This is a genomic window from Fodinicola acaciae (genome assembly GCF_010993745.1).
Lineage (GTDB): Bacteria > Actinomycetota > Actinomycetes > Mycobacteriales > HKI-0501 > Fodinicola > Fodinicola acaciae.
The window spans coordinates 2,808,293-2,864,708 of the sequence record NZ_WOTN01000001.1 but is presented as its reverse complement, the minus strand read 5'-3'; the positions used below and the strand labels follow the sequence as shown (position 1 = coordinate 2,864,708).

Annotated in this window: 57 protein-coding genes and 1 pseudogene (2 of these 58 cut by a window edge); 26 read left to right on the top strand and 32 right to left on the bottom strand. The window is 67.0% G+C overall.

Features of this window, described 5'->3' with window-relative positions; genetic code table 11:
- Positions 1-1,176, bottom strand: partial view of an amidase gene (locus tag GNX95_RS13450; RefSeq protein WP_163507416.1) — the 5' portion only. Its footprint begins 243 nt before the window's first position; the window shows 1,176 of its 1,419 coding nt (coding positions 1-1,176); its start codon is at positions 1,174-1,176; its stop codon lies beyond the left edge, outside the window.
- A 29-nt stretch (positions 1,177-1,205) separates the two neighbouring features.
- Here GNX95_RS13450 and GNX95_RS13445 point away from each other — a divergent pair, with 29 nt between their 5' ends.
- Positions 1,206-1,781, top strand: coding sequence for a GNAT family N-acetyltransferase (locus GNX95_RS13445; RefSeq protein ID WP_163507415.1), 576 nt, complete (start codon positions 1,206-1,208; stop codon positions 1,779-1,781).
- On the opposite strand, the gene GNX95_RS13440 is transcribed toward GNX95_RS13445, so the two are convergent.
- Positions 1,774-4,368, bottom strand: a complete 2,595-nt coding sequence (locus GNX95_RS13440) for a bifunctional FO biosynthesis protein CofGH (RefSeq protein WP_163507414.1) — start codon at positions 4,366-4,368, stop codon at positions 1,774-1,776. The two genes, GNX95_RS13445 and GNX95_RS13440, sit on opposite strands and share 8 nt — an antisense overlap.
- Before the next feature lie 146 nt (positions 4,369-4,514).
- On the opposite strand from GNX95_RS13440, the gene GNX95_RS13435 reads away from it, so the two are divergent.
- From GNX95_RS13435 to GNX95_RS13420, 4 genes are all read left to right on the top strand, one after another.
- Entirely contained in the window at positions 4,515-6,137 is a 1,623-nt protein-coding gene (locus tag GNX95_RS13435) for an IS1634 family transposase (RefSeq protein WP_187369628.1), read from the top strand.
- A gap of 102 nt (positions 6,138-6,239) precedes the next feature.
- Positions 6,240-9,470 carry a discoidin domain-containing protein gene (locus GNX95_RS13430; protein ID WP_163507413.1) on the top strand — a complete coding sequence of 1,077 codons (3,231 nt, stop codon included), beginning with the start codon at positions 6,240-6,242 and terminating at the stop codon, positions 9,468-9,470.
- 538 nt (positions 9,471-10,008) lie between these two features.
- Positions 10,009-10,470 (top strand): MarR family winged helix-turn-helix transcriptional regulator, encoded by a 462-nt coding sequence (locus GNX95_RS13425; protein WP_246281590.1) that lies wholly within the window; start codon positions 10,009-10,011, stop codon positions 10,468-10,470.
- The gene (locus tag GNX95_RS13420) at positions 10,457-10,894 is read left to right on the top strand and encodes an OsmC family peroxiredoxin (RefSeq protein WP_163507411.1); all 438 of its coding nucleotides are present in this window, start codon (positions 10,457-10,459) and stop codon (positions 10,892-10,894) included. Before GNX95_RS13425 ends, GNX95_RS13420 begins: the two co-directional genes overlap by 14 nt.
- On the opposite strand, the gene GNX95_RS13415 is transcribed toward GNX95_RS13420, so the two are convergent.
- The 3 genes from GNX95_RS13415 to GNX95_RS13405 all read right to left on the bottom strand — a co-directional run bounded on the left by GNX95_RS13415 (position 10,866) and on the right by GNX95_RS13405 (position 12,911).
- A complete protein-coding gene (locus tag GNX95_RS13415; protein ID WP_163507410.1) occupies positions 10,866-11,549 on the bottom strand; it encodes a hypothetical protein in 684 nt (227 codons plus the stop codon). The genes GNX95_RS13420 and GNX95_RS13415 overlap by 29 nt on opposite strands.
- A 26-nt stretch (positions 11,550-11,575) precedes the next feature.
- The gene (locus GNX95_RS13410) at positions 11,576-12,163 is read right to left on the bottom strand and encodes a phosphatase PAP2 family protein (protein ID WP_163507409.1); all 588 of its coding nucleotides are present in this window, start codon (positions 12,161-12,163) and stop codon (positions 11,576-11,578) included.
- A 73-nt stretch (positions 12,164-12,236) separates the two neighbouring features.
- Positions 12,237-12,911 carry an NUDIX hydrolase gene (locus tag GNX95_RS13405; protein ID WP_222853554.1) on the bottom strand — a complete coding sequence of 225 codons (675 nt, stop codon included), beginning with the start codon at positions 12,909-12,911 and terminating at the stop codon, positions 12,237-12,239.
- Positions 12,912-12,995: 84 nt separating this feature from the next.
- On the opposite strand from GNX95_RS13405, the gene GNX95_RS13400 reads away from it, so the two are divergent.
- A complete protein-coding gene (locus GNX95_RS13400; protein ID WP_163507408.1) occupies positions 12,996-13,991 on the top strand; it encodes an SPFH domain-containing protein in 996 nt (331 codons plus the stop codon).
- Positions 13,988-14,857, top strand: a complete 870-nt coding sequence (locus GNX95_RS13395) for an NAD(+)/NADH kinase (RefSeq protein ID WP_163507407.1) — start codon at positions 13,988-13,990, stop codon at positions 14,855-14,857. Before GNX95_RS13400 ends, GNX95_RS13395 begins: the two co-directional genes overlap by 4 nt.
- Here GNX95_RS13395 and GNX95_RS13390 read toward each other — a convergent pair.
- Positions 14,854-15,477, bottom strand: coding sequence for a TetR/AcrR family transcriptional regulator (locus GNX95_RS13390; protein WP_163507406.1), 624 nt, complete (start codon positions 15,475-15,477; stop codon positions 14,854-14,856). The two genes, GNX95_RS13395 and GNX95_RS13390, sit on opposite strands and share 4 nt — an antisense overlap.
- Positions 15,478-15,574: 97 nt before the next feature.
- Between GNX95_RS13390 and GNX95_RS13385 the strand changes: the two genes are divergently transcribed.
- The 3 genes from GNX95_RS13385 to GNX95_RS13375 all read left to right on the top strand — a co-directional run bounded on the left by GNX95_RS13385 (position 15,575) and on the right by GNX95_RS13375 (position 18,082).
- A complete protein-coding gene (locus tag GNX95_RS13385) occupies positions 15,575-16,744 on the top strand; it encodes a cytochrome P450 (protein WP_163507405.1) in 1,170 nt (389 codons plus the stop codon).
- An 88-nt stretch (positions 16,745-16,832) separates the two neighbouring features.
- Complete coding sequence (locus GNX95_RS13380; RefSeq protein WP_163507404.1) at positions 16,833-17,042, top strand: hypothetical protein; 210 nt, start codon at positions 16,833-16,835, stop codon at positions 17,040-17,042.
- A gap of 38 nt (positions 17,043-17,080) precedes the next feature.
- The gene (locus GNX95_RS13375) at positions 17,081-18,082 is read left to right on the top strand and encodes a LacI family DNA-binding transcriptional regulator (RefSeq protein WP_163507403.1); all 1,002 of its coding nucleotides are present in this window, start codon (positions 17,081-17,083) and stop codon (positions 18,080-18,082) included.
- On the opposite strand, the gene GNX95_RS13370 is transcribed toward GNX95_RS13375, so the two are convergent.
- From GNX95_RS13370 to GNX95_RS13340, 7 genes are all read right to left on the bottom strand, one after another.
- A complete protein-coding gene (locus tag GNX95_RS13370; RefSeq protein ID WP_222853553.1) occupies positions 18,075-18,878 on the bottom strand; it encodes a carbohydrate ABC transporter permease in 804 nt (267 codons plus the stop codon). The genes GNX95_RS13375 and GNX95_RS13370 overlap by 8 nt on opposite strands.
- Positions 18,875-19,786, bottom strand: a complete 912-nt coding sequence (locus GNX95_RS13365; protein WP_163507402.1) for a carbohydrate ABC transporter permease — start codon at positions 19,784-19,786, stop codon at positions 18,875-18,877. Before GNX95_RS13365 ends, GNX95_RS13370 begins: the two co-directional genes overlap by 4 nt.
- Complete coding sequence (locus GNX95_RS13360; RefSeq protein ID WP_187369627.1) at positions 19,783-21,000, bottom strand: sugar ABC transporter substrate-binding protein; 1,218 nt, start codon at positions 20,998-21,000, stop codon at positions 19,783-19,785. The genes GNX95_RS13365 and GNX95_RS13360 overlap by 4 nt, the downstream gene beginning before the upstream one ends.
- Positions 20,997-22,025, bottom strand: coding sequence for a LacI family DNA-binding transcriptional regulator (locus GNX95_RS13355; protein WP_163507401.1), 1,029 nt, complete (start codon positions 22,023-22,025; stop codon positions 20,997-20,999). The genes GNX95_RS13360 and GNX95_RS13355 overlap by 4 nt, the downstream gene beginning before the upstream one ends.
- Before the next feature lie 1,389 nt (positions 22,026-23,414).
- Complete coding sequence (locus GNX95_RS13350; RefSeq protein ID WP_246281589.1) at positions 23,415-23,840, bottom strand: nitroreductase family deazaflavin-dependent oxidoreductase; 426 nt, start codon at positions 23,838-23,840, stop codon at positions 23,415-23,417.
- A 10-nt stretch (positions 23,841-23,850) separates the two neighbouring features.
- Entirely contained in the window at positions 23,851-24,900 is a 1,050-nt protein-coding gene (locus GNX95_RS13345; protein WP_163507400.1) for a DmpA family aminopeptidase, read from the bottom strand.
- Positions 24,897-25,505 (bottom strand): TetR/AcrR family transcriptional regulator, encoded by a 609-nt coding sequence (locus GNX95_RS13340; RefSeq protein ID WP_163507399.1) that lies wholly within the window; start codon positions 25,503-25,505, stop codon positions 24,897-24,899. The genes GNX95_RS13345 and GNX95_RS13340 overlap by 4 nt, the downstream gene beginning before the upstream one ends.
- A gap of 103 nt (positions 25,506-25,608) precedes the next feature.
- Between GNX95_RS13340 and GNX95_RS13335 the strand changes: the two genes are divergently transcribed.
- The 4 genes from GNX95_RS13335 (at position 25,609) to GNX95_RS13320 (ending at position 29,406) form a co-directional block, all read left to right on the top strand.
- Positions 25,609-26,970: an APC family permease gene (locus GNX95_RS13335; RefSeq protein WP_163507398.1), complete on the top strand. Its 1,362-nt coding sequence runs from the start codon at positions 25,609-25,611 to the stop codon at positions 26,968-26,970.
- 4 nt (positions 26,971-26,974) lie between these two features.
- A complete protein-coding gene (locus GNX95_RS13330) occupies positions 26,975-27,817 on the top strand; it encodes a LysR family transcriptional regulator (RefSeq protein ID WP_163507397.1) in 843 nt (280 codons plus the stop codon).
- Entirely contained in the window at positions 27,804-28,085 is a 282-nt protein-coding gene (gene dmpI, locus GNX95_RS13325) for a 4-oxalocrotonate tautomerase DmpI (protein WP_343034860.1), read from the top strand. The genes GNX95_RS13330 and dmpI overlap by 14 nt, the downstream gene beginning before the upstream one ends.
- Before the next feature lie 70 nt (positions 28,086-28,155).
- Positions 28,156-29,406: an aminotransferase family protein gene (locus tag GNX95_RS13320; RefSeq protein ID WP_246281588.1), complete on the top strand. Its 1,251-nt coding sequence runs from the start codon at positions 28,156-28,158 to the stop codon at positions 29,404-29,406.
- Between the two features lie 76 nt (positions 29,407-29,482).
- On the opposite strand, the gene GNX95_RS13315 is transcribed toward GNX95_RS13320, so the two are convergent.
- From GNX95_RS13315 to GNX95_RS13295, 5 genes are all read right to left on the bottom strand, one after another.
- A complete protein-coding gene (locus GNX95_RS13315; protein ID WP_163507395.1) occupies positions 29,483-29,791 on the bottom strand; it encodes a hypothetical protein in 309 nt (102 codons plus the stop codon).
- Positions 29,792-29,795: 4 nt separating this feature from the next.
- Positions 29,796-30,116, bottom strand: coding sequence for a hypothetical protein (locus GNX95_RS13310; RefSeq protein WP_163507394.1), 321 nt, complete (start codon positions 30,114-30,116; stop codon positions 29,796-29,798).
- Positions 30,113-30,484 (bottom strand): hypothetical protein, encoded by a 372-nt coding sequence (locus GNX95_RS13305; protein WP_163507393.1) that lies wholly within the window; start codon positions 30,482-30,484, stop codon positions 30,113-30,115. The genes GNX95_RS13310 and GNX95_RS13305 overlap by 4 nt, the downstream gene beginning before the upstream one ends.
- A gap of 52 nt (positions 30,485-30,536) precedes the next feature.
- A complete protein-coding gene (locus tag GNX95_RS13300) occupies positions 30,537-30,758 on the bottom strand; it encodes a DUF397 domain-containing protein (protein ID WP_163507392.1) in 222 nt (73 codons plus the stop codon).
- A 260-nt stretch (positions 30,759-31,018) separates the two neighbouring features.
- Entirely contained in the window at positions 31,019-31,900 is an 882-nt protein-coding gene (locus tag GNX95_RS13295) for a helix-turn-helix domain-containing protein (RefSeq protein ID WP_246281587.1), read from the bottom strand.
- 286 nt (positions 31,901-32,186) lie between these two features.
- On the opposite strand from GNX95_RS13295, the gene GNX95_RS13290 reads away from it, so the two are divergent.
- The 5 genes from GNX95_RS13290 (at position 32,187) to GNX95_RS13270 (ending at position 37,036) form a co-directional block, all read left to right on the top strand.
- Positions 32,187-33,032, top strand: a complete 846-nt coding sequence (locus GNX95_RS13290) for an SAM-dependent methyltransferase (RefSeq protein ID WP_163507391.1) — start codon at positions 32,187-32,189, stop codon at positions 33,030-33,032.
- Positions 33,033-33,048: 16 nt separating this feature from the next.
- Entirely contained in the window at positions 33,049-33,762 is a 714-nt protein-coding gene (locus GNX95_RS13285; RefSeq protein ID WP_163507390.1) for a ThuA domain-containing protein, read from the top strand.
- Positions 33,759-34,754, top strand: a complete 996-nt coding sequence (locus GNX95_RS13280; protein ID WP_222853552.1) for a Gfo/Idh/MocA family protein — start codon at positions 33,759-33,761, stop codon at positions 34,752-34,754. The genes GNX95_RS13285 and GNX95_RS13280 overlap by 4 nt, the downstream gene beginning before the upstream one ends.
- A gap of 84 nt (positions 34,755-34,838) precedes the next feature.
- Complete coding sequence (locus GNX95_RS13275) at positions 34,839-36,017, top strand: Gfo/Idh/MocA family protein (RefSeq protein ID WP_246281586.1); 1,179 nt, start codon at positions 34,839-34,841, stop codon at positions 36,015-36,017.
- A gap of 11 nt (positions 36,018-36,028) precedes the next feature.
- Positions 36,029-37,036, top strand: a complete 1,008-nt coding sequence (locus GNX95_RS13270) for a sugar phosphate isomerase/epimerase family protein (protein ID WP_163507389.1) — start codon at positions 36,029-36,031, stop codon at positions 37,034-37,036.
- Between the two features lie 106 nt (positions 37,037-37,142).
- Here GNX95_RS13270 and GNX95_RS13265 read toward each other — a convergent pair whose 3' ends face one another.
- The 13 genes and pseudogenes from GNX95_RS13265 to GNX95_RS13210 form a co-directional block, all read right to left on the bottom strand.
- On the bottom strand, positions 37,143-38,399 hold the full coding sequence (locus GNX95_RS13265) for an HNH endonuclease signature motif containing protein (protein ID WP_163507388.1): 1,257 nt from the start codon (positions 38,397-38,399) through the stop codon (positions 37,143-37,145).
- A gap of 124 nt (positions 38,400-38,523) precedes the next feature.
- Positions 38,524-38,943 carry a transposase gene (locus GNX95_RS44280; RefSeq protein WP_425483884.1) on the bottom strand — a complete coding sequence of 140 codons (420 nt, stop codon included), beginning with the start codon at positions 38,941-38,943 and terminating at the stop codon, positions 38,524-38,526.
- Positions 38,873-39,301, bottom strand: coding sequence for an IS5 family transposase (locus tag GNX95_RS44275; RefSeq protein ID WP_425483883.1), 429 nt, complete (start codon positions 39,299-39,301; stop codon positions 38,873-38,875). Before GNX95_RS44275 ends, GNX95_RS44280 begins: the two co-directional genes overlap by 71 nt.
- Before the next feature lie 157 nt (positions 39,302-39,458).
- Positions 39,459-40,517 (bottom strand): family 2 encapsulin nanocompartment cargo protein terpene cyclase, encoded by a 1,059-nt coding sequence (locus GNX95_RS13255; RefSeq protein ID WP_163507387.1) that lies wholly within the window; start codon positions 40,515-40,517, stop codon positions 39,459-39,461.
- Between the two features lie 5 nt (positions 40,518-40,522).
- The gene (locus tag GNX95_RS13250) at positions 40,523-41,374 is read right to left on the bottom strand and encodes a geranyl diphosphate 2-C-methyltransferase (protein WP_163508028.1); all 852 of its coding nucleotides are present in this window, start codon (positions 41,372-41,374) and stop codon (positions 40,523-40,525) included.
- A gap of 33 nt (positions 41,375-41,407) precedes the next feature.
- Positions 41,408-42,373: pseudogene (locus tag GNX95_RS13245) on the bottom strand (4-hydroxy-3-methylbut-2-enyl diphosphate reductase); the annotation flags it as partial.
- Between the two features lie 27 nt (positions 42,374-42,400).
- Positions 42,401-43,441 carry a family 2 encapsulin nanocompartment cargo protein polyprenyl transferase gene (locus tag GNX95_RS13240; protein WP_163507386.1) on the bottom strand — a complete coding sequence of 347 codons (1,041 nt, stop codon included), beginning with the start codon at positions 43,439-43,441 and terminating at the stop codon, positions 42,401-42,403.
- Between the two features lie 11 nt (positions 43,442-43,452).
- The gene (locus tag GNX95_RS13235; protein ID WP_425483882.1) at positions 43,453-44,853 is read right to left on the bottom strand and encodes a family 2B encapsulin nanocompartment shell protein; all 1,401 of its coding nucleotides are present in this window, start codon (positions 44,851-44,853) and stop codon (positions 43,453-43,455) included.
- A gap of 3 nt (positions 44,854-44,856) precedes the next feature.
- Positions 44,857-46,269, bottom strand: a complete 1,413-nt coding sequence (locus tag GNX95_RS13230; RefSeq protein ID WP_246281585.1) for a family 2B encapsulin nanocompartment shell protein — start codon at positions 46,267-46,269, stop codon at positions 44,857-44,859.
- A 232-nt stretch (positions 46,270-46,501) separates the two neighbouring features.
- A complete protein-coding gene (locus GNX95_RS13225; RefSeq protein ID WP_163507384.1) occupies positions 46,502-47,713 on the bottom strand; it encodes a helix-turn-helix domain-containing protein in 1,212 nt (403 codons plus the stop codon).
- 190 nt (positions 47,714-47,903) lie between these two features.
- On the bottom strand, positions 47,904-48,668 hold the full coding sequence (locus GNX95_RS13220; RefSeq protein ID WP_163507383.1) for a bestrophin-like domain: 765 nt from the start codon (positions 48,666-48,668) through the stop codon (positions 47,904-47,906).
- 44 nt (positions 48,669-48,712) lie between these two features.
- Positions 48,713-49,267, bottom strand: coding sequence for a hypothetical protein (locus tag GNX95_RS13215; protein ID WP_163504685.1), 555 nt, complete (start codon positions 49,265-49,267; stop codon positions 48,713-48,715).
- Positions 49,268-49,487: 220 nt separating this feature from the next.
- On the bottom strand, positions 49,488-49,868 hold the full coding sequence (locus GNX95_RS13210) for a DUF2203 domain-containing protein (RefSeq protein ID WP_163507382.1): 381 nt from the start codon (positions 49,866-49,868) through the stop codon (positions 49,488-49,490).
- Between the two features lie 71 nt (positions 49,869-49,939).
- On the opposite strand from GNX95_RS13210, the gene GNX95_RS13205 reads away from it, so the two are divergent.
- The 5 genes from GNX95_RS13205 (at position 49,940) to GNX95_RS13185 (ending at position 54,190) form a co-directional block, all read left to right on the top strand.
- Positions 49,940-51,079, top strand: a complete 1,140-nt coding sequence (locus GNX95_RS13205; protein ID WP_222853551.1) for a sensor histidine kinase — start codon at positions 49,940-49,942, stop codon at positions 51,077-51,079.
- A complete protein-coding gene (locus GNX95_RS13200) occupies positions 51,076-51,729 on the top strand; it encodes a response regulator transcription factor (protein ID WP_163507381.1) in 654 nt (217 codons plus the stop codon). The genes GNX95_RS13205 and GNX95_RS13200 overlap by 4 nt, the downstream gene beginning before the upstream one ends.
- Before the next feature lie 293 nt (positions 51,730-52,022).
- Complete coding sequence (locus tag GNX95_RS13195) at positions 52,023-52,163, top strand: hypothetical protein (protein WP_163507380.1); 141 nt, start codon at positions 52,023-52,025, stop codon at positions 52,161-52,163.
- A 24-nt stretch (positions 52,164-52,187) separates the two neighbouring features.
- Positions 52,188-53,477 carry an alpha-L-fucosidase gene (locus GNX95_RS43140; protein WP_163507379.1) on the top strand — a complete coding sequence of 430 codons (1,290 nt, stop codon included), beginning with the start codon at positions 52,188-52,190 and terminating at the stop codon, positions 53,475-53,477.
- Entirely contained in the window at positions 53,474-54,190 is a 717-nt protein-coding gene (locus tag GNX95_RS13185; RefSeq protein WP_163507378.1) for a FadR/GntR family transcriptional regulator, read from the top strand. Before GNX95_RS43140 ends, GNX95_RS13185 begins: the two co-directional genes overlap by 4 nt.
- On the opposite strand, the gene GNX95_RS13180 is transcribed toward GNX95_RS13185, so the two are convergent.
- Positions 54,180-54,362: a hypothetical protein gene (locus tag GNX95_RS13180; RefSeq protein ID WP_163507377.1), complete on the bottom strand. Its 183-nt coding sequence runs from the start codon at positions 54,360-54,362 to the stop codon at positions 54,180-54,182. The two genes, GNX95_RS13185 and GNX95_RS13180, sit on opposite strands and share 11 nt — an antisense overlap.
- Positions 54,363-54,451: 89 nt before the next feature.
- On the opposite strand from GNX95_RS13180, the gene GNX95_RS13175 reads away from it, so the two are divergent.
- Positions 54,452-55,405: an ATP-binding protein gene (locus GNX95_RS13175; RefSeq protein ID WP_163507376.1), complete on the top strand. Its 954-nt coding sequence runs from the start codon at positions 54,452-54,454 to the stop codon at positions 55,403-55,405.
- A 16-nt stretch (positions 55,406-55,421) separates the two neighbouring features.
- Positions 55,422-56,416, top strand: partial view of a phosphoenolpyruvate--protein phosphotransferase gene (ptsP, locus tag GNX95_RS13170; RefSeq protein WP_222853549.1) — the 5' end (the start) only. The gene runs 1,372 nt beyond the window's last position; 995 of the gene's 2,367 nt are visible here — the first part of the coding sequence; its start codon is at positions 55,422-55,424; its stop codon lies beyond the right edge, outside the window.

Below are 56,416 nucleotides of genomic sequence, written 5' to 3'. Positions count from 1 at the left end.
GGTGCCGAGTGGCAGCGGCGGCTCGGCGACCGTCGGGGTCAGCAGCAGGTCGAAGCCGTCGGCCCACCACTGCTGCACCGCACGGCGGAGAAGCGCGGTCGCGGCGAGCGCTTGCGCATAGTCGATGGCGGTGTAGCGGCGTGCCTGCTCGGCCAGAGCCCAGTTGACCGGCTCGACATCGTCGGGGGTGGCCTCGCGGCCCAGCTGCTCGGCGAGTTGCGCCAGGTTGACGCCCCTGTTTGTGCTCCACAGCGCCATGAACCGCCGCGTCCACTGTGGATCGGCCAGCGCCGCCGGGAAACTTTCCTCGACGTGGTGGCCCAGCGACTCCAGCAGCCGGGCCGTCGCGCGCGCTCCGGCCAGGTTTTCCGGTGCCGCGAGGGAAGGATTGTCCAGCAGGCCGATCCGCAACCGGCCGGGATCGGCGCCCACCTCGTCCAGGTACGACCGCGTTGGTGCCGGCGCGATGACGGTGTCGCCGACGCCGGGACCCCGCACCGCGTCCAGCAGCGCGGCGGTGTCGCGGACCGTACGGCTCACGCACAGCTCGACGCCGAGGTTGCTCTCGTCGCGCTGTGGCCCGGCGGTGATCCGGCCCTGCGAGGGCTTCAGGCCGACCAGCCCGCAACACGACGCCGGAATGCGGATCGAGCCGCCGCCGTCGCTGGCGTGCGCGAAGGGCACCAGGCCGGCGGCGACCGCCGCGGCGGCACCGCCGCTGGACCCGCCGGGGGAGCGGCGCGGATCCCACGGATTGTGGGTCGGGCCCCAGGCCAGTGGCTCCGTCGTCGGCAGGGTGCCGAACTCCGACGAGTTCGTCCGGCCGAGCGTCAACAGGCCGGCGGCCCGGAACCGGGACACCAGCGTGCTGTCCACAGTGGACCGTACGCCGGCCTCTTTCAACGCTTTGTTGCCGTTTGTCAACGGCTGACCGCGGTAGGCCGCGAACAGGTCCTTGATCAGGAACGGTACGCCGCGAAAAGGTCCGGCTGCCGGTGTGGTGTCGCGCGCCTCGTCGAACCAGCGGACGGTGACCGCGTTGAGCGCGGGGTCGATGGCCTCGATCCGCTCGATGGCCGCCTCGACCAGCTCGGCCGGCTTGACCTGCCCGGAACCGACCAGCGCGGCCTGCTCGGTGGCGTCCATCCAGCGTGTTTGTTCGGCAAGCGATGTCATGCGTCGTTCTTAACACGTATGTTCGGGGCATGTTCGCCATTGATCTGACCGATAACGCACGGATGTCACCGTTGGAGCCGTGGCAGGCGGCGGAGTTTCTCGCTCATATCGACCGCGCGCGTGAGCACGTGGACCCGTGGATCCCGTGGGCCTCGCGGTCGACCAACCTGCACACGGCCCGCGCGACCCTGCAGCGTTACGCCGACCAGCAGGCCCGCGACGGTGGCGGCATCTATGGCATCTGGCTCCACGACGTGCTGGTCGGCGGTGTGATGTTCGTGTCGCTCGACGCGAAAGGCGGCGTTTGCGAGATCGGCTGCTGGCTGGAGCCGGCCGGTCAGGGGCACGGCCTGATCACCAGGGCCGCGTGGCGTCTGATCGCGTACGCCATCGAGGAACGCGGCCTCAACCGCGTCGAATGGCGCAACCGTAAGGACAACATCCGCAGCCGCAATGTCGCGCGGCGGCTCGGCATGACGCTCGACGGCGTGCTTCGCGAGTCCTATTTCTACGCGGAAAAACATCACGACGAGGAGGTCTGGTCGATGCTGGCGTCGGAATGGCCGGGCCGGCGCGACGCCGGCCCGGCCACCGCGGCTAGCTGACGATCGGCAGCGGATTGCGTACGGCGTTCGCGACACCGTCACTCGCACGCGCCGCCGCGATCCGCTCGACGCTCGGCTCGCCGTAGGACGTGGTCCGCTGCTTCAACGGCCGGCCGAGTGGCTCGACCAGCTCCTCGAGCTCGCTGATCGTCTTGTACGACCCGTTGGCCGCGCCGGCCATCCGGCTGATGGTCTCCTCCATCAGCGTGCCGCCGAGATCGTTGACGCCACCCCGCAGCACCGCGCGGCACGACTCGGGACCGAGTTTCACCCACGAACACTGGATGTTGTCGATCGTGCCGTGCAGCAGCAGGCGCGCCATCGCGTGCACGGCACGGTTTTCGCGTACGGTCGTGCCGGCGCGCGCCAGGCCGGCCAGATAGATCGGCGCGTTCTGGTGGATGAACGGCAGCAGGACAAACTCGCTGAAACCGCGATGACCGTTCTTTTCCAACGACTCGCGCTGAAGTCCGGCCAGCAGCTTCAGGTGCGCGACCCAGTGCGCCGGCGTGTCCACGTGTCCGTACATCATCGTCGAGGTGGTCGGGATGCCGAGCCGGTGCGCGGTCGTGACGACCTCGATCCAGCTGGAGGTCGGGAGTTTTCCCTTGGTGAGCACCCAACGCACGTCGTCGTCGAGAATTTCCGCGGCGGTGCCCGGCAACGAGTCGACGCCGGCTTCGTGGGCGCGGCTCAGCCAGTCCTCAATGGACAGGTTGGTCCGGCCGGCGCCGTTGACGACCTCCATCGGGCTGAAGGCGTGCAGGTGGATCTCCGGCTGGCGGCGTTTCACCTCGGCGGCCAAGTCGAAGTAGGCGGTGCCGGGCAGGTCCGGGTGGATGCCGCCCTGCATGCAGATTTCCGTCGCGCCGGCCTGCCATGCCTGGTCGACGCGGTCGCCGACCTGCGACAGCGACAGGGTGTACGCGTCGGCGTCGGTGCGCCGCTGCGCGAAGGCGCAGAACCGGCAGCCCGTGTAGCAGACGTTGGTGAAGTTGATGTTGCGCGTGACGACAAAGGTCACGTCGTCTCCGACGACCTCTTTGCGCAGGTCGTCGGCGAGGCCGGTGAGCGCGTCGAGCTCGGCGCCATCGGCGTTGAGCAGAGCCAAAGCCTGGTCGTCGGACAGGCCGGCCGGGTCCTTTTCGGCGTGCCGCAACGCGTCGCGTACGTCCGCGTCGAACCGCGCCGGAGTTTTGCTGATCTTGCCGGCGATCTCGGTCCAGTCGCCGTAGACGGAGTCGAAGTCGCTGCGCCGGTCGCCGGTGCGGCCGGTGGTGTCGACCTCGACGTGCAGCTCCGTACGCCCCGACTCCTGCCAGCCGCCATCGGGTTCCTGCCAGGGAATTCCGGTCGGCAGCGCGTCCTCGCGCGCGAGGCCGGTCTCTGGCTCCGCGAGCGCGGCGATGTGCCGGCCGATCCGCGGATCCAGCCACGGCTCGCCGATCTGCACGTATTCCGGATAAACCGGCAGCCGCTCGCGCAGCTCATAGCCGGATTCCCTGGTGCGCGACCGCAACTGGTCGATCTGCGGCCACGCGCGCTCTGGATTGACGTGGTCGGGCGTGACCGGCGAGACGCCACCCCAGTCGTCGATGCCGGCGCGGATCATCAGCTCGTACTCGCCGCCGATCAGGTTCGGCGGCGCCTGGATTCGCATGCGCGGACCGAGAACCAGCCGCGCGACCGCGATCGTCGCGGCCAGCTCCCGCAGATCCGCGTCCGGCCGCGAGCTCATCTTGGTCTTCGGCTTGGCGCGGAAGTTCTGCACGATGATTTCCTGGATGCCACCGTACGTGCGGGACACCTTGCGGATGGCGAAAAGCGAGTCGGCGCGCTCGGCCAGTGTCTCGCCGATGCCGATGAGAATGCCGGTGGTGAACGGCACGGACGTGCGGCCGGCGTCCTCCAGCACGCGCAGCCGGACGGCCGGATCCTTGTCCGGCGAGCCATAGTGCGGGCCGCCTTTTTCGCTGAACAGCCGGGTCGCCGTAGTCTCCAGCATCATCCCCATCGAGGCCGCGACCGGCTTCAGCCGCTGGAAATCCTGCCAGTGCAGGACGCCGGGGTTGAGGTGCGGCAGCAGGCCGGTCTCCTCCAGCACGCGGATCGCCATCGCGCGTACGTAGGAAAGCGTGTCGTCATAGCCGTGCGCGTCCAGCCATTCGCGCGCGACGTCCCAGCGGTCCTCCGGACGGTCGCCAAGGGTGAAAAGCGCCTCCTTGCAGCCGAGCGCCGCACCTTTTCGCGCGATATCCAGGACTTCGTCCGGTGACAGGTAGGGCTGCTCGCCGTTTTTCCTCAGCTGGCCGGGCACCGTGACGAAGGTGCAGTAACCGCAGCGATCGCGGCAAAGTCTGGTGAGCGGGATGAAAACGCTTTGGCTGTAGGTGATGACGCCGGCTCGGCCGGCGGCGGCCAGGCCGGCGTCGCGTACGCGCGACGCGTGTTCGGCAAGCGTGTCGAGGTCGTCACCTCGAGCGTGCAGCAGCACCGTCGCTTCGTCTATGTCGAGCGTCTTGCCGTCGCGCGCACGTGCCAGTGCGCGGCGCATCGCCGACGCGGTCGGATCCGAAACTGAAGCCATGTGGCGAACGCTAGGTCGCCAGTCGTGTCACACTCCAGACCGTGATTGTGCTTCGGTCCTGCGTAAACCGGCCGCGGGACCGTACGCGCAGGTCGCCGCCTTTATCGGAGTTGCCGGGACGGCCGTCCAGCGGTATTACCTAAAGTGTGGCATCGGTGATCGGCAAGAAGGTGAACGGCCGGACGTACTACTACCTCGCCGAGTCGGCAAGAGTGGACGGCCGGCCGCGGATCGTGTCGCAGCGCTATCTCGGCAGCGCCGACGACATCGCGGCCGCGGTCGCTGGTGCTGCCGGCGCGCCGGAGCACTCGCGGCACCTCGCGTTCGGCGATGTCGCCGCCGTGTGGTCGACGCTGGAAAGGCTGAGCGTGGCGCGGATCGCGGACGAGGTGGCCGGCGGCCGCGGTGGACAGCTGCCGATCGGTGCCTGCCTCGCGGTCGCGGTGCTGCACCGGCTGACCGGCGCCACAATGGAAATCGCCGACTGGTGGCCGACAACGGCGGCGGCGCGGTTCGTACGGCCCAAACCGCCGGCCGGCGGTTGGACGGCACCTCGGCTGTGGCGCCGGCTCGACAAGCTGTCGGTGCCGGAGATGGAGCGCATCGAAGCCGAACTTGCCGCCGTCGTACGGAAAATCGCCGGTGGCGGAGCGGCGCTCGCGGTCGATGTGCCGGGTTTTGCGACTTTCGTGGCGTCGGCCGAGGCGATGGCGATTGGCACGCGTGCGACGACTCTCGTCGGCCTCGGCCTGGTCGTCACCGGTGACGGTGCCATTCCGTTGGTTTCTCGCGCGTATCGCCGTGACGTGCCGGTCGTGGCGTCTTTTGGCGCGATGGCTGAGCAACTCTCGGCTCGGCACCGGCGGCTGGCCGGCCGCGACGTGACATTGGTCTTCGACACCGGCCAGCATTCGCAGCTCAACCTGTCGACCGGTCCACATTTCGTCGGCGCGCTGCCGCCGGCCGACTTCCCCGAACTGTTGTCGCGACCGGCAACGGCGCGCCGTGCGGTCGACGCACGACGTTTTCCCGGTGTCACGGCGCTTGACACGCGTGCCGCGGTTTTCGGCGTGAACCGGCGGGTGATTCTCACGCATTCCACCAACCTGCACGCCGCGCAGGCACGCGGTCTCGCGCAGGCGCTGAGCACGGCGACCCGTCAACTCGACGGGTTGGCGGCCGGCCTGGCGGCCGGCACGTACCGGCAGTCGCGCGACGAGTTGCTGACCGAGCTGGCCAGAATCACCAGGGTGCCGCGGGTGGATCGCGTACTCACCACCCGGATTTCCGCTGACATGCGGCTGGAATGGCGGATCGACGAGGCCGCTCGAGCGCGGCTCGACCAAGAGATCTTTGGCAAACAGCTGCTCGTCACCGATCACGACGACTGGCCGGTGGCCGACGTGGTGACAGCTTATCGTGCGCGCTATCACCTCGATTCCACCTTCCGGCAGCTGAACGAGCCGTTCGTGACCGGGCCCCCGGCGGCGAGATGGTATTGGACCGACCATCGGATCGCCGTGTTCTCATTGACGAATGTCATCGCCGCGACCGTCGCGCACGTGATGCGCAGGGAGGCCGACCGTGCCGGCCTCGACCTGTCCGTACGCGAGCTTCTGGAGCAGTTGTCCGGAATTCAGGAGACGCTGCTGCGTTATCCGTCGACCGGTGGCCGGCCGCGTACCCGGCGCGTACTCACCGACCGCGACGGACGGCAGCAACAACTGTTCGACCTTTTCGGTCTCTCGGCTTACGCACCGAAAGCCTGAGGTCGGCGAACGAAACCCGGGCGTAGGCGAATTGTCGGCGGATCTGGTCCAGTTGCGGTCGTGACCTTGTGGTCACCGGCAGTCGCGGTCACTATGTCGGCCATGTCTGCCGATTCGAGTTTCTCGATCATCGCCGGTCAACCGGTCACTCGTCGTACGCTGCTGCGTGCGGCCGCGGTCGCCGGAGCGATTCCCATCGCGATGCCGGAATCCGCATTCGGCGCCGCGGCGGCTCCGGCGGTGTGGGTGCATGGCGCGGCCGACCGGATTTTTCCGGCCTCGCCGGCCGAAAGTGGCCAGGCGATCGCGCTCGACGCGGCGAAAGGGGAGCACGAGGCCGCGCAGATCATGATTCGCGCCGGCGGCTCGGCGATCTCCAACGTGACATTGTCCGCGAGCGCGTTGACCGGGCCGGCCGGCGCGACGATTCCGGCGAGCCAGATCCAGATCCGGCGACAGTACGCGCACGGCGATGTCGGTGGCGTCGGCGGCGACACACAGGCGCCGCCTGGCGGATCCGCGTCGACCTATTACGACTCGCTGATGGACGCCGCCGCGGCGACCGTGGCGGCGAACACGACGCAGCCGTACCACCTCGGCGTACGCGTGCCTGCCGGCCAGCCCGCCGGCCGTTATTCCGGCACGGTGACCGTCGCCTCCGGCAGCGGCAACGTCGCCGTACCGATCTCGGTGCGGGTTTTCGACGTGGCGCTTCCGGCCGCGGACAAAGGCAAGCTGAAGATGAACAACTGGTTCACCTCGGCCGGCTGGGACTACACCGGCACGATCGAGGCCGTGCCTCTGCAGTACGACTGCCAGATGTTCGACGACCGATGGTGGACGGTGATGGCGAACTTCGCCAAGAACCACGCGCGCCACCGCAACAACGTGATCTACGCGGATTTCCAGGCGCTGCTGATCCCGGACACGACGGTCGACGCCAACGGCAACTTTTCCTTTGACTGGACGACGTTCGACCGCTTCGTCAACCTTTTCGTCAGTGCCGGCGCGATGTCCTACATCTACACGCCGACGTTGCTGGAAGGCGCCGGCCCGCAGGTCGAGATCCTGCGGCGGGCCGGCACGACCAACAGGGTCGAGAAGGTTTTGGTGACACCGAACGGAACGGAGGCCAACGCCTACCTGGACAAGGTCTTCCCGGCATTGCGCAGCCACCTGGACTCCAAGGGGTGGACCGACGTCTTCTACTTCAGCGCGTTGGACGAGCCGGACACCGACGCGAAAGCCACCGCGGCGAAATGGCTCTACGCCAAGTACGCGCAGTATTTTCCGAACCCGCTCACCAACGAGGCGCACAACCATTTCATGCCGGCGCTCAACCAGGTGCTGCAGACCGTGACGCCGACGACCGAGGTCTATCAGAACAACATCGCCGCGTACCAGAAGTTTCGCCACATCGCCGGAAAGGACCTGTGGTTCTACACCTGCATCATCCCGCAGGGCGACTACATGAACCGCTTCATCCCGTATCACCTGAACAAGACACGGCTGATTCCCTGGCTGCTGTGGAAAGTCGGTGCCGGCGGTTATCTGCACTGGGGTTGGAACTACTGGGTGAACGGCTCGGTGGCCGCGGGCTGGACGGCGGCGGACACCTTCAACGGCGGCCAGAGCGGCGATGCGTGGCTGGTGCGGCCAAATGTGTCGGCGCTGGACGTCTATGACAGCGTACGCAGTGAGGCCCAGTTGGACGGCATCGAGGACTATGAGCTGCTGACCTTGCTGGCCGCCGCGAAACCGTTGACAGCGCGGGCGATCGCCAACCGGCTGATCACCGACTCCACGCATTACACGCACAATGGCGAGGATGTCGTCGCGGCCCACCGGCATGTGTTGGAGGCATCCGTCTCGCCGGCGACCGACGCGCGTTTTCCGGTGGTGGACGGATTCCCGGACGAGCGCAACTGGACTCACGTCAGCGGCACCTGGTCGGTCTCCGGCGGTGCGTACAGTCAGACCGACTCGGCAGCACAATGGGGTTACACGTCGGCGTTGAAAGCGCGTGCGTATGGTGATTTCGCGGCGACTGTGGACGTGCAGATCACGGCGGTGAACTCCGCCGGCGGAGACACCAACTGGGCCGGCCTGATGGTCCGCAGCTGCAACGCGTCCGATATGGATACCGGATATTTGGTCGCCTTGCGGCGAAACGGCGAGGTCTTCGTCTATCGCTGCGGCGATCGTCTCGGCGGCGCGCAGGTGCCGGGATTCTCCGCCGCTGCGCCGACCCGGCTGAAGGTGGTGGCACGCGGCTCGACGCTGACGATCTGTGCCGGGCTTGCTGCCACGCCGATCCTCACGGTGACCGATTCCTATTACAGTGCCGGAAACATCGCGCTGGTGACCGGCGGCGCGGCGGCGAAGTTCTCCGGATTTTCGGTGAACCCGGAGATCGATTACGCCGAAGGCAAAGCGGTGACCGTGACGTCGTCGTACACGGCAGACGGCTGGTCTCCGACCGCCGCGGTCAACGGCCAGACCGCCTCGGTGACCGGCGGTCTCGGCTGGTCGAGCGCCGGTTTCACCGACGCCAACACCACGCAGTCGATCACCGTCGACTTTGGACAGTCATATCCGGTCGGACGTGTCGACCTCTATCCGCGTTCGGACGGCGCCAACACCGGCAGCGGTTTTCCAGCGGACTATACGATCGCGCTGTCCACCGACGGCTTGAGCTGGACCACGGTCGCCACCCGTACGGCGGTGCCGCGGCCGGCTGCCGGACCGCAGTCGTCTGCCTTCGCAACCAAGCAGGCCCGGTATTTGCGGGTGACAGCAACGAAACTCACCGCCGACCAGTTCGGCGCGTACCATTTCCAGCTCGCCGAGATCGCCGCCTACGGCGCAAACCTCGCCGCCGGCCGGCCGGTGCAGACCTCCAGCTCGTACGAGTCGGCTGCCGAAGGCTGGGGCGCGGTCGCGGCCACCGACGGCTCGTGGTTGTCGGCCCTCGGCACCCCGATGGGATGGTCGTCCAACAGCAACCTGACCGCCAACCACATCGAGTGGATCTCCGTCGATCTCGGTGCGGCCAGCAGCATCAAGGACGTCGTGCTCTACGCGCGTACCGACGGCGACAACACCGGCGCCTGCTTCCCTTCCGATTTTGTCATCGAGACCTCGACCGACAACTCCGCGTGGACGCAGGTGGTCTCGAAGACCGGATATCCGGCGCCGGACGCACAGCCGCAGGTTTTCGCCTTTTCTCCGGTGACGGCTCGATATGTACGAGTGCGCGGTACATCTTTGTCGCCGGACAACCACGGCACATACCGGATGCAACTCTCCGAACTGGAGGTTCACGCCGCCTAGTGTGACTGTTGAGACAGACAAGGCTGTCGTGACTCCTTGGCTCGCAACAGATGTCCGTTTTGATGTCTTGTTAGGCAAGTATTACGCAGTCAGGCCGCCTCACCCGCATTGTCAGCCACGACAGTCACACCAGTAACACCTTGGCAGCCGCTCAATGTTCGCAAGGCCCCCATGCGTGCGTCAGACGCACGTAAGAAGGCCCTACTACCAAAACACAAACCGTCAAGGCGGACATGTAGCGCTACAGCAAGATCGTTTGGCGTCCAGGCCGACGGGTTGCTTCCCGCGCGTGACCGAGCAAGCCTGGAATACCCAGCCCCGCACGAAACCGCCGCCCGCACCCTCATGCACACCGATTGGCGTCCACGCGCCCCCTCCCTTGAGGTCGCCCGCCGCGCGGGCGAAAAACCAACCACCTCCTTGACGCAACAATCATGAGACCCCAAACCCAACAGAATGTCACGACCACCTCGCCCACTCCGATCACTCCAGCGCAACTACATTGCACGCAATCTAATCGCGTGCTATGGTTTCGATCGTGACAAGGTCGAAGGCCGATCAGGCGTTGGAGCTGGACAGGCAGCTCTGTTTCGCGTTGTACGCGGCGTCCCGAGCGGTGACCGATGTCTATCGGTCGCTGTTGGCCGAGCTGGGGCTGACCTATCCGCAATATCTGGCCTTGCTGGTGCTGTGGCAGGAAAACCCGTTGCCGGTCAAGCGGATCGCGGAGGCGTTGCGGCTCGACTACGGTACGGTCTCGCCGCTGCTGAAGCGGCTCGAACAACAGGGCTTGGTCACCCGCCAGCGAGCCGCCGGCGACGAGCGCAGCGTGACGATCGCGCTCACCGCGGAAGGCGACGCGCTGCGGAAGAAAGCCCGCGCCATTCCACCGAAAATCCAGTGCGCCGTCGGCCTGGACGACGAGCGGGCGGCCGACCTGATCGAGACCTTGCGCGCGCTCACCGAATCGACCTTAGGAGGACAGCATGCCAAGTCGTGACGCCACGACCCACTGGCAAGGCGGACTGCAGGACGGCAAGGGACACGTGACCCTCGACTCGTCCAACGCCGGCCAGTTCGACGTTTCCTTCCCGACTCGCGCCGGAAACCCGGACGGTCAGACCAGCCCAGAGGAGCTGATCGCGGCCGCGCACTCGTCGTGCCTGGCGATGAACCTGTCCGGCGTGCTCGGCGCCAACAATCTGACCGCCGACTCGATCGACGTGAGCGCCGAGGTCACGCTCGGTCCGGACAGTGGTGGTGGATTCCAGATCAGCGGCATCGCGATCACGCTGCGGGCCAAGGTGTCCGGCGTGGACGCGGCGAGGTTCGCCGAGCTGGCGGAAACCGCGGAGAAGACCTGTCCGGTGAGCAAGGCGCTCAGCGGTACGACGATCACACTGGATGCGGCACTGGAGAGCTGACAAACAGGACCAGGCCGCAGTCGAGCAGTGCGGCGAGTCGCTGCAACCGTTGCGCGATGCCGGTTGGCAGCGACTCGTCCAGTGTGCGGCCACGGCCCATCGTGTCGACGCTCGCTTCCATCAGGTCGGCGAGCTCCCGTACGGTGATCCGCTCGCCGGCGACCTCGCCGTGTCGCCGCACGATCTCGTCCCAGGTCGTACGCGTGCCGGTTTGATCGGTGACATGGTGGTGGATGCCGTCGCCGACACCAAACTCGCTCGGCCGCACCAGGCTGGAATGCGCCAGCACCTGGTCGTGGCTGTAGAAATAGTCGAACTCGCGGTCGGTGTGGAAAAGCGGCGCGCTGTAGTAAACCTCGCCGCGCGGCAGTTTCGCGGCCAGCTCAAGCAATGCGCGGTGATGTGCGCTGCCGGTGTCGACGGCAAACCGATAGTGCCGCCGGCCGACGTGCTTCCAGGTCGGCGACGCCGGATGCCGGCGGCTCACGTAGTCGACCCGCCTGAACTGCAGCAAAAGCACATAGTCGACGCACTGCTCATCCGCGACGAGCGTGATCGGCTCATGCAACGCCGCCAGGTCGGTCTCGGCCTCACGGATCGCGGCATAGCCGTACGAGAACTCGGAAAACGTGCAGTCCACCGGCCATCCATCCATCCGATCGTACGTCTGTACGAACGATATCAGGCTTTCGCCGGCAGGCGCATGACGGTGGCCGCCACCACGCCGACGCCGACCGTCGCAAGCGCCGCGGCCACGACATCGACGAGCCAGTGCTGCGCGACGACGACCCGGCTGACCGACACGAGGAGGATGGCGATCACGCCGACGGCGGTCGCGATGCCGGCCCAGCGTACGGAAACGGACGACGCGATGGCGACGGCGGTGACGGCCAGCGCGGTGATGACGACGACGTGGCCGCTCGGATACGTCCAGTCTGGCTCGTGTTGCGGCGGCCCGGGTCGCTGGAAGACGACCTGCAGCAGTGCGGTTGCCAGACAGCAAGCCAAAAGCGCGGCGTATCGGAGCAGTGCGCCAGGCCGCAGTCCGTGCCGTCGCCACACGACGGCGAGCAGGAGCAACACCAGACCGAGTGCCACCAACGTGCCGAGTCCGCCGATCGCCGGATAGATCGCCGGCGACGGGTCGTAGAGTCGCGTCGCGATCCACAGGTCGACAGGTGGCACGACATCCTGGAGCAGCCAGCCGGCGACTCCGGCGACCGCGACACACGCCAGGCCGGCGAGAAGTTTCCAGTGCTGAGGCGGCATCCGGCAAGTGTGCTGGCGGCGAGCGCCGCCGGCATCCGGGACATCCCTGACTGTGTCCCGGATCTTGCCGCTGTCAGCGCAGCATCGGCGGATGCAGCAGGTCGGCGGCGCCGCGCCGGAAGAGCTGCGCCGGCCGACCGCCGAGACGCGTGGTCGTTTCGCCGGTGGACTCCAGAAAACCCGGAGTGCCGGTGACTTTCCGGTGGAAGTTACGGGGATCGAGTGCGACACCCCACACTGCCTCGTAGACCGCGCGCAGCTCGGCGACGGTGAACTCGGGCGGGCAGAAAACGGTCGCGAGCGGCGTGTATTCCAGCTTGGACCGAGCGCGTTCGACACCGTCGGACAGGATGTGGTGGTGGTCGAAGGCGAGTTTCTTCGGCGTGGCAAGCAAATCATCGACCGAGGCCCAGCGTGCGTCGGCGGCGTCGCTGCCGGCGGTCGGCTGCGGCAGGTCGGCCGCGAGTGCCAGATATGCGACCGTGACGACGCGCATCCGTGGATCGCGGTCCGGCCGGCCGTACGTGCCCAGCTGCTCCAGATGTACGGCGGCCAGCCGCGTCTCCTCGGCCAGCTCGCGCGCCGCCGCGTCCGGCAGGTCCTCGTCGAGTTCCACGAAACCGCCGGGGAGGGCCCAGCGGCCCCGATACGGCGGCACGCCGCGGCGTACGGTCAACACGCTGAACAGGCCGTCTCGCACGGTCAGCACCACCAGGTCGACCGTGACCGCCATCCTCGCCGGCTCCATGTGACCAGCCTACCAGTCGTTCTCGTCACGTTGACGATAAGCGACTCGACCGATTATCGTCAGAGTGACGATAAGGAGAGGGTCATGGCAGATATCAAGAAACTTCCCGGTCTTCGGCACCTGCGCGGCACGCCGACGTTGCACGTCCGGCACGTACGTCGCGGCAGGGTCGTACGCGAAGGCATCGGCGCGTCCTTCTGGTTTCGTCCGCTGTCGGCGGTGCTCAGCGAGGTGCCGGTCGACGACCGCGAGCTGCCGCTGCTGTTCCACGCGCGTACGGCCGACTTCCAGGACGTGACCGTGCAGGCGACGGTCACCTTCCGGATCGTCGACCCGGCGAAAGCGGACGGCCGGCTGGATTTCAGCATCGATCCCGACAATGGACGTTGGCGCGGATCGCCGCTGGAGCAGATTGCCGGTCTGCTGACCGAAACCGCGCAGCAGTACGCGGTGGAGCTGCTCGTGCGTACGTCCCTCGCCGACGCTCTGGTCGACGGTCCGGCGTCGGTACGCGAGGCGATGTCGACCGGACTGTCGGGAAACCGGCGGCTCGCCGAGATCGGTCTCACCGTGATCGGCGTACGCGTCGTGGCGATCCGGCCGGAGTCCGATGTGGAGCGTGCGCTGCAGACGCCGGCGCGCGAGCAGGTCCAGCAGGAGGCCGACCGTGCGACGTACGAACGGCGTGCCGTCGCGGTCGAGCGCGAGCGCGCGATCGCCGAAAACGAGCTGGCCAACCAGATCGAGCTGGCTCGCCGCGAGCAGGAGCTGGTCGTGCAGCGCGGTGCCAACGCGCGGAGGCAGGCGGTCGAGGCGGCCGCGGCGAACCAGATCGAGACCGAAGCCCAGGCGGAGCGCGAAATCCGGCTCGCCAACGCGCGAGCGAACAGCCGGCGCGCGATGGGGGACGCCGAGGCGGCCGCGGAAACCGCGCGACTGGCCGCGTATCGCGACGTTCCGCAGGCGACTTTGCTTGCGTTGGTCGCCAAAGACGTGGCCGGCAACCTGCCGGAGATCGGCACCATCGTGGTCACACCGGAGCTGGTCAGCGGCCTGCTCGCGAAGCTGGCGCGACAATGACGCTGGCGCCGCGAGTGGTGGTGGTCCACCGCCGCACCGAGCTGGACGAGCTGCTGGCGCGACACGGTACGCGCGGCCAGGCCGCGTTTTTCCTGTCCACGCGCGGACGTGACCTGACCGAGGTGGAGGATCGCCATCTGCTGCAGCGAAAAGCGCTGGCGACGGTGTTGGCGGCGATCCCGGCCGACTGGCGGCGCGGCGCGGTGGAACGCGAGGATCTGCCGCGATTCCTGTTCGCGCCGGACGATGTCGTCGTGGTGGTCGGTCAGGACGGCCTGGTCGCCAATGTGGCCAAATATCTCGACGGTCAGCCGGTTATTGGCATCAACGCCGACCGCCAGCGCAACCCCGGTGTCCTCGTACGCCACGACCCAAACGACACCGCAAAGCTTCTTGGTGGCAGCAAAAATGTCGAGGATCGTACGATGGTGCAGGCGGTCGCCGACGACACGCAGAAACTGGTCGCGCTCAACGAAGTCTACATTGGACAGCCGACGCACCAAACCGCGCGCTACACCATTCGTACGGCCGACGGACGCACCGAACGCCAGGCGTCGTCCGGAATCCTGGTCGGCACCGGCACCGGAGCGACTGGCTGGTGCCGGTCGGCCTGGCTGGAGCGGCACAGCGCGATCGTCTTGCCAGGCCCGGAAGATCCGGCCCTGTCGTGGTTCGTACGCGAGGCGTGGCCGTCACCGGCGACCGCGACGAGCCTGGTCGAAGGCATCGGCGCGGTGACGGTGACGGTGGAGTCGGACCGGCTGGTGGTTTTCGGCGATGGCCTGGAAAACGACGCGCTGCGGTTGTCGTGGGGGCAGACCGTGAACGTCGGTGTCGCCGACCGTACGCTCCGGCTGGTCGGTTAACAGCCTCTGGCAAACGGAGGTGGCAACGCCGGTGCGTCGACCGGCAGCGGAGTGGCCGCCGCCGGCCGGATGGCATCAAGCAGCAACGCCAGATAACGCCGCCAGGAGCAGGCCGCCTCCGGACCCAGCCGGATCGGACTGACCAGCATGAACACCAGATGTGGCAGGTCCTGGCTGGTCAGGTCGTCGCGTACGACCCCGGCTCGCTGCGCTCGCTCGAGCAGTGTCGCGATCTGGCCAAAGTATTCGTTGGCGATCGCGTGCAGCACGGCGCCGGACTCCTTGGCCGCCGTGAACATGTAGACGTCGTTCTCGGCCAGCGACAGGCCGGCCTCCAGCACGCTCACCAGCGCGCGCCACGGATCCTCGTCGACCAGCGCGCGCCGCACGACCGGCTCGACGTCCTGCTGGTAGAGCCAGGAGAACACCGCCGTGATCAGCGCGTCCTTGCTGGGATAGTGCCGATAGAGCGTGGCGATCCCGACGCCGGCGCGGCGAGCGATCTCCTCCAGTCGCACGGACGCGCCGCCTTCCGCGTACGCCTGCCGAGCCGCCTGCAGGATCCGCTCGGCGTTGCGCGCCGCGTCGGCGCGCGGCGCACGCGAAGTCGAGATCTGCACAACGCCAAGTCTAACAGAGTGATAGCTGACTCTCGTTTGTGTTAGGCTCGACGGTGATGTGAGAGTCAGTTCTCATTTTCGAACCGTGGAGGCTTCCATGACTCAGGCCCCGTCGATGCCTGTCCATATGCGCCGCAACCGTTTCGACCCGGACGACACGCTGGCCGCGATGCGCGAGCAGCGACCGGTGCACCGGATCAGCACGCTGTTCCAGAGCGACGCGTGGCTGGTCACCAGGTACGACGACGTACGCGAGGTGCTTGGCGACGCCGGCCGGTTCAGCAACGTCGGCCGCTCGCCACAGGCCGGCCAGACCGACTCGTCGGGTTTCCTGCTCGCCTACGACCCGCCCGACCACACCCGGCTGCGCCGGATGCTGACCCCGGAGTTCACCGTCCGCCGGATGGAGCGGCTGCGGCCGCGGATCGAGCAGATCGTCGCCGACCACCTCGACGCGATGGCGGCCGCCGGCGCGCCGGTCGACCTGATGCAGGCATTCGCGCTGCCGGTGCCGTCGCTGGTGATCTGTGAGCTGCTCGGCGTGCCGTACGAGGACCGCGGCGACTTCCAGCGCCGCAGCAACGCCCGCGTCGACATGTCCATCAGCTTCGAGGAGCGGCTGGCGGTGACCCGCGAGTCGCAGGAATACATGGCGTCACTGGTCGCCGAGCAGCGCAAGACGCCGGGTGACGACCTGCTCGGCATGCTCGTACGCGACCACGGCCACGAGCTGACCGACCGCGAGCTGACCGGCATCGGCGACCTGCTGCTGCTCGCCGGCCACGAGACGACCGCCAACATGCTCGGCCTCGGCACGTTGCTGCTGCTCCAGCATCCCGACCAGCTCGCGCAGGTGCGCGACAACCCCGGCGCGGCCGAGCCGGCGGTCGAGGAGCTGATGCGCTATCTGACCATCGTGCACTCCGGCATTCCGCGTACGGCCACGCAGGACACGGTGATCGGTGGCCAGCGGATCGAGGCCGGCGACATGGTCGTCGTGTCGCTGCCGTCCGCCAACCGCGACCCGTCGCAGGGCGACGGCATGGACGACTTCGACGTGATGCGCAAGGCCGCGCGGCACGTCGCGTTCGGCCACGGCGTACACCACTGTCTGGGTGCGCCGCTGGCTCGGATGGAGATGCGGATCGCCTATCCGGCGCTGTTCCGGCGCTTCCCGGCGCTGCGGCTCGCGGTGCCGATCGAGGAGGTGCCGTTCCGGTCCTTCTCGTTCGTGTACGGCGTGAGTGCGCTGCCGGTGGCCTGGTGACTTTCTGATCAGGAATCGAGAAGCACCGTCGGAGGCGGCGCAATTAGCGTCTTCGACGGTGCTTCTCGATTCTCGCCAGGAGGTCCTCATGAACAGGTGGATACGGCAGTTTCATCGCTGGGTCGCTGTCCTTTTCACCGCGACCGTGGTCATCACGGTGATCGCATTGGTGCAGAAGGAGCCGATCGTCTGGGTTTCGTACACGCCGCTGCTGCCGCTCGCGTTGCTTTTCGTCACCGGCGCCTACATGTTCTTTCTGCCATATCTGGCCAAGCGCCGCCGCGCGGTCCGCGAGTGATGCCGTAAAGTCTCTTGCGGTCTGCGGAAAGGCGGTCGATGGTCACGATTGTCGACGTGGCGCGCGCCGCCGGGGTGGCGCCGAGCACCGTGTCGTACGTGCTGAGCGGCAAGCGGTCGATCTCGCCGGAGACCACCAGGCTGGTCGAGGCGAGCATCCGCGAGCTCGGCTATCACCCCAACGCCGGCGCTCGCGCGCTGGCCAGCAGCAAGACCAGTGTGCTGGCGCTGGTGCTGCCGATGCGTACGGACCAGAACGTCGCGGTCGTGATGGAGTTCGTCGCCGCGGTGGCGAAAACCGCTCGCGAACACGATTACGACGTACTGTTGCTGACAAAGGACGAGGGTCCGACGGCACTGCGGCGGGTCGTGTCCTCGGCGCTCGCCGACGCGCTGATCGTGATGGACGTCGAAGCGAAAGATCCGCGGGTGCCGGTGTTGCGGTCGCTGCAGCGGCCGTCGGTGTTGATCGGCGCGCCGGACGCGGCCAGCGGCATCACCTGCGTCGACCTGGATTTCGCCGCCGCCGGCCAGGAATGCGTGGCACACCTGGCCGAGCTCGGTCACCGGTCGATCGCGCTGATCGGTCCGGCGCCGGCCGTCTATCGGCGCGGCACCGGCTTTGCCAGGCGGTTTTTGCGCGGTTTCCGCGCGGCGGCAGGCAAACACGGCGTTCGTGCGGTCAACCGGCCGTGCTCGCACTCGTACGACGCGGCCGTACGGTGCGTGGACGAGCTGCTGGCCGCCGACCCGGAGCTGACCGGGCTGGTCATCCACAACGAGGCCGTTTTGCCCGCGGTGCTCGGAGATCTGCGCCATCGCGGCATCCGCGTGCCGGAGGACATGTCGGTGATCGCGCTGTGTCCGGACAGCATGGCCGTGCAGCAGCCGGTGTCGCTGACCACCATCGCCATTCCGGCCGAGGAGGTCGGCGAACTCGCCGTCGAGATGGTGCTGCGGCAGCTGGCCGGTCCGACCGTGCCGGAGACGCGGTTGCTGGCGCCTCGGCTCGTACGAAGGGAAAGCACGGCGGCTATTTGACCGCGCCGCCGGTGGCGCCGGCCGCGACGTAGCGCTGCGCGACGACCAGCAGCACCGCGGCGGGGATCGAGGCGAGCACCGTGGTCGCCATGATCGCGTTCCACTGGTTGGTGTGCGCGCCGATGTACTGGTAGATGCCGAGGGTGATCGGTCGTACGGTCTCGTTGGTGGTCAGCGTCAGCGCGAACAGGAAATCGCTCCAGGCGAACAGAAACGTGAACAGGCCCGCGGTGATCAGCGCGTTGGCGCTGACCGGCACGATGACTGAGCGGAACACGCGGAAATGTCCGGCGCCGTCCACCCGGCCCGCTTCCACGATCTCACGCGGAATTCCCTGCATGAACGCGCGGATGATGAGGATGGAGAACGGGATGCCCAGCGTCGCGTCCGCCAGGATCAGGCCCGGCACCGAGTTGAGCAGGCCGAGATCGTTGTAGACGCTGTAGAGCGCGTTGGCGATGACGATGCCGGGGATCATCTGGGTGATCAGGATGCCGAAGACGACGGCGTTGGAGCCGCGGATCCGAAACTGCGCCAGGCCGTACGCGGCGGGTGCGGCCACCAACAGGCAGACCACGACGCTGCCGGTGGCGACGACCAGGCTGGTGAGCAGGTTGCGTCCCTGGTCGGCGATGGCGGTGGCGTATCCGCTGACGTCCAACGGAAACGGGATCCACGAGCCCTGCAGGGTGGTGCCGGCCGGCTGCAGCGACGCGTTGATCATCCAGTAGACCGGGAAGAGCATCACGGCGATCAGGACGATCCCGATGGTGGTGGCGGTCCAGCGGTGTCTCACGCCGGCCTCCGGTTGGCACGCAGATAGATCACCGCGAAGACCAGCGAGAGCAGGATGAGGATGTCACCCATCGCGGCGCCCTGGCCGAAGTCGAACTGCTGGAAGGAAAGTTGGTACGACTGCGTCGCGATCGTCTGGGTGGCGTTGGCCGGTCCGCCGCCGGTGATCACCAGGATCAGGTCGAGGACTTTGGCCGTGTAGACGACACCGAGCACGAGCACGACGTTGACCACCGGACGCAGTTGCGGCCAGGTGATGTAGCGGAATGTGTTGACCTTTCCGGCGCCGTCGAGCGCGGCCGCCTCGTACAGCTCCGGCGGGATGTCCTGCAGGCCGCCGTAGAGAATGGTGGTGTTGAACGGGATGCCGACCCAGATGTTGACGATGACGACCGCGAGCAGCGCGACCGACGGACTGGTCAGCCAGGGGATTTTCGCCTGCAGGGTCTCGTTGAGCACGCCACTGTCCTGGTCGAGAATCCACCGCCAGACGGTGCCGGACACGACCAGCGGCAGCAGCCACGGCAGCAACAACAGCGATCGGAGCAGGCCGCTGAGCGGGAAATACCGGCGAAAGAACAACGCCAGTGCCATGCCGATGACGAACTGGCCGACCAGCGATCCGACCGTGAACAGGACGGTGTTGAGCAACGCCTCGGTGAAGATCGTCGACGCGACGATCTTCGCGTAGTTTTCCAGCCCGACGAACGGTGCCTCGCCGGTGTAGAAGGTCGCCGTCGAATAGTGCTGCAGGCTCATCGTCACGTTCTTGGCGGCCGGATAGCCGAAGAACGCGAGAAGATAGAGCACCGCCGGCGCCACGAACAGCCATTGCGTCAGTTGCTCGCGTTGCCGCCAGCGATGGGTCGTACGCGCACGCGGAGCCGCTTTTGTCGCGGTGACCGTCATGAACTCGTGACGGTCTTCTGCGCCTGTGCCAACGCGGCCGCCGGCGTGCTCTGGCCGGTCAGCGCGGCCTGGAACGCGGTGTAGATGGCCTGTGCGGCCTTCGGCCATTTCGGTCCCAGCTGGCCGGTGCGCGCTCGCGCGTGGCCGACCGTGTCGACGAAGGAGGCCATGCTCGGCACGTCGGCCGCGTACTGCCGCGCCACCGCCGGCTTGGTCGGGATCAGAAAGCCTTCCTTGGCGGTGGCCAGCATATTCTTGTCCTGGATCAGGCACGCGACGACCTTCGCGGCTTTTTGCTGGCGTTCCTTGGAAGTCGACTGCGGCACCGTCCACATCTCACCGCCGAGCGGGGCGACCGCGGTGGCGCCGGCGGCGGGCACCGGGATCTTCACGGTGTCCCAGTGCAGGGTGGCTTTCTTGTTCAGCGTCTGGATCTGCCACGGTCCGTTCACCATCATCGCCGCTTTTCCGGCCATGAACTGGTCGTTGACATCCGACTGGCGCCAGTTGAGCGCGCCCTTGGACACCGAGCCGTCGCGGAACAGGTCGACCCAGAACTGCAGCGACTGCTGGACCTGCGGGCTGTCCAGCTTGTTCTCGTTGCCGCCGTTGCTCCACATGAACGGCAGGAAGGTCCAGGCGCCCTCGTAGTCGGCGTTGGCATCGAAAGCCAGGCCGTAGCGTCCCGGCACGGTGAGTTTCTTCGCCGCCGCACGCAGTTCCGCCCAGGTCGTCGGCGGTTTGACACCGGCCTTGGCGAGCACGTCCTTGTCGTAGAACAAAACGATCGTGTTGACCGCCGGCGTCGCGGCATACAGCTTGCCTTGGTAGGTGCCGGCGGACACGATGCCGGGGGAGAAGCCGTCGGCGGTGACGCCGAGATCGTTCAGCGGCAGCAGCGCGCCGGTCGACGCGATCTGTTGTACGTCAGGATTGTCCAGCATCAGCAGGTCCGGCAACGTACGTGACGATGCCTGTTGGAGGACTTTGGCGATGAGCTGCGCGCCAGGCACGCTCTGGTGGTTGACCGTCGCTCCGACGGTTTTCGCGCAGTCGGACAGCCGTTTTCCCCACTGTGAATGGCTTGGCTCGTCGGCGTAGTAGTCGAGTACGGTCAGTTTGGATGAGTCGCCGGCCGAAGCCGATCCACCGCAGCCGGCGGTGGCCAGCAGCAGTGCGACGATGAGCAGCAGGGGATAGAAGCGCCGGCTCATGTCTCCTCCTCGCTCTCAGGCTGTGCCGCGACGGCGGTGCTTTTCCTGGTCACCAGCCGAGGTGCCAGCAACCGGGTCTGCGGTGTCGTCGGCCCGGTCAGCTGGCGTACGGTCATTTCCACCGCGAGCGCACCGACGTCCTCAGCCGGCAGCGTCACCGTGGTCAACGGCACGGGTTGCGTGGTCGCCATGCTGTCCGGACAGACCGCGATCAGCGAGATGTCGGCCGGCACGCTGCGGCCACTCTGGCGTAGATTTGCCAGCACGGCGGGCAAAACTGCCTCATTGTGCACCACCAGCCCGGTGATGCCGGGGTCGGCGGCGAACAGCTCGTTGAGGCATCGGCTGCTCGCCTCGTACGACGCCGGACACGGTCGGGACACCGCACGTATGCCGAACTCGGCCGCGGTTTCGGTGAAACCACGCATGAAACGCCGCGCGTATCCGGTGCCGCGCCGATAGACGCCAGGCGGCTGGCCGATCAGCGCGATCGACCGGTGCCCGAGATCGGCGAGCCGCCGGACGCAGCCGGCCGCCGCGGCGCTGAAATCCAGGTCCACACAGGTCAAACCGGTGGTGGAGTCAGGCGCGCCGATCAGCACGGCCGGCCGGTTGAGCGCCAGCAGCATCGGCACGCGCGGGTCGTCGGCCTCGATGTCCATCACGATCAGCGCGTCGGCGAGAGCCGACGAGGACACACGTTGCAGCGCGGCCGGGCCTTCGTCCTTTGTCAGCAGCAGAATGTCGTAGTCGTGCTCGCGCGCCGCTTTCGCGACGGACGCGACGAACTCCATCATCACCGCGACGTTCAGGTCGCTGCGCAGCGGCGTCACCAGCGCGATGACATTGGTGCGACTGCTGGCCAGCGCGCGTGCGCCGGCATGCGGGTGATAGCCCAGCCGGCGGATGCTCTCCTCCACCAGCCGGCGAGTTTTCGGCGATATCGAACGCTTTCCGCTCAGCACATACGACACGGTGCTCGGTGCGACCCCGGCGGCCTGAGCCACATCGGTGATCGTCACCATCCCGCCTCCATGTCAATCGAAGCGAATCGATTGACGCCCGACGCTAGGGGATCATCGTGTGAAACACAAGACATCCCCGGATGCCGCCATCGGACACCACCTATCGAACCCGTCGAAGGGGCAGCTTGCGTTCGATTGTCGACTGTTCGTCGAACCGGTTCGAGTTATCTGGTCGCAGGTGGGTGGGTTTCTGGCTGTTGCGGTTGAGGAGGTGGTGGGGTTGCCTGGTTGTTGCGTTGGGAGAGTGGTGGAGTTTCCATGGTTGTTGCGTTTGGGGGTGGTGCGCCTGCGCGGCGGGCGCTCCTGCGCGGAGGGCGACCTCAAGGGGAGGGGCGCGCGGGGTTTGGCTGTTGGTTGGGTTGGGTGCGGCGGGTGCGGTTTGTTTGTGGGTGGGTCCGGTTTGTCCGTTCTCCCCCGTCGGCGTCCGGAGGATGAGCACATTCTGGCCGGGCCTGCCGAGCTTTCGTACGGGGTTGCGTCGCGTACGCGGCAGGCCCGGCCAGAATGTGCTCAAGCAGAGCTCGCCGACGGGGGAGAACGGACAAACCGGACCAGGAGTGTGGTTGGGGCGCCGGAGTTGCGGTGGCGTCTCGGTGGGTGGCGTGAAGGTCCACTATGTGGGATGCGAAGGCATGTGGAGCGCTAAATGTCCGGCTTGAGAGGTTCGTAGAAGGCATGAATGTCGAGTTACTTGCGTTGGACGCAAGGAACAAGGCTTTCACGCCGCCGTGATCTCCGGAGGTTGTGACGGGTGTGACTACTGAGGCTGATAATGCTGTTGTGACTGCCGGGTTGCACCAAATGTCTATTTTGATGTCTTGTTAGACAAGTATTACGCAGCCGAGCCGCATCACCTTCATTATCAGCCACAGCAGTCACACCAGCACCACTACGGACGCTGTGATGGCGTCCATGCCGACGGGTTGCTTCCCATACGTGACCTGGCTTGCTCGTTCTCCCCGTCGGCGGGCGCAGCCAACCACATTTTCGGAGGGGCCGCCGCCTCCCAAACGCAACCACCCACCCAAGCTCGGCGGCCCCTCCGAAAATGTGGTTCCCTCCAGGGCGCCGACGGGGAGAACGAGCAAGCCCGGAAAACCCGGCCCCGCCCACAAACCACCGCCCGCACCCTCAATGCACACGATTGGCGTTCCCGCGCCCCCTCCCTTGAGGTCGCCCTCCGCGCAGGAGCGCCCGCCGCGCAGGCGAAAAACCCAACCACCCCCTGACGCAACAAAGCAGCAAAGCCAACCACCCCTGACGCAACAATCAGAAAACGCAACCACCCCAAATGCACCAACATCAAGACCCGACCATCCGCTGGGGCAACAACCATGAAACCCCAACCACGCCCTCAAATCGCAACAACCAGAAACCCAACGCAGCCGCTCACATACGCACACGCTCGACCAGCACCATCGGAATCTTCCGCTCGGTCTTGGACTGGTGGGTCTCGGTGCCCGGCATCTGCGAGGTGAAAAGCTCATACAGCCGTTCATACTCGCCGCCATCGGTCAACGACGACGCCTTTCCAGCGAACGTCTCGCCGCGCAGTTCGATGGTCACGTCCGGGTTGGCGACCAGGTTCAGATACCAGGCCGGGTGCTTCGGTGCGCCGATGTTGGACGCGAACAGCACGATCCGGTCCTCGGATCCGTCGGCGACCCAGCCGAGCGGTACGGTGTGCGGCCGGCCGGACTTCGCGCCGGTGGTGGTGAGCAGCACGAGCGTACTGTTGGCGAACTGGCCGCTCAGCTTGCCGTCATTGGCGCGAAACTCGGCGATGAGGTCACGGTTGAAGGTTTTCATGTCCATGCCGAGCAGCCTAGCCGTTGATGCTGTCAGCACCCGTCAGGTACGCGTGCGGCAGCGCTGGCACGTGGTGTCCGCCGAGTCCGGTCATCGACTCGTTGTCGACCAGCGCGTTGAGGACGGCCTCCTCGACGGCCTGTACGACCGCCTCGTAGAACGGATCGATGGCACCCCACCGCACGAACCGCAAGGTGTCATAGCCGGCATCGCCGAAAGCGCTCCGCAAAGCGCCGGAGTTCGCCGTGGAAAAGGCCAGAAAAATGTCACCGGAGAAATGCGATCCGGTGGTGCCGGTGCGCGCCAGCCCGAGTGGTACGCGACGCGCGAGCGCCATGCACTGGCCCGGCAGCATCGGCGCGTCGGTGGCGACGACCGCGATCACCGAGCCGGCGCCGGGTGGTACGCGCGAGCCGCCGCCGGCCAGGCCGACCGGCCGTCCGGCGATCGTCAGTTCTTTCCGTGAGCCGAAATTCGCCTGTACGAACGCGCCGACGGTGTAGGTGTCGGCGCCATAGGACACCAGCCGCGACGCCGTGCCGCTGCCGCCTTTGAACTCATAGCAGACCATTCCGGTGCCGCCGCCGACCGAGCCTTCGGCGACCGGTCCGCCGGCCGCCGCGTCGATTGCCGCCACCGCGTGCTCGGCGCGTACGTGATCACCGTTGATGTCGTTGAGCCGTCCGTCCCAGGTCTCCGCGACCACCGGCAGCAGCCACTCGGCGGCGAGATCGGGACGATGCCGGGCAACCCAGTCGATGACGCCGCGATGGCATGGGCCGACCGCGTGCGTGTTGGTGATCAGCACCGGCAGCGCGAGTGAGCCGGTCTCGGTCAGCCAGGTCGTGCCGGTCATCTCGCCGTTGCCGTTGAGGCTGTGCCATCCGGCCGCGCACGGGTCGCCAACACCGTCGCGGCCGCGCGGCAGGATGGCGGTCACGCCGGTGCGTACGCTGTCACCTTCGACCAGTGTCACATACCCGACCTCGACACCGGCCACATCCGTGATGGCGTTGTGTTTTCCTGCCGTGCCAGGCAAATCGACGAGGTCACGTGCGCGGGTCATAGCTCTCCTAAGTCGCAGCCGGTGGCCAGTGAGGCGTACGCGCGGATGGTCTGTTCGGCGGTCGCCACGTCGATCGGCGCTACCGCCTGCACGAGGTGCAGGCCATAGCCGTCCTCCAGGACGACGAGGTTGCGCGCGATGGTCAGCGCGTCGGCGGCCAAGGTGAAGGCGCCGGCGGCCGCGCCGGCCTCCAGGATGCCGGTGTAGATCGCCACCTGGCGGCCGAAAAGGTCGATGTGCCTCGCCGCGTACGCGGGATCGCGCCGCGCGATGGTGCCGAGCTCGTACAACAGTGTGCACAGTTCGTCGTCGGGTCCGCTCGGCAGTCCGCTGCCGATCATCGCGAGCAGTCGGCGCCGCGGATCGGTGTGCGCCGCCACGGCGGCCGAACGCAGGTCGCAGAACCGCTCGACCGCGGCGCGCTGCACCTCCTCCAGGAGGCCGGTGAGCGTCGGGTAGTAGTAGAGCACCGCGCCAGACGACAGGCCGGCCCGCTCGGCCACATCGCGCAGCCGCAGGCCGAGCATGCCGCGCTCGAGCACGGCCTCACGCGCGGCGGCGACCAGCTCGGCGCGCCGTTGGTCCTGTCGTCTGGGTCTCGCCATTCGCCTTAATCCCGTTCAAACCATCGATGGATTTCACTGTAACTGTTGACGCGAGCCGCCGCGCGGTTATTTGATGCACATTCAAAGAATGAGTGGAGGCGGGATGACGACCACCACCACGCAGGTCGGCCTGCGCAGAAGCCTGAAGGCGCTGGGGACCCTGCTGATCACACTGTCCGCGATCACACCGGCCTCCTCGGTGTTCATCATCGCGCCGGGGGTGATCGGCCAGGCTGGCACCGGCGCGTTCTGGAGCTTCGTCGTGGCCGGCCTGGTCGGCGTGCTGATGGCCTTCGTGTACGCGGAGCTGTCGTCGGCCTATCCGCTGACCGGCGGTGAGTACGCGATCGTCGCGCGTACGGTCGGCAAGCTGCCCGGCTTCATGGTCATGGTGCTGATGCTGTTCACGCAGGTCATCATCGTGGCGGTGATCGCGCTCGGGGTCGGCATCTATCTTGGCGCGCTGATCCCCGGCCTGAACGGGCCGGTCGTCGCGGCGGTCACCGTGCTCGTGACCGCCGTGCTCGGCGTCTTCGACGTGAAGCTCAACGCGGTCGTGACCGGCATCTTCCTGGCCATCGAGATCCTCGCGTTGCTGCTGCTGAGCGGGCTCGGATTCCTGCACGTCGAGCGGCCGATCACCGACCTGATCCTGCATCCGGTGATGGCCGGGCCGGGCCTGCCGGCGGCGACGCTCGGCGTCATCGGCGCCGCGACGGCGGTGGCCATCTTCGCGTACAACGGCTATGGATCGGCGGTCGTGCTTGGCGAGGAGACACGCGACGCACCGCGTACGATCGCGCGCGCCATCCTGTGGGCGTTGGTCGTGACGGTCGCCGCCGAGCTGATCCCGGTGACCGCGGTGCTGCTCGGAGCGCCGGACCTGCACTCGCTGTTCGGATCGCAGAACATGCTCGACGACTTCGTCCGTACGCGCGCCGGCAACGCGGTGGCGATCGCGATGAGCCTGGCGGTCGCGCTGGCCATCATCAACGCGGTGTTGGCGATTTTGCTGTTGACCGCACGGCTTTTCTTCAGCAGCGCCCGCGACGGCGTGTGGCCGGCGAGCCGTACGCTCCAGGCGATCCATCCGCGGTTCCGTACGCCGTGGGTCGCGACGCTGATCGTTGGCGCGGTCTCCGCGGTGGTGTGTTTCGTTGACCTGCATGTGTTGTTGGTCGTCACCGGAACATCGCTGGTCGCCGTCTACGCGTCGTTGTGCGTCGCCACGCTGACGGGTCGCCGCAACGGTACGACCGCGCACTCCGCGTATCGGATGCCACTTTTCCCGCTGCCGCCACTGATCGCGCTGGCGGCGCTCGTCTACGTCACCTACCAGAACCTGCTCGATCCGGCGGTCGGCCGGCCGAGCCTGATCGTGACCGTGGGCGTGCTGGTGCTGGCCGCCGCCTACTACCTGCTGTTCCTGCGCGGAAAGTGGGAACTGCGCGGTCCGGCAGACTAGGCGGGTGGAACTGCGCCAGCTGTCGTACTTCGTCACGGTCGCCGAGGAGCTGCACTTCGGTCGCGCGGCCGACCGGCTGCACATCGTGCAGTCGGCGGTGAGCCAGCAGGTCAAGCGGCTGGAGCGCGAGCTCGGCGTGGACCTGTTCGACCGCTCGTCGCGGCACGTACGGCTGACGCCGGCGGGGGAGCGGTTCCTCCCGGAGGCACGCGCCGTACTGGCCGCTGAGCAGCGCGCACGCGAGTCGGTGGCGGTCGTCGACACACTGCGGCTCGGCACCAGCACCGGTCTCGGCGAGCGGCTGGACCGCGTGCTCGACCGGCTGACTCCGGCCGTACGCGTGGAGCTGGTGTCGGCGCCGGCCGAGGAGCGGCTGCAGCAGGTGCTCGCCGGCACGCTGGACGCGGCCTTCGTACGCGGTGCGACCGGCGATCCGCGGCTGCGCGAGATTCCGATGTGGCCCGACCAGCTGTACGCGGCACTGCCGGCACGGCATCCGCTCGCGTCGCGCTCCGCGGTGGCGCTGGGCGACCTCGCCGCGCTCCCGTTGCGGCTGACCAACAGACGTAACAACCCGCCGCTGGTCGACCTGGTCGTGCAGGCCTGCCATGACGCCGGTTTCACCCCGAAACCGGCGTCTTCCGGCGCACTCCAGGACACACTGGCGATGATCGGCGCGGGTGAGCCACTGTGGACGGTCGTCTACGCCGCACACGCGGCTCAGTTGCGTACGGATCGGGTCGCTTTTCGGCCACTGGAGCCAGATCTCGCGCTCACCACGTCGTTGGTCGTACGCCGCGAGTCGCCGACCCGGTTTCTGAAGCTGCTGACCGATCTGGATCGGTGATCGCTGCGAGCTCCGGTTCGCTCTTGGTGCGGCCGCCGTTTCCGGCTGGAATATCTCCCGCAGGCAAACGAAAAAGGAGACAGACATGCCGACCGTCACCATCCAGCAGGGACCGCGCACCGTCGAGCTCAAGCGCGATCTCATCAAACGCATCACGGACGCTTTCGTCGACGCATACCAGATTCCGGCCGAGGCCGTCGAGGTGTGGTTCCAGGAGACCGCGCCGGACAGCTGGGGCCGGGCCGGAAAGCTCACCGCCGACAAATAGGCCCTGAGCAGCGGCGGTTCCGACCAGGTGTAAGAGTGGATGGAGTTACCTGACACCTGGGAGGACCGCCGTGACCGACACCAGCCTCTGGCATCCGTTCGCCGACATGCACGCCGTACGCGGCGCGGAGTTCGTGCTGGAACGCGGCGAGGACGTGTGGGTCTACGACACCGGCGGCAAGCGATATCTGGACGCCACCGCCTCGCTCTGGTATTCCAACATCGGCCATGGTCGGCCGGAGATCGCCGCCGCGATCGCCGCGCAGCTGGGAAAACTCGAGGCCTATGGCATCTTCGGCAATTTCGCCAACGTACCGGCGAAAGAGGTCGCCGCGCGGGTCGCGTCGTACGCGCCGATGGCCGACGCCAAAGTGTTTCTCACCTCCGGCGGCGGCGATTCCATTGAGACGGCGGCGAAAATCGCCCGGCGCTATTGGAACGCCAAAGGCGAACCGGAGCGTACGCACCTGATCAGCCGCACGCAGTCCTACCACGGCACACACGGGGTCGGCACCGGCATCGCCGGCATCGGCGCCAACCGCGACGGCTTCGGCGAGTTCATCCGCGAGGCCGAGCGGGTGGCGCACGACGATCCGGCCGCGCTGCGCAAGGAAATCGAGCGGATCGGGCCCGAGAAGGTCGCCGCGTTCTTCGCCGAGCCGGTCATCGGTGCCGGCGGCGTCATCCCGCCGGCGCCGGGATATCTGGAGGCCACCGCCGCGATCGCGCGCGAGTACGGCGTGCTTTTCGTTGCCGACGAGGTGATCTGCGGTTACGGCCGGCTCGGCCGGTGGTTTGGCATCGAGCGGTTTGGCGTGACGCCGGACCTGATCACCTTCGCCAAGGGTGTCACCAGCGGTTATCTGCCGCTCGGCGGGGTGATCGCGTCGGCCGAGGTGGCCGCGCCGTTCTGGGACGAAGGCGGCCGGGCGTTCCGGCACGGCGCCACGTACGCCGGTCACCCGACCTGCTGCGCGGCCGCCCTCGCCAACCTGGACATACTGGAGCAGGACAATCTCGTCACACGCGGTGAGCAGTTGGAGAAGCCGCTGTACGAGGCGCTGCGGTCGCTGGCCGACCATCCGGCGGTCGCCGAGGTGCGCGGCGGCGTCGGCTTGCTGGCCGCCGTCGAGCTGCATCCGGACACGCTTGCCGCCAACCCGGCCGCGGTGGCCGCCGTCGGCGCGCACGCTCGCGACGAGAGCGGAGTTTTGTTGCGTACGCTCAACAGCTCGCTCGCCGTGTCACCGCCGCTGACCGCGACGGAGGAGCACTTCAGGCTCATCCGCCAGGCCTTCGACGCGGCCCTCGACAGCCTCTGACAAGACGCCGCAAGCCACCCTACGTGCCGTCATGCGCACGCAGGGTGGCCCTGCGGCACCGGGGGCCTGTGGTCGGTCAGGAGGGCTTGACGGCTGATTCGGCCACCGTCAGCCAGTGTTTCGACTGCGTAACCGGCAGTGCGACCCAGTCCTTGAACGGACGGCCCTTGCCGGCCGGGTCGAAGAGGGTCGCTTCCGGGATGGCCATGGCCGAGGCGTGCGCCGGACTGCCGGCACCGAGCTTCACCGCGAACATGCCGCCTTTGAGGCAGGCGACGGCTTTGCCGTCAAGCATCAGGGCTCGCGCGCCGAACATCTTGCCGGTGCTCACGCCATAGCCGGCGAGGTCGTCGGCGATGTCCTCGAAATGCTCGTCTTCGGTCATGTCACTAAAGCGAGCTGACCGCCATGCCGGCGGCGATGGCCTCGGCATAGATTCCGCCGGGCTGGACGCCACCGGACTGCGGGACGGACCGGTTGTCGTGCTCGGCGCGACCGGGGTTGGTGTTGTAGCGGCGGGTACGCGCCACCACGAGCGAGACCGGATGCCAGCGCTGCTGGCGACCGGTGCCGGCGTCGACGCACACGAGGGTCTGGCCACAGAGCTGGCAGACACCGCCGAGAAGGTCGGCGTGACCCTCGATGATCGGCACCGCGTCGATCCGCCACGGTTGCCATACGTCGTGCGGGCAGTCGATGTTCATGCTCATGCCGGCAGCGCTCCCGTACTCGCGTCGATCGAACCCATGACCTGCAGTGGAAAACCGGTCCTCACCGCCCCGGCGGTGCCGCCCGCGCCGGCGCCGTTCACGAGGTGGCAGGACCCTGGAAGTGGAGCAGGGCCGATCCGCAGGATCGTGAACATCAGCTGCGGACCGGCCCCGGGCCTTGATGATTCGCCGCGCTGAAGCGCGGCGAGGGTCGGTCTCAGCTTGGGATCCGGCAATCGTTGGCGGATCCCAAGCTGATCCGGGTCTTGCGGTTGAACTCTGGAGCTATCGACACAGCTGGGTGACGAACCGTGCGGCACCGTCATGGGGCCGTACGGCCGGAGTCCGGAAGACTCCTCGATCGTCATCCCTGCCTCCGCCGCAGTGGCTTCAGTGACTGGCGATATCTCGTTTGCGCTGTTACTTCCGCAGCTCGCCGGCCCTGGCCACGAAGCTGGCGACCGCGTCCACCGAGTAGACGAGCGCCGGCCCGTGCGGGTCCTTCGAGTCGCGGATGGCAACCTGCCCTCCGTCCAGGACACCGACCTCGACGCAGTTGCCGTTTCCTCCGCTGTAACGGCTTTTGCGCCAGGTCACCGTGCCCAGGTGTTGGGCTGGAACACCGTTGTCGATCTTGTTCACCGCTGTGCCCCCTTGCCTATCTGGAGTGTATGACACTCGGCGTGCATTTGCACGTGCATCTGAGTGTGCATTTGCACGACGAACGTGTCAATGCACGAGCGAATGCACGTGCAGCTACACACAGTCATGACGATATCCGGGGACATGTCCGTTGAGCAGCAAAAACACCCCGCTCGAGGGGGTGTCAGGGGATACTCGGAAGTAAGTTCAGGCGTGACCGGATAGGGCCAGAACTGTGCGTACGGCCAGGTGTGTCGGTCTCAGTCGTCGTCCTGGTCGAGCTCGAGCTGCGCCTTCTTGATGATCTCGCGGCTCTCCTCCGGCGTGGCCGCCTCGGCGGTGAGCCGGTGGGTCACCTTGACGTACATCTCGACCTCGGCCGGCTTGTCCAGGTAGAGCGCGCCGGTCGGGTATTCGATATAGACGATGTCGGCGAGCTCGGGGTGGGCGAACCGGAGCAGGGAGAACGGGACCTCGGCGCCGGTGGTGGCCCGGTCGAACGGCACCACCTGGATGGCGATCGTCGGCTGCTGGCTCATCACCTGCAGGTTTTCCAGCTGCTCCTTCATGATGTCCTTGTTGCCGACCCGGCGCTTCAGGGCGCCTTCGTCCAGCACGGCCCAGACCCTCGGCGCGCGCGGCCGGGAGAGCAGCCGTTGCCGGCGCATCCGCACGTTGACGCGGCGGTTGATCTCCTCCTGCGGCGCGTCCGGGTGCGCGCGGGCGATGACGGCACGCGCGTACGCCTCGGTCTGCAGCAGGCCGGGGATGAACTGCATCTCGAAGGTCTGGATCCGGGCCGCGGACTCCTCCAGGCCGACGTAGTTGTGGAACCACTTCGGGACCAGGTCGCCGAACCGGACCCACCAGCCGGGCTGGTTGGACTCCTCGACCATCTTGATGAACTCGGCGCGCTGGTCCTCTTCGGTGACGTCGTAGAGGGTCAGCAGGTCCTCGACGTCGATGACCTTGAGCGCCACCCGGCCGAGCTCCATCCGGCTGATCTTGGACTCGGAGCCGCGAATCTTCTTGCCGGCGTCGCCGCGGGAGATGCCGTTGGCCTCGCGGAGCCGGCGCAGCTCGCTGCCGAGCACCATTCGCTGTGCGGTCGAACCGCCTTCAGCGGCATCGGCAATGGCCACTGCCCTTGACCTCCCCCGAGCTCATCGGCACGTCGATCGTGGTATCCGCAGGATTAGCCAGAGAACTGGCAGAGTGTCGCGTCCCCATCCTAGTCCCACCGGCGCCATTGGTCACGCAAGGTACACGTACTGTGCCTGTGATCGCACCCCTTTGACCAGCCGGACAGGACTTTGGACCCTGGTCAGTCACCTGTAAGGGGTGATTTGTCCGGCGGGGCTGTGCGGCCGGTGGCAGATCCCCTACTCTTTGTTGCCTGCGCAACAGCTCCAGTGTGAGGTCGTGGCCATGCCTCAGTCCGATTCCCCGACTCATCCAGAGATCGGGCGCCCCATCATCGACACCGACAAGCCCAGCATCGCGCGTGCGTACGACTTCGCGCTCGGCGGCCGGGACAACTTCGAGGTCGACCGGCAGCTCTACAACCGGGTCGCCGGTGCGACCGGCGTCGGTCCCGAGCTGATCCGGATGGCCAGGATCAACCGGCAGTGGCTGATGCGGGTGGTCCGCTGGCTGGCCAGGGACATCGGCATCGACCAGTTCATCGAGCTCGGTTCCGGCCTGCCGGCAAGCGAAAACGTCCATCAGGTCGCGCAGGCGGAAAACTCCGAGGCGATGGTCATCTACGTCGACAACGACCCGGCGGTGATCGCGCACGGACAGGCATTGCTGGCGGAGAACGGGCGTACCCATTTCGTCGCCGCCGACCTGCGCCATCCGGACCTGTTGCTGACCAACGAGGTCGTGCTGGCCAACCTCGACCTGGACCGGCCGGTCGCCGTCATGCATTGCCTGACGCTGCACGGAATTCCCGACCTCGCCGAGGTGAGAGGCATCGTGGACGGATACGTCCGGCCACTGGTGTCCGGATCGTACGTCGCCATGACACACGCCTTCAATCCGCACGATGGCAGCGATCTGGACAAGCTGGCCGGCCGCGCGGAAACGGCGGCGCGTACGGCGTTTCCGGACATCCGGTTTCGGGACCGCGCCGAGATGATGGCCATCCTGGACGGGCTGGAGCTGGTCGAGCCGGGGTTGACGTATCTGCTGGAGTGGTGGCCGGAGGGGCCGAACCTGCCGGCGGATCTGGTCAGCAAGATCCTGTTGGGGGCCGTCGGCCGCAAGCCGTAGTGCTTAGATTGGTCCCATGATTCGGGTTCTGGTGTGGAACGAGGGCCGGCACGAACAGCGGGACGAGAGCGTGGCAAAGCTCTATCCGGATGGGATCCATGGCGCGATCAGCGCCGGAATAGCGGAAAACCTCGGAGCGGACGTCCACTTGCGGACAGCTTTGCTCGACGATCCGGAGCACGGACTGACCGAGGAGACGTTGGCAGGGACCGACGTGCTGACCTGGTGGGGACATGCCGCCCACGAGGAGGTGTCCGACGAGGTCGTACGCCGCGTCCAGCGGCACGTGCTGTCCGGCATGGGCCTGCTGGTGCTGCATTCCGGTCATTTCTCGAAAATCTTTCGCACGCTGATGGGCACGACCTGTTCGCTGCGGTGGCGCAACGCCGACGACCGCGAGCTGGTCTGGACGGTCGATCCGAGCCATCCGATCGCCGCCGGCATCCCCAACCCGATCGTCATCGACCGGCAGGAGATGTACGGCGAGTTCTTCGACATTCCGGCCCCTGACGAGCTGGTGTTCATCAGCTCCTTCACCGGTGGCGAGGTTTTCCGTGGCGGCTGCACGTTCCGGCGCGGCAACGGAAAGATCTTCTACTTCAGTCCGGGTGACCAGGAATATCCGGTCTACCACCATCCGGACGTACGCCGGGTGATCGCAAACGGTGTTCGCTGGGCAGCGCCGGTGACGCGTGTGGAGCCGTCGCTGCAGCGTACGGAGCCGGTGTGACGGCGCCGCTGCGGGTCATCGTGGTCGGTGTCGGCGCGATGGGGCGCGGCTGGCTGTCCACCGTGGACGCCTCTCCCGACACCGAACTGGCCGGTGTGGTCGACCTGGACCTGGCGGCCGCCGAGGCCGCGGCCGGTGGCTTACCGTTCGCCAGCAGCATTTCCGCTCTCGGTGTCGAGGCGGACGCGGTCATCAACGTGTCGGTGCCGGAGGCGCACTATCCGGTCACCCTGGAGGCATTCGAGCTCGGATTGCCCGTGCTGGGGGAAAAACCGCTGGCCGCGACGCTGCCGGAGGCGGTACGGCTGGTGGCCGCCGCCGAACGTGCCGGCCTGCTGTTCATGGTCAGCCAGTCACGGCGCTACAACCCGCAGCTTTTCGCGCTGAAAGCCGGGATCGCCGAGCTAGGCGAGACCGGGATGGTCGTGTGCGACTTCTTCCGCGACCCGCGGTTCGGTGGTTTTCGCGCGGTCATGGATCATCCGCTGCTGCTGGACATGGCGATCCATCCGTTTGACAGCGCGCGGTATCTGCTCGACGCCGACCCGGTCTCGGTCTACTGCGAGGAGCACAATCCACCCTGGAGCACGTTCCGCGGCGCCGCCGCGGCCACCGCGGTGTTCCAAATGACCGGCGGAAAACGCTTTGTCTACAACGGAAGTTGGTCGTCGCCGGGCGCCGAGTCGTCGTGGAACGGGGTCTGGCGGGTCAGCTGTTCCGGCGGCTCGGCGCTCTGGGACGGCGACAATCCTGCGTCGGTGCAGGTGGCCGGCGGCGCGACGCGCGTACTGCCGGACGATCCGTCGGCAGGGAACGGGATCGACGGGTCGCTGGCGGAGTTCGTCGCGGCCGTACGCACCGGTTCGCGGCCGATGGGGGAGGCGCGCGACAACGTGCTGAGCCTCGCGATGGTGTTCGCCGCCGCGTCGTCGGCCGAGTCCGGCCAACCTGTACGGATCGCGGACGTCCTCAACGCGGCGGCGGATTTCTGACAGAATCCGCCATATCTCGGCGATCTTGACACGCCGATGACCGCGCGACAGCATCCGAGGAAGGCGTAAAGAAGGGATCACGCTGTGCCGGATGACCGCACCCTCGGGGTCGCGATGATCGGCTACGCGTTCATGGGTGCGGCGCACTCACAGGCGTGGCGGACCGTGCACCGCGCGTTCGATCTCCCCGTGACGCCGCGAATGTCCGTTGTGGTCGGCCGAAACACCGACGCGGTCACGGCCGCGGCGAGCAAACTCGGCTGGGAGTCGGCCAGCACCGACTGGCGCGAGGCGATCGCACGCGACGACATCGACATCGTCGACGTGTGTACGCCGGGTGACAGCCACGCCGAGATCGCGACCGCCGCACTGGCCGCCGGCAAGCACGTGCTGTGCGAGAAGCCGCTCGCCAACTCCGTCGAGGAGGCCGAGGCGATGGTGGTGGCCGCCGAGGAGGCGGCACAGCGCGGCGCCCGGTCCATGGTGGGGTTCAACTACCGTCGCACACCGGCGCTCGCGTACGCGCGTCAGCTGGTCGACTCCGGCCGGTTGGGGACCATCCGGCACGTACGCGCGCAGTATCTGCAGGACTGGATCGTCGATCCGGAGTTTCCGTTGGTGTGGCGGCTGCGCAAGGAGTTGGCTGGTTCCGGTGCGCTGGGCGACATCGGCGCGCACATCATCGACCTCACCCAGTTCGTCACCGGCCAGCGGCTGACCGGCGTGTCGGCGCTGACCGAAACTTTCGTACGCGAGCGGCCACTTCCGGCCGCCGCTGCCGGGCTTTCGGCCAGCGGCACCGAAGAACGCGGCGAGGTCACGGTCGACGACGCGGCACTGTTCTTCGGCCGGCTCGACGGTGGCGCGGTCGCCAGCTTCGAGGCGACCCGGTTTGCGACCGGCCGGAAAAACGCGATGCGGCTGGAGGTCAACGGCTCCGCCGGCAGTCTCGCGTTCGATTTCGAGACGATGAACGAGCTCTGGTTCTACGACGGCTCGTTGCCGGCCGCGGAGGCCGGTTTCCGGCGGATCCTGGTCACCGAGCCGGATCATCCGTACGTCCACGCCTGGTGGCCGCCCGGCCACGGCCTGGGCTACGAGCACACGTTCACCCATGAGGTCCACGACTTCCTGCGGTCCATTGTGGACGGTGTGGACCCGGTGCCGTCGTTCCGCGACGGCCTCGGCGTCCAGCGCGTACTGGCCGCGGTCGAAAGCAGTGCGGCCAACGGCTCCGGTTGGGTCGACATCCCAGCCAGGTAAGGAGATGCACGATGCCCCGTCCGGTCACCCTGTTCACCGGCCAGTTCGCCGACCTGCCGTTCGCCGAGATCTGCCGGCTGGCCGCCGAATGGGGTTACGACGGCCTGGAGATCGCCACCTGGGGTGACCACTTCGAGGTGGACAAGGCGCTGGCCGACGACTCGTACGTGCAGCGCAAGAAGGACGAGCTGGCCAAGCACGGCTTGAAAGTCTGGGCCATCTCCTGCCACCTGATCGGGCAGGCCGTCTGCGATCACCCGATCGACGAGCGGCACCAGAACATCCTGACCCCGCGACTCTGGGGTGACGGCGATCCAGAAGGCGTACGCCGGCGCGCTGCCGAGGAGATCAAGGACACCGCTCGCGCCGCGCGGAAATTCGGTGTGGACACGGTGATCGGCTTCACCGGCTCGTCGATCTGGCACACCGTCGCGATGTTTCCGCCGGTGCCGCCGGAGATGATCGATCGCGGTTATGCCGACTTCGCCGACCGGTGGAACCCGATCCTCGACGTTTTCGATGAAGAAGGCGTGCGCTTCGCGCACGAGGTGCATCCGAGCGAGATCGCCTACGACTACTGGTCGACCGTACGGACCATGGAGGCGATCGGCCGCCGGCCGGCCTTCGGACTCAACTTCGACCCCAGCCATTTCGTCTGGCAGGATCTGGATCCGGTTGGATTTCTGTGGGATTTCAAGGATCGGATCTATCATGTCGACTGCAAGGAGTCGGTGAAGCAGTTCAACGGCCGCAACGGCCGGCTCGGCTCGCACCTGCCGTGGGGTGACCCGCGCCGCGGCTGGGACTTCGTGTCGACCGGCCACGGCGACGTGCCGTGGGAGCCGATTTTCCGGATGCTCAACTCGATCGGCTACGACGGGCCGATCAGCGTCGAATGGGAGGACGCCGGCATGGACCGCCTGATCGGCGCTCCGGACGCGCTGGCGTTCATCCGTAAAATGACGCAGATCGAGCCGTCCGACTCGTCGTTCGACTCAGCGTTCAGCTCTGGCGGCTGATCGATCCTTCACCGATCATGCCGGAGACGAGCAGGTAACGAAGGAAGCGCTGTTTTCGTTACCTGACTCGATAAGCCGGTTGGGGTGAGGGGCCACCTGTTCGGTCTCAGTTGAACAGGTGGTAGGTATTTCGTAGCGGCTTTTGCTCGAAGTCCACGTACTGCGGTGGAATGAATTCCGGTACGCCGTCGACGATCTGGACTTGCCAGTCGCCGTGGTGGATCTGTCGGTGGTGGAATTCGCACAGCAGCACGCAATTGTCGATGGAGGTTTCACCGCCGTCGGCCCAGTGCCGCACGTGGTGGGCTTTCGTCCAGCGTACGGGTCGGGTGCAGCCGATCATCGCGCAGCCGCGGTCACGCGCGATCAACGCTTTACGCAGCTCGTCGGTGACCAGCCGTTCGGTGCGGCCGACGTCCAATGCTTCGCTTTGGGTGCCGAGCACGAGCGGGGTGATGTCGCAGTCGCACGCTAGCCGGCGGGCGGCTTCGGGGCTGAGGACGGTGTTGTCGTACGCGCGGACCTGCCCGAGCTTGTCCTTGAGCATGTCCCAGGACAAGGTGATGGTCAGGTGGGGACGCTCGCGGCCCTGGATCGGCAGCTTCTCACTGTCGGCGATCAGGTTCAGCGCGTCGGCCAACGCGTCGCCGTTGCGTTCGGCGGTTGAGCGGCGGTCTTTGGTTTTGCCTTTGTCGTCGGTGCGTGGCTTGGCCAGCGGGGACAGGATTTCCTGCATCAGGCTGCCCGTCTCGGCATCGAAGCTGCCGTGGAACGCGAGCCGACCATCGGTGCCGGTGCGCAAATACAGCTCGCGGCGTGGCGTGGCGTTTTCTTCTTCCGAGGGCTGTGTTCCGTCGGGGTCGAGGTGGCCGTGGACGCGGTTGCCGAGCTGGTGCAACTCACGCGCACGCAACTGCGACGCCGCGTCGACCAACGTTTTCTCGGCGAACCGCCGCTCCTGGATACCGATCCGACGCGGCAACTTGGTGATAATCGTGCGGATCGCGTCCAACTGCGAATCGGCAAGCTCACCGCGGCGCATGGCATCACCGGCGTATTCCAACTGCGGCGCCAACTTCTCACCAGTGGCCAACGCGCGGCTGCCGCAGAACGTGCGAGCGCGCTGCACGCATCGGCTGGCCTCGGTGGGGGAGAACTTCAGGAAATCCTCCAGGAACGCCGCGGTGTCGGCGTGCCCGAACTGCGTCGCGATCGTCTGGTCATCGGCGGCTTTCACCACCGCCAGAAGCGTGGCTTTGGCCGTACGCACCGCGTGCTCCGCCAACCGCAACGCGGCCGCGAACTCCTCCTTGCCGGACAGCAACGACGGATCATCCGCCGGCTGAAATGAAGGAGTGGTCATGCCACCAATAATACCAAACCGACCGACAAGCCCGGGCCGCCAGGGTCGCGAGTTTTCCGTTGCATGCCACCGCAAAATCGCGCCGCGCGCGTTGAAGCGCAATAGCCGTCACTAGGCCGTGTTTCTAAACTAGTGATTTGGTCCAGATGAGCGTGGCGGCGAGGGTGAGTCCGGTGAGGTAGCTGCGTGCGGTTTTGTCTGTTCTCATGGAGATGCCGCGCCGGGCCAGGTAGTCGCGGCACGGCTTGCCGGTGTACGCCTTGTCGGCGATCACCCGGTCCGGCCTGGTCCGCGGCCGGCCGGGCCGGCCATTGGAGATGCTGATGGTCTCCAGTACCACGTGCATGAACGTGGAGTCCGCGGCGTGTCCGCCGGTGACCACCAGCCCCAACGGTCGCTGCTTGAGGTCGGCCGCGACGTGGAACTTCGTCGTCAGGCCACCCCTGGACTTACCGATTCCGTGACCGGCCGGTTCACCTGGTCCGGGGTCGCGGGTTTTCTTGTAATTCGACAGAGCCCCCTGTAGAGCCCCCTGTGTGGTCACCTGCGTCACTCGTGTCGCGCGCGAGGGTTGCGCCGTGCTGATGGACACGCACGATCGACCCGTCCACCGACACCACCCACTCCAGGTCACCAGCGCTGGCGGCCTGTTTCCGCACCTCCTGCAGCACTCGATCCCAGGTACCGTCTTTCGACCAGTCCCAGAACCAGCCATAAATCGTGTTCCAGTGCCCGAAACGCTCCGGCATATCCCGCCACGGCGCCCCGGTCCGAAACCGCCACGCGACCCCCTCCACCACCCGCCGCATATCCGAGATCGGCCGACCATTCCCCTTCCACTTCGGAAAAAACGGCTCCAACAAAGCCCACGACTCGTCCGAAATCTCCTGCCTAAACACCATCACCCCAGCATGCCCGAAAACAGCACCGAGGGTTTGGAAACACGCCCTACTACTACGCGAGGGGTGACGTTTTGGCGGTCGTCGGCTGGGGCCTGCGGTCACACCACCTTGATTGAGGAGTTGCTGATGGCGCGGAGTCTATTCGGCGACACCCGGGCTAGTCATAGCGCGGATTCGTGGCGTGCCATTCGAAGCCGCCGGCCATCCATGCCTTGACCCCGCGCAGAAACCGATGCAGCTCCGGCGACGGTACGGTCCGGAGTTTTCGGTGGCCCTCCTCGAAATCGCGTACGAGACTGTTGTGCAGGTCGACGGTGATCTCGGTCGCCTCCGCGATGGAACAATCCCGGTCCGCGGCGACCTGCAGCACCATGTTGCAGACCGGCTTCTCGTCCGCGGCGTCCTTGGACACCGAGTGGAGGTCGTTCACCAGTACGGCCGCGGTGCCGGCGCGCATGAGCGCCTCCCGGACCCGGGGATCGTAATACATGGCCGCCGGCAATTCGTATCCACCGACCGGATCCACCAACGTCATCGACGTGTAGAAGCTGTCGTGCTGGCGCGCGGCGAGATATTCCCACGCCGGCGGATAGGCACCGGTGAACCGCCAGGCCGCGTACGCGTCCCAGGTGACGAACATCGAGAAGGTCGCGTAACAGACCCGCTGGATCTGCACCGGCGTGCCGTGCCGGGCCAGGTGCTCGACGCAGGAGTGCAGTGCCACCAGGATCGGGTCGGACTGGAGGCCTTGGTCGAGCTGGCGGGAAAACTCGCCGGCCGGCGCGACCTGGTCCATCGCGGCCATCACCAGCGCGAGCCGTGGCGGAAGTTTCGTCGGCGTGGCACCGAGTTCGCTGTCGTCGGCGTAATAGTCGTCGGCGGCCCACCAGGCCGCGTTGAACTGCGCCGCGATCAGCAGCAGGTCGGGATCGTCGCAGTCCGCGTGCGTCAGCATCACGAGTTTTCCGAAGCCGGCGTTGCGAATCTGGTCGAGTCCCTCGCCGGTGAACCCGCAGTCCCCGGCCCAGGCGACCAGCCGGCGGTCGACCTCCTCGGCGAGCGGCTCGTCGATCCGCTCGACCACTGGACAGTAGAGCGGCGAGGCCGACCCGTCACCCCAGGATCTCTCCATATAACCGGGATCGACGGCGAACTGCGTCGCGATGCGCGCCGCCGAGGTGCCCAGGCCGATGGGTCCGGCGAGAAAAGTGGACATCACCGTCAGATCCGGTCCGCGGCGATGAGCAGATAATGGAAGCTGCCTTCGCGGTACGCGGTCAGGAACGGCGTCTCGATGCCGGTGGCGACCGCGGACTGCGCGCGCAGCTCCCAGTACGGGATCGTCGCGGCGGTCAGGTCGACGACGTTGATGGGGACGAATCCGTTGGCGGCCAGGGCTTTGAAGTATTCGCTGCGCGGGTGGATGTTGCAGATGTAGTGCTGGTCGATCTGGCTGACCGCGCGCGAACGGCCACCGGTCACGTCGTTGTAGCAGCCGGTGATGACGACATAGCGGCCGCCGGGTGCGATTTGTCGTGCGTGCTCGGCGAAAAGCTCGAACAGGTCGACGTACATGGTGCTTTCGTTGTTCCAGGCACCCTTGAACGCCCCCGTTTCGAAGCCGGTGTCGAGCATGTTGCGCAGATGGTATGTCACGCGGTCGTCGACTCGGCGTTTTTTCGCCTGCTCGTTGGCGAACTCGACCTGCTGTTCGGAGATCGACACTCCGTCGACCCGGCAGCCGAAGCGCTGGTTGGCCATGATGCTCGTTCCACCACGGCCGCATCCGGCGTCCAGTAAGCGGTCACCTGGGCCGATGGCACCGAGATGGTCGAGTAATACGTCGGCCTGCGCCGTCTCCAGACGGTGCATTTCCTCGATGATCGCCTCGTCGCGGACCGCGGCCGGAGCGTCGAGCACGGCGGGGTCGTACGCGCCGATGCCGTAATGATGGTGATAGAGACCGTCGACGTCGCCGAGTCGCAGGTTGACCGGGTCTTTCTCCTTGTTCCAGTAGTCGGCGATCGACTGCTGGTAGGCGGTGCGTACGACGCGCTGGTCGATGGATGTCATGTCCGACAGCTCCTTCGTTTCGTTGGGATGCGGTGCGTTCAGCCTGGCCGGCAGTCCGAAGTGGACGGTCTCCCGGGTGGTCTCACGTTCGACGACGTCGATCGGTCCTAATGACGCCAGCAATTCCACCACCTCATCGACCAGGTGAGGTGGAGCCGAGGCGCCGGCGGTCAGTCCGACCGTGCGCGCGTCTGCCAGCCATTCCGGCAAAATCTCGCCGGCGTCGTCGACCAGATGAGCGCGTGTGCCGCGCCGCAACGACAACTCCACGAGCCGGCGGGAATTCGACGAGTTGCGCGATCCGACGACCAGCACCAGATCCGACTCGGTGGCGACGGCTTTCAGCGCCTCCTGGCGGTTGGTCGTGGCATAACAGATGTCGTCGGACGCCGGGCCGCGTACGTCCGGGAAACGAGCCTTCAGCGCGTCGATCACCTCCGCGGTCTCCTCGACGGAGAGAGTGGTCTGCGTCAGGAACGACACTCGGCTCGGATCGTCGATGACCAGGTTGTCCACATCGGACGGTGAGTCGACCAGCACGGTCCGGTCCGGTGCCTCGCCGAGCGTGCCGTCGACCTCCTCATGGCCGGCATGGCCGATGAGGACGACGGTGTCGCCGCGAGCCGCGAAGCGTCGCGCTTCGGCGTGCACCTTGGTGACCAGCGGACAGGTCGCGTCGACCACGTCCATGCCACGGCGGGCCGCTTCGGCTCGTACCGCGGGGGAGACGCCGTGCGCCGAGAAGACGACGGTCGCGCCGTCGGGCACCTCGTCAAGCTCCTCAACGAAAATCGCGCCGCGCGACCGGAGATCGTCGACGACGTGGACATTGTGGACGATCTGCTTGCGGACGTAAACCGGACCGGGACGGTGAGCCAGCAGCTGTTCGACGATCTCGACAGCACGGTCGACACCGGCGCAGAACGAGCGCGGCGAGGCGAGCAGGACCGTGCGCGCACCGCGCACCGCCCGCCAGTCCGGTAAGTCGGGGTCGATCACACTTTTCCTTTCACCACGAAGAACGAGTCAGTGGTCACGCTGGATGACCAGCCGCGCCAGCGCGGTCAGCTCGGCGGCACCGCCTGCGGTCGGGCCAGCCGCCTCGAGCTCGTCCAGCGCCTCCGCGAGCAACGCTTCGGCCTGGTGCTGGCTCCACGCGCGCCCTCCGGCCGCCTCCACCAACTCGGCGGCGTGAGCCAGCTCAGCGTCCGAGAGCCCGGCCTTTCGGCCGTACAGCTGCGAAAGCTCGACGGCCGCCGGCGTGCCGGCCGACATCGCCGCGACCACCGGCAGGCTTTTCTTACGGTTGCGCAGATCCGAGAACACCGGCTTGCCGGTCGCGGCCGGATCACCCCAGATGCCGAGCAGGTCGTCCACATGCTGGAAGGCCAGGCCCAACCGCCGGCCAAACCGGGTGATCCGCTCGACCTGCGCCGGACCGCCACCGCCGTACGTCGCGCCGACGGCGCACGAGCAACCGAGCAGAGCCGCGGTCTTTTTCTCCGCCATCGCCAGGCAGTCGGCGATGTCCACATTGGACCGATGCTCGAAGGCGGTGTCCTGGCTCTGTCCCTCGAGCAGCTCCAGCACGGTCGCGTTTGTCAACCGCATCGCGCGCCGCATCGCCGAGTGGTCGAAGCCGGCGAGCACCTCAAGCGCGAGAGTGAGCAGCGCGTCGCCGGCCAGGATCGCCGCGTTGCGGCCGAAAACCTTCCACACCGTGGCGCGGTGCCGGCGGGTCGCGTCGCCGTCCATGACGTCGTCGTGCACCAGCGAGAAGTTGTGCACCAACTCGACCGCCGCGGCGCCGGCTGTCGCGTCGTCGACGGTGCCGCCGACGGCTTCGGCCGCGGCCAGCACCAGCGCTGGACGGATCGCCTTGCCGCCGCTGGTGTGCGCCGGCCGGCCGAGCTCGTCGAGCCAGCCGAAGTGATATCCGGCCATCTGCGCCATCGAGGCGGGCAATGTGTCGACGGCGGCCCGCAACGCGGGATCCACCAGCCGCCGGGCCGCGTCCAGCACGTCCCGTGCGGACCGGCCGGCGGATTCCACCTCGACGATCGTCATGCGGCTTCCCCTCAGCGGCCGAGCTCGACGTTTTCCAGGATCCCCAACGCATCCGGCACCAGGACGGCCACCGAGTAGTACGCGCTGACGAGATATTCCAGGATCGCCTTCTCGGTGATTCTCATGAACCGTACGTTCAGTCCCGGCTCCTTCTCGTCCGGCAGGCCGGTCCGCTGCAGGCCGATGACGCCCTCGCTTTTCTCACCGGTACGCATGGCCAGAATCGAGCTGGTCCCCTGTTCGGTGACCGGGATCTTGTCGCACGGGAAGATCGGTACGCCGCGCCATCCCATCACCATCCGGCCGTCGACAGGCACCGGGTCCGGATAGACGCCACGGGCCGTACACTCGCGCCCGATCGCCGCGATGGTCCGCGGATGTGCCAGGAAAAGCTGGGTTTTCCGGCGCCGGGACAGCAGCTCGTCCATGTCCGCCGGCGTCGGCGGGCCGCTGATGGTCTGGATGCGCTGCTTGAGATCCGCGTTGTGTAGCAGGCCGAAATCGCGGTTGTTGATGAGATCGTCTTCCTGCCGTTCGCGCAGTGCCTCGATGGTCAGCCGCAACTGCTGTTCGGTCTGGTTCATCGGTTGGTTGTAGAGATCGGCGACGCGCGTGTGGACGCGCAGCACGGTCTGTGCCACACCGAGCTCGTACTCGCGCGGTGAGGTTTCGTAGTCGACGAACGTGCCGGGCAGGTCCGGCTCGCCGGCGTGTCCGGCCGACAGCGAGATTTCCGCCTCGCCGCGGGCGTTCTGCGACCTCACCGGCCGCGACAGCACGTCCTGGATGTGAGCGCGCAATGGCTCGGACTGACCGTTCATCTCCTGGAAGGCCTGAAACTGCAGCTCCAGTACGATCACCCTGGTGGCCGCCTTCGCGGTGAAATCCCAGGTCCGGTCCGATCCGGTCAGCGCCTGCTCGCCGAAATAGTCGCCGTCGGCCAGCGAGCCGAGGCTGACCGGGTCGCCGTACGGCCCGGTGCCGAGCTTGCTGACCTTTCCGTACGCGACAAGGAAAACCCGGTCGGCCGGCTGGCCGGCCTCGGCGATCACGTCACCGGCGGCATACTCGCGCTGCCGGAAACGGTCGGCCAACGCGGTCAGCGACGCGTCGTCGGTGAAGTCGCGCAGCAGCGGAATTTCCCGCAGCTCCTGTGGGATCACCCGCACCTGGTCGGCGGTGCTGACGAAGGTGATCCGGCCGTCGCCGACGGTGTAGGTCAGCCGCCGGTTGACCCGGTAGGCACCGCCGGAGACCTGGATCCACGACAGTTTTTTCAACAGCCACCGCGGTGTGATGCTCTGCATCTGCGGCACGGACTTGGTGGTGGTGGCCAGCGTACGCGCACCGGCCGTGCTGAGGCTGAGCCTCGGTTTCTCGTCGACCTCCAGGTCGGACTCGGATACCGACACCGGTCAGTCCTCCCGGCCGAGTTCCACGTTTTCCAGCACGCCGAGTGCGTCCGGGACCAGGACGGCGGCCGAATAGTACGCGCTGACCAGATAGGACATGATCGCCTTCTCGCTGATCCCCATGAACCGCACCGAAAGTCCGGGCCGGTATTCGTCCGGCAGGCCGGTCTGGTGCAGGCCGATGACACCCTGGTTCTCCTGGCCGACCCGCATCAGCAGGATGTTGGACGTACGCGTGTCGCTGACTTCCAGCTTGTTGCACGGATAGATCGGGATGCCGCGCCAGGCCGGGATCAGGTGACCGCCGATGTCGACGCTGCTGGGATAGATGCCGCGTTTGCTGCACTCACGGCCGAAAGCCGCGATCGACCGGGGATGCGCCAGGAAGAAACTGGGATCCTTCCAGACGGTGGCGATCAGCTCGTCCATGTCGTCCGGCGTCGGCGGACCGCTGCGGGTCTGGATGCGCTGCTGCAGATCCGCGTTGTGCAGCAAGCCAAAGTCGCGGTTGTTGACGAGCTCGTTCTCCTGCCGCTCACGCAATGCCTCGATGGTCAGCCGCAGCTGCTGCTCGACCTGGTTCATCGGCTCGTTGTAGAGATCGGCGACCCGGCTGTGGATGCGCAACACGGTCTGCGCGACGCTGAGCTCGTATTCGCGCGGCGAGGTCTCGTAGTCGACGAAGGTGCCAGGCAGGTCCGGCTCGCCGGCGTGACCGGAGGCCACGTCGATGGCCGCCTCGCCGTGCGGATTGGCCGGTTTGGCCGGTGCCTGCCGCGCCTGCTGAATGTGTTCGCGCAGCAGCTCCGTACGGTCGATGACTTCTGCCAGCGCCTGCTGGGAAATCGACAGTACGGTCACCGGCGTGACGGCTTTCGCGGTGTATTCCCAGATGCTCTGCTCGTCGGTGATGACCTGGTCGCCGAAGTAGTCGCCGTCGGCGAGCGAGCCCAACACCGTCGGGTCGCCGTACTTGCTCGTCCCCAGCTTGTCGATTTTCCCGTGTGCGATAAGGAAAACCTGGTCTGCCTGGGAGCCGAACTCGACCAGCACCTCACCGGCGCCGAACTCGCGCTGGGTGAACCGGTCGGCCAGCGCGGACAGTGCCGCCTCGTCGTCGAACGACCGCAGGATCGGCAGCTCGCGCAGTTCCTGCGGGATCACCCGTACGTCCGCGCCGGTCGTCACGAACGTGACGCGTCCGTCGCCGACGGTGTAGCTCAGCCGGCGGTTGACCCGATAGACGCCACCGGCGGCCTGCACCCACGGCAGCAGGCGCACCAGCCACCGTGAGGTGATCGCCTGCATCTGCGGGACGGATTTCGTTGTCGTGGCCAGATTCCGGGCCGCCGCGGTGCCCAAGCTCAGCTGCGGCTGTTCCTCGTCAACACCCAGATCCGGATCCGTTACGGTCACTTCCGACACCACCCATCGCAATTTCGATAAACGGCCTGACTGCATTCAGGACGCGATAAACGGAGCGTATTGACGGCAGCGCGGTGGGTAGACAAGCCGGTTTGTGGATCAGCCGATGCGCGGGTTGGCGGCCAACAAAAATTGGACCGTACGATGATAAGCGTCGCTACCGTTCACGGATTTGTCATGCCGAGAACGCCGTCGCGTCGCCGCCGGACAACTTCAGTTGTGATCAGGCCAGGCCGGAACGCTCGGCCAGGGCCCACAAATCCGTACGCACCAACGCGTTGTCGCGGGCCAGCAGGTCCTGCACCACGTCCCGTGCCTCAGCGCTGAACCGGATCTCCTCCGGACACGCCTCCTCGGCCTTCAACAGGCTGAAAATCGCGCCGAAGGTGTTGCTCTCGCGGCTGTGCGCCTGCGCGACGGTGATGTAGTGCCTGGCTCGCCGCTCGCGCGCGTGAATCCGCCCGGTGTCGACGGTTTCGGCTATCCGTAAGGCATGCCGCGACCGGCCGAAGGTGAGCGCGATCCGTACGGCGTGGATTTCGACGTCGGTGGGGCCAAAACCGGTCCGGTAGTCGTTGCGGTCGTCGGCCAGCCGGGCCGCGGTCTGCCTGGCCTGGTCGAGCAACCGCTCCGCGGCGACCTGGTCGTCGTCGGCGGCGGTGGCCTCCGCGGCGGTCAGCTGCATCGCGCCGTACACCGAGATCTCCGTGGCCGACTCGGCCGGCACCCGCGTCTGCAGCTCGTCCAGCAGTGACAACGCCAGTTGCCTTGCGCGGTCGGGAAAACCGAGGCTGAGCAGGGTGGTGGCGAAGCCGCCGGCGCAGGTGATCTCGGCCAGTGGATCGCCGGTGCGCCGCGCCGCCTCGACGGCCCGTTCGATGGCCAGCAACGCCAACGGTTGGTCACCGATCCGGCGCAGCACGGCCGACACCAGCCGGTACGTGCCGGCGATCAGCTGGTCGGCACACTCGCCGGCGTCGGCGATCTCGTCGATGGCGCGCAGCAGTGCCGGCAGCCGCCGCAACGTGATGGTGTAGCGGTTTGGCGAGTCCTGCCAACCGGTCCAGGTCTCGGCGAGGTCGCGGCGCAGGTGGTCAAGCTGCCCGTCGTCGTCGTCGGCCGGCGCCGGCTCGCGGGTGAGTTTTGGTTGATAGAGCAGCTCTCTGAGCTCGTTGACCTGCACCTGAGGCGCGCTGCGCCGCGGCGCCTGCGGCATCGCGCTGCCGAGAAACCCCGCGACGTCAGAGATTTTCAGCACCTCGGCCAGCCGGAGCAGGATGGAGAGCCGGTCCACCGCCCGCTCGTCACGTTCGACCTGGCGGATCCACTCGGCGCTGCGGCCGACCAGTCCGGCCAGGACCGCTCTGGACAGCCCGCGCCGCCGCCGAGCCAACTCGATGCGCTTGCCTAACGGGACATCGAGATCGGAGATCATGCTCTCTCCCTGGTGGCAGCGCTCGTACGTGCGCGGCCGGCCAATCTTTTTGTCACCTAACGGACGCGGTGGGCGATTGATGCCACCGACTGTAGAAGCAGCGTTAATCACGGCATATCCACCGATAAGAGGGTAGTGAACGAGCGGTCACGTGTGGTACGCGGGTCGTACCGGCCAGTAGTCGTCGGCATCAGGGGCCGCCGAACTGCTGGAGGGCTGTGTGAAACGCCTCGACATCGATGGCGAGACCACGACTGAACGGGTACTCGATCTGGTAGATCACGAAGAGAACCAGGGCGATCATGCCACCGACGGTGGCCATCATGATGCCGTTCGGGAAAGTCCGGTCCAGTCCGAAGAGATAGAGGAAGCCGACCGTCACCATGCTCGTGACGATCAGCACCGGCCAGAGCAACGGCGGCATTCCCTCGTCCGCCGCGCTGATCCTGGTACGCCGCGCGTCCGCGGCGTCCGAGACCCGGCCGAGCACCAGGCCGTACGCGCTCTGTTCCTGGTTGGAGACCGGGTTGACCTTGCCGACGGCGTCCCGAAGCTGCTGGAAGAGCGCGTCCGAGTGCGGATTGCCGGAGCGATTGTCGCGCAGATCCGGCCATTCCTCCGAGACGACCGAGGCGGTGTACGCGGTGACCAGCTTCTGGATCGCCGGCCGGTCGGCGGCCGGCAGCTGCTGGCTCAGCTGCCGGATCTCCACCAGGTCGGCGGCCTCCCGGCTGGTGGCGGCGTCCGCGTCGCTGTGCGGTTCCCAGACCGCGATCGCCGCGATCGCGATGAGAATCGCGTAGACCATGCCGATGCTGGCATAGAGCGCGCCGGCGGCGTCCGCGTCGGCGACCAGCCACCGCTCCGGGACGTACCTGGAGATCAACAGAAAACCGCCGACGGACACGGCCGCGGCGAGCAGGATCACGCCGACGCCAGTGAGGATCACGACCATGCTTCGGTCCTTTCGGTGCTACGCGCGCAGGCGGTTTGCCCGTGTTACCGCCGCACGCGCACCATCGCTCGGACTGCCACGACCAGCGCCGGCACCAACAGGCCGACGAAAACCGCCAGGGTCAGGGGCAGTCGCGAGGGAGGTGCCGGCCGCGGTTTGGCTGGCTGCGCCACGAAATGCGGTGCGGGGCTCGGAGGTGGCGGCGCCGCCTTGGCCGGCGCGGGCGTGCTCGGCCGCGGCCGTTGCGGCACGACCGCTGGCGCGGCCTGAGCCGGCGCCGGCCGACTGGTTGTCGGCTTCGGCTGGGGTTTGCGGCTCGGCGGCGGTGGTGGCTGCTTACTCGGCGGCGGCGGCGAGTGCGGCGGCGGTGGTGACGGACTCGGCGTCGGCTTCGGCGGCCGGCAGGTCCGTACGTACACATAGATGCCGCCGACGCGTACGCGCACCACGATGCAGATCGGATGCCGCCTGTCCGGGACCGCGGTCCGAGCCGTGTCGTGCGCGGCGGGACCGACCGCGGAGCTGCCGGCCTGCGGAAACAGGCCGATCGCGAGGACGAGTCCGACCGCGGCCACAACCCGGGACGAGTAAAGCGGCACGAACGATCACGCTAGGGGGTCATCCGATCACAAGACGCAAGTGAGTTGTGTGCAAATTTAGTTGGAACGGCTCTCCCTCGACGGCCTGGTTAAGCAAGTGAGAAAGGTCTGTCGTTTCGCACATTTTTTCGTCGCGGGACGATCTGGTCAGCCGGAATACCAGTCTTTTGGTACGACGTAGGGACTCCGTACGGACGGCTAACTCCGCTGAGTGGAATTGTTATTGTGCGGTACGGTTTTCCGGCAGCCGGCGCCGGCCGGCGAAGCCGAGGTCGACCCGGTGAAACCAGGCCAGCTCGCGGTCGCCTTCCAACCAGCACAGCAACACCGGCACGCCGTCCAGGTCGGCCGGGAAATCGACCAGCAGTGGCGCGAAGCCCTTGAGCTCGGCGCCGGTCCGCTGGATCTGCGTCAGCAGGTCGTCAAGCCGAGCTTGCGCCGCCTTCAGCTCCGGCAGCGTGCCCAACTCCGTACGCTCGCCGTCAGGTCGCAGCGACGCGGCGATCTCCGCGGCATCGGCGCGCAGGGCGACGACCTCGTCCAGCACCGGCAGGAGGTTTCGCAGCTCCTCGCGCGCTTCGGCGATGGTGAACAGTCCCATCGGTAGGACGCTACCCGCCCGATCTACGTTGCTCGACGTACGACAGGCGAGCGGCGTTCGGTCATGATCAGATGAACCGAGCTGGTGAGGTGGTGTCCGTGGTCAAGGTGCGCAGGGTTGTCGGCGATGTCGTGCTGGCCCTCGTACTGCTGCCGGTCAGCGTCGGATCCTCGTACGGTGCGCGTTTCTGGCAGCCAGACGCGGCGCGGATCGACGCGCTGGCCACCGGACTGATCGTCGTCGGCCTGGTCGCGCTGGCCGTGCGCCGCACCTGGCCGTACGTCGCGCTCGGCGTGACCACGCTGGCCACGACGGTCTATCTGACCTTGGGATATCCGTACAGCCTCATGCTGTTCGCGGTGGTGGTCGCGGTCTACACGGTCGCGCGGCACCGGCCGTTCCAGCATTCGCTGCCGGCGTGTCTGGCGGCGTTGGTCGTGCTGTTGGTGCACGTGTTCTTTCACCCGGACGTGGTGCAGTTCTACGGCGCCCTGCTCGGCTCGGCGTGGGTCGTGCTGCCGTACGCGGTGGGGATCTCGATCCGGCTGTGGCGCGAGTCGATCGAACGCGACCGCGCCGAAGCGCTTCGACAGCACCTGGACGAGCAGCGGTTGCAGGTCGCGCAGGAGGTGCACGACATCGTCGGTCATGGACTGGCCGCCATCAAGATGCAGGCCGATGTGGCATTACATTTGATGGCAAGGAAACCTGAGCAGGCCGAGCAGGCGTTGGAGGCGATCAGCCGGACCAGCAGCGAGGCTTTGGACGAGTTGCGATCGACGCTCGCCGTCGTACGACGCGTCGACGGCGCCGCCGAACGCGCGCCGGCGCCGACGCTGGCGCGATTGCCGGAACTGTGGGAAAGAATGGCCGAGGCCGGCGTGACCGTCGACTTCGTCCGCGAGGGGGAGGCGCGCGCGTTGCCGGCTGTCGTCGACCTGACCGGTTACCGTATCGTGCAGGAGTCGTTGACGAATGTGCTGCGGCACAGCGGATCTGGCCAGGCGACGGTGACCCTGACGTACGGCCCCGACGATCTCACGCTCGCCGTCAGCAACGCCGTCAACGGCCAGTCGGAGGCCGGCAGCGGCCTGGGGATCCCCGGGATGCGGCAGCGCGTCGTCGCGCTCGGCGGCGAGTTTTCCGCCGGCCGCACCGAAAATGGCCGTTTCGAGGTGTACGCTCGCCTGCCGACCGGAGGGCACCAGTGATCAACGTACTGCTCGTCGACGATCAGGACCTCGTACGGATCGGCCTGCGCGCGCTGGTCGACAGCGAGGACGACATGACCTGCGTCGGCGAGGCCTCCGACGGCCTCGCCGCGGTCGGTGCCGCCAAGGAAACCCGCCCTGACGTGGTGCTCATGGACATCCGCATGCCCGGCGTCGACGGCCTCGAAGCGACCCGCCGGATCGGCGCCGACCCCGACCTGGCGGACACTCGCGTCATCGTCCTCACCACTTTCGAGGTGGACGAATACGTTTTCGAGGCGCTTCGTCATGGGGCCAGTGGGTTTCTCCTGAAGGACACCAAACCTGCTGAGCTGCTCCGCGCCATCCGGCTCGTCGCGGCCGGCGAGGCACTACTTTCTCCTTCTGTGACCCGGAAAGTCGTCCGCGAGTTCGTGACACAGTCGTCCCGCCCGGTGAAACCGCATCCGTACCTGCACACGCTCACCGACCGCGAGCGCGAGGTGGTGGGTCTGGTTGGCGAGGGCTTGAGCAACCAGGAGATCGCCGAGCGGTTGGTCGTAAGTCCGGCGACGGCGCGTACCCATGTCAGTCGGGCGATGACGAAGCTGGGGGCCCGGGATCGGGCCCAGTTGGTGGTGTTCGCGTATCAGTCGGGCTTGGCTAGCTAGCTTTTCAGTCGAGTCGGCCAGGGCGTCCCAGCAGGCGGCGCAAAGGTCCATTAGGTGAGACTCGCCGGCATGTGTAACGCTAAATGTCCACCTTGTGTAACTCAAGCTCGACATGAATGCCGAGTTGCTAACGCTAGATGCAAGAAACAAGGCTTTCGCACCCGCAGTTTCGCCGGATGCTGTGACCACTGTGACTATTGAGACCGACAGTGCCGTTGTGACCAATGTGGCCTGGCTGACGCCCGGTTGGATCCAGCATCGAGCGGGGAAGCTTCGGCCAGGCCTAGACGTACGTGCCGTTCGGCCGCTTCATGCTCAACGGATTTCTGGTGGCGGCCGGCGGCACGATCCTGGTGCTTACCATTGTCCTCGTGCTCGCACTGCAGCGTCGTCTCGTCAGGGGGATCGCGCTGAGCGGCCTCGGTGGCCGTTGACGACCGGACCATAAGGGAGAGCCAGTGACCTCGCCGACACCCAATCCAGCGTCCGCTCTGGAGTGGTTCCAGGACGACCGGTTCGGCCTGTTCCTGCACTGGGGACTGTACGCGCTGCCGGCTCGGCACGAGTGGGTGAAAAGCCGGGAGAAACTGACCGACGCGCATTACGACCGGTATTTCCGGCACTTCGACCCCGACCTGTTCGATCCGGCCGGCTGGGCCAGGATGGCGCGCGAGGCCGGCATGCGGTATTTCGTCATCACCACCAAGCACCACGAGGGTTTCTGCCTGTGGGACAGCGAGCTCACCGACTACAAGGTGACCAACACGCCGTACGGCCGGGACCTGATCGCACCGATGGTGGAGGCGTTTCGCGCGGAGGGGCTGCGGGTTGGCTTCTATCACTCGCTGATCGACTGGCACCATCCGGATTTTCCGGTCGACGGCCTGCATCCGCGGCGTGACGACGAGGAGTTCAAGGCCGCGAACGCCGGTCGCGACATGGCGAAATACACCGACTATCTGCACGGCCAGGTGCGCGAGCTGCTGACCCGCTTCGGCCAGATCGACTATCTGTTCTTCGACTTTTCCTACCCCGGCCGCGAATGGGGTGGCAAGGGCGTGGCCGACTGGCGGTCCGAGGAACTGCTCAAGCTGGTACGCGACCTGCAGCCGGACATCCTGGTCAACGACCGGCTGGAGATCCCCGGCGATTTCGTGACCCCGGAGCAATATCAGCCGTCCGCGCCGATGCAGGTCGACGGCCAGCCGGTCGCCTGGGAGGCCTGCCAGACGCTCAACGGCAGCTGGGGATACGACCGGGACAACCTGGACTGGAAGCCGACCGACCTGCTCGTACGCATGCTGGTCGACAGCGTGTCCAAGGACGGCAACCTGCTGCTCAACGTCGGCCCCAACGGCCGCGGCGAGTTCGAGCCGCGCGCGGTCGAGCGGCTGCGCGGCATCGGAGAATGGGCGCGGCTGCACGGCCGTTCGGTGTACGGTGCGGGTCGCAGCGAGTTCACGCCGCCGGCCGACTGCCGTTACACGCAGCGCGGCGACCGGCTCTACGTGCACGTTTTCGGCTGGCCGTTCAAACATCTGCATTTGCCTGGCCTGGCCGGCCGGGTCGACTACGCTCAGTTCCTGCACGATGCTTCGGAGGTGGGAATGCGGGTCATCGAGCCGGCCGAGCAGGCGCAGAACACCAAGCTCGGCGGTCTGCCGGAACACACGCTGACCCTCGAGCTGCCGGTGCAACGGCCGGAGGTCGCGGTGCCGGTCATCGAGCTTTTCCTGACCTCGCCGTGACAACACGCCGGACGGCCGGACGGGGACCGAGCGTCACCGACGAGGCGATCAACCGGATCAAGGGGCTGATCGTGGCCGGTGAGCTGCGCCCCGGCGACCGGATGCCGGCCGAGGCCGAGCTGGCCAGCCAGCTCGGCCTTTCCCGCAACTCCCTGCGCGAAGCCGTACGCGGCCTCGCGCTGCTGCGCGTGCTCGACGTGCGGCAGGGCGACGGCACGTACGTGAGCAGCCTGGAACCGCAGCAACTGCTGGAAGTCATGAGCTTCGTGGTCGATCTGCTGCACGACGGCACCAGCCTCGAGCTGATCGAGGTGCGCCGGATGTTGGAGCCGGAGGCCACCGCGCTGGCGGCCGCCGCGGTGACCGACGAGATGCTCGCCGAGCTGCGTGATCTCATGGAACAGATGGGAAAAGCCGCCACCTCCGAGGAACTTGTCAGTGCTGACGCCAGTTTCCACGACCGGATCGCGCAGGCGACCGGAAACTCCGTGCTGGTCTCGGTGTTGCGCAGCCTCGCGACGCGTACGCTGCGGGCCCGCCGGTGGCGTGGCATCGTCGACGACGGCGCCATCGCGCAGACACACGCCGGTCACGCGGCGATCTATCGCGCTCTGGAAGCGCGTGACCCGGGTCTGGCGCGCGCCGCGGCGCTCAGCCACATCGGCAACACGCAGGCCTGGTTGCGCAATGCGCTCAAGGACGTCAGTCCATGACGACTTTGTCCACCGGTATGCCGATCTCCGGCGGCATCGCGCAGCGGCAGGGAGCGTACGACCGGACATCGGTGGCCACGATGCCGTGCTGCTGCTGACCGCCGCCAGCCAGGCCGTGTCCGATCTGCCGGCCGCCGAGCCGGAGCTGTGGCGGATCGATCCTCGACGGCATCCGCGCCGAGGGGGCGCACCCGCTGCCGCAGCCACCGCCAGCTATGTGATATTGATTTTCACTACCAAGTAGCTCGGCTGGAGTGCACAGTGAAAATCGCCTTCGTGGGCAAGGGTGGCAGCGGAAAGACCACCCTGACCTCACTTTTCGTCCGTTTCCTGGGCGCCGCGCGGCTGCCGGTGCTGGCCGTCGACGCCGACATCAACCAGCATCTCGCCGCCGCGCTCGGCCTCGACGACCTCCCGGTGCCGCCGATCGGCCACCATCTGGACACGCTCAAGGACTATCTGCGCGGTGACAATCCGCTGATCGCGTCGGCAGCCGCGATGGTGAAGACCACGCCGCCGGGACGCGGCTCACGGTTGCTGACGGTGGCCGAGCCAAACGAGCTGTGGCGGATGTTCGGCGTACGGGTCGCCGGCGCGACGCTGCTGTCGACCGGCGAGTTCACCGAGGAGGATCTCGGAGTTTCCTGTTATCACTCGAAAGTCGGTGCCGCCGAGCTGCTGCTCAACCACCTCGCCGAAGGACCCGACGAATACGTCGTCGTCGACATGACGGCCGGCGCGGACTCCTTCGCCTCCGGCATGTTCACCCGCTTCGACCACACCTTCCTGGTCGCTGAGCCGACCCGCCGCGGCGTGAGCGTTTACCAGCAATATCGCCGATACGCGCGTGACCACGACATCCCGCTGTCGGTGGTCGGCAACAAGATCGGTGGACCGGCGGACGTGGCATACCTGCGCCGCGAGATCGGTGACGACCTGGTCGGTTGGTTGGAGCAGTCGGTGGTCGTACGCGCCCAGGAGCAGGGCGAGACGCTGTCGCTGGACCAGCTGGAGCCGCACAACGTGCGGACTTTGGCGCTGCTGAAGGAAACCGCGGACGCGTCCGGCCAGGACTGGCAGCGGCTGACCCGGCAGGCGGTGGAATTCCACCTGCGCAACGCCGCAGCGTGGGCCAACGACGCGATGGGTTTCGACCTCGCCACGCAGGTCGATCCCGGTTTCGAGCCCGGTCCGGCGGCGTACTCGCGGAGGTGATCGTTACGCTGGAGGCGTGATCGGCATCGTTGTGGTGGCACACAGCCGACCGCTCGCCGAGGCCGCGGTCGCCTTCGCGCGCGAGATGCCGGATGCGAGTCGGGTCCCGATGGTGGTCGCCGCCGGTCTCGACGATGCGACCTATGGCACGGATGCCGGTGCGATCGCGGAGGCGATCCAGCGGGTCGACGGTCCGGCCGGCGTCCTGCTGTTGATGGATCTCGGCAGCGCGGTCATGTCCGCCGAGCTCGCGCTGGAGTTGGTGGACGACGAGGTGCGGCAGCGGGTCAGGCTTTGTCCGGCGCCATTGGTGGAAGGTCTGGTGGTGGCTGCCGCGGCCGCCGCTGCCGGGCAGTCGCTGGACGCGGTCGCCGCGCAGGCGATCGACGCGTTGGCGGCGAAAATGCCCACCGAGACAACGGAGGGCGACCGCGGTTCCGCGCAGGCCGTGTTCGACGTACGCAACGAGCATGGCCTGCATCTGCGACCTGCCTCGAAACTCGTCGCGCTGGTGCTGGATTTTCGCGCGGACGTACGCATCCGCGATCTGACCACCGGTGCCGGACCGGTGTCGGCCGCGAGTTTGAGCCGGGTCACCGGAATCGGCGCCGGTCAGGGACATCGGCTGGAGGTCAGCGCCAGCGGTCCGGACGCGGCGGATGCGGTGGCCGCGGTCGCCGCACTGGCCGAGCGCGACTTCGACGATGTCGCCGACCAGCCGTCGAGCGGCTCGGTGTCCGGCGGAGTGCTCGCCGCCTCACCGGGAGTCGCCGTCGGTCCACTGTGGACACCTGTGCGGCCGACTCCGCGTGCCTCCAGCCGGCCGGCCGGGGATCCGGCCGCGGAGTGGCGGCTGCTCACCGACGCGGTCGCGGCCGTACGCGCCGAGACGATGCGCCGGCGCGATCAGGTCGAGCGCGAGGTCGGCCCCGGCCAGGCCGACATTTTCGGCGCGCATCTGCTCCTCCTGGAAGACATGGAGCTGCTGGCCGAGGCTCGGCGACAGCTCGA

What these genes read in the sequence shown, in the direction of transcription:
- GNX95_RS44275 (WP_425483883.1), bottom strand. Translation starts at nt 39,301, where the DNA reads ATGGTGTTTAGGCAGGAGATTTCGGACGAGTCGTGGGCTTTGTTGGAG.
- GNX95_RS13360 (WP_187369627.1), bottom strand. Translation starts at nt 21,000, where the DNA reads ATGAGCCGGCGCTTCTATCCCCTGCTGCTCATCGTCGCACTGCTGCTG.
- GNX95_RS13270 (WP_163507389.1), top strand. Translation starts at nt 36,029, where the DNA reads ATGCCCCGTCCGGTCACCCTGTTCACCGGCCAGTTCGCCGACCTGCCG.
- GNX95_RS13305 (WP_163507393.1), bottom strand. Translation starts at nt 30,484, where the DNA reads ATGACGATCGAGGAGTCTTCCGGACTCCGGCCGTACGGCCCCATGACG.
- GNX95_RS13290 (WP_163507391.1), top strand. Translation starts at nt 32,187, where the DNA reads ATGCCTCAGTCCGATTCCCCGACTCATCCAGAGATCGGGCGCCCCATC.
- GNX95_RS13355 (WP_163507401.1), bottom strand. Translation starts at nt 22,025, where the DNA reads ATGGTGACGATCACCGATGTGGCTCAGGCCGCCGGGGTCGCACCGAGC.
- GNX95_RS13350 (WP_246281589.1), bottom strand. Translation starts at nt 23,840, where the DNA reads ATGGACATGAAAACCTTCAACCGTGACCTCATCGCCGAGTTTCGCGCC.
- GNX95_RS13440 (WP_163507414.1), bottom strand. Translation starts at nt 4,368, where the DNA reads ATGGCTTCAGTTTCGGATCCGACCGCGTCGGCGATGCGCCGCGCACTG.
- GNX95_RS13310 (WP_163507394.1), bottom strand. Translation starts at nt 30,116, where the DNA reads ATGAGCATGAACATCGACTGCCCGCACGACGTATGGCAACCGTGGCGG.
- GNX95_RS13385 (WP_163507405.1), top strand. Translation starts at nt 15,575, where the DNA reads ATGACTCAGGCCCCGTCGATGCCTGTCCATATGCGCCGCAACCGTTTC.
- GNX95_RS13255 (WP_163507387.1), bottom strand. Translation starts at nt 40,517, where the DNA reads ATGTCCACTTTTCTCGCCGGACCCATCGGCCTGGGCACCTCGGCGGCG.
- GNX95_RS13265 (WP_163507388.1), bottom strand. Translation starts at nt 38,399, where the DNA reads ATGACCACTCCTTCATTTCAGCCGGCGGATGATCCGTCGTTGCTGTCC.
- GNX95_RS13410 (WP_163507409.1), bottom strand. Translation starts at nt 12,163, where the DNA reads ATGCCGCCTCAGCACTGGAAACTTCTCGCCGGCCTGGCGTGTGTCGCG.
- GNX95_RS13225 (WP_163507384.1), bottom strand. Translation starts at nt 47,713, where the DNA reads ATGATCTCCGATCTCGATGTCCCGTTAGGCAAGCGCATCGAGTTGGCT.
- GNX95_RS13340 (WP_163507399.1), bottom strand. Translation starts at nt 25,505, where the DNA reads ATGGCGAGACCCAGACGACAGGACCAACGGCGCGCCGAGCTGGTCGCC.
- GNX95_RS13220 (WP_163507383.1), bottom strand. Translation starts at nt 48,668, where the DNA reads ATGGTCGTGATCCTCACTGGCGTCGGCGTGATCCTGCTCGCCGCGGCC.
- GNX95_RS13180 (WP_163507377.1), bottom strand. Translation starts at nt 54,362, where the DNA reads ATGCCGTCGAGGATCGATCCGCCACAGCTCCGGCTCGGCGGCCGGCAG.
- GNX95_RS13430 (WP_163507413.1), top strand. Translation starts at nt 6,240, where the DNA reads ATGTCTGCCGATTCGAGTTTCTCGATCATCGCCGGTCAACCGGTCACT.
- GNX95_RS13400 (WP_163507408.1), top strand. Translation starts at nt 12,996, where the DNA reads ATGGCAGATATCAAGAAACTTCCCGGTCTTCGGCACCTGCGCGGCACG.
- GNX95_RS13285 (WP_163507390.1), top strand. Translation starts at nt 33,049, where the DNA reads ATGATTCGGGTTCTGGTGTGGAACGAGGGCCGGCACGAACAGCGGGAC.
- GNX95_RS13205 (WP_222853551.1), top strand. Translation starts at nt 49,940, where the DNA reads ATGAACCGAGCTGGTGAGGTGGTGTCCGTGGTCAAGGTGCGCAGGGTT.
- GNX95_RS13445 (WP_163507415.1), top strand. Translation starts at nt 1,206, where the DNA reads ATGTTCGCCATTGATCTGACCGATAACGCACGGATGTCACCGTTGGAG.
- GNX95_RS13335 (WP_163507398.1), top strand. Translation starts at nt 25,609, where the DNA reads ATGACGACCACCACCACGCAGGTCGGCCTGCGCAGAAGCCTGAAGGCG.
- GNX95_RS13380 (WP_163507404.1), top strand. Translation starts at nt 16,833, where the DNA reads ATGAACAGGTGGATACGGCAGTTTCATCGCTGGGTCGCTGTCCTTTTC.
- GNX95_RS13345 (WP_163507400.1), bottom strand. Translation starts at nt 24,900, where the DNA reads ATGACCCGCGCACGTGACCTCGTCGATTTGCCTGGCACGGCAGGAAAA.
- GNX95_RS13415 (WP_163507410.1), bottom strand. Translation starts at nt 11,549, where the DNA reads ATGGATGGATGGCCGGTGGACTGCACGTTTTCCGAGTTCTCGTACGGC.
- GNX95_RS13210 (WP_163507382.1), bottom strand. Translation starts at nt 49,868, where the DNA reads ATGGGACTGTTCACCATCGCCGAAGCGCGCGAGGAGCTGCGAAACCTC.
- GNX95_RS13365 (WP_163507402.1), bottom strand. Translation starts at nt 19,786, where the DNA reads ATGACGGTCACCGCGACAAAAGCGGCTCCGCGTGCGCGTACGACCCAT.
- GNX95_RS13420 (WP_163507411.1), top strand. Translation starts at nt 10,457, where the DNA reads ATGCCAAGTCGTGACGCCACGACCCACTGGCAAGGCGGACTGCAGGAC.
- GNX95_RS13405 (WP_222853554.1), bottom strand. Translation starts at nt 12,911, where the DNA reads ATGGAGCCGGCGAGGATGGCGGTCACGGTCGACCTGGTGGTGCTGACC.
- GNX95_RS13250 (WP_163508028.1), bottom strand. Translation starts at nt 41,374, where the DNA reads ATGACATCCATCGACCAGCGCGTCGTACGCACCGCCTACCAGCAGTCG.
- GNX95_RS13395 (WP_163507407.1), top strand. Translation starts at nt 13,988, where the DNA reads ATGACGCTGGCGCCGCGAGTGGTGGTGGTCCACCGCCGCACCGAGCTG.
- GNX95_RS13240 (WP_163507386.1), bottom strand. Translation starts at nt 43,441, where the DNA reads ATGACGATCGTCGAGGTGGAATCCGCCGGCCGGTCCGCACGGGACGTG.
- GNX95_RS13375 (WP_163507403.1), top strand. Translation starts at nt 17,081, where the DNA reads ATGGTCACGATTGTCGACGTGGCGCGCGCCGCCGGGGTGGCGCCGAGC.
- GNX95_RS13315 (WP_163507395.1), bottom strand. Translation starts at nt 29,791, where the DNA reads ATGACCGAAGACGAGCATTTCGAGGACATCGCCGACGACCTCGCCGGC.